The following is a 55446-nucleotide window of genomic DNA, read 5'->3' on the forward strand; positions in this document are numbered from 1 at the left end:
CGGCAGGCTCGGGGGGCCGGCGCCAGGCCCGGAGGGCGGCGCCAGGCTGACGGCGCCGCCCGGCTCGGGCACCGAAGCCGGCGGGACCGGCGGCGGACGATCGGAGAAAAGCTGCGCCTGCGCAGCGTTTTGGCCTGAGGTAACGAGGCACGCGGCAAGGATCAGCGCCGGCAGCAGCCTGCCGCTGCGCCGCCATCCGATGATGCCGTCACCCCCGCGTGTCATGCCCCCTGCTTTTCACCGAAAACGCGGCAAATTCAAGCCTCTGAAACCCCAGGAAATACGGGCCCGGTCCGATTGATGGAACCCGGTTGACGCCTGCGTGATTAGTCCAGCGGCAGCCAGCCCTCGCCACACTGCTGCCCCCTGCTTCCCGAACGGTATAAACCATGCTTGGCCCTCGCTCTGGTGCGGCGGAAGTCCGGTGCCTACTCTGGTGTCGAGGGCTGGCCCGGGTAGGAGAGTTTCGGTGCTTGATATCTTGAAGGGTCGTGGTGGGAACGGCTCGAACGGTGAGAAGATTGGCCTTGGCCCCACCCGTCGGCCGATCATCGGCCTTGCCCTCGGCGGCGGCGCGGCGCGCGGCTTTGCCCATATCGGAATCCTCAGGACCTTGATCGCCAACGGCATCGTGCCCGACGTCGTGGTCGGCACCTCCATCGGCGCCGTGGTCGGCGGCCTCCATGCGGCCGGCCGACTCGAGACGTTCGAAGAGTGGGGACGCAGCCTGCAAGGGATGCGCAACATCCTCGGCTATCTCGACATCCGCCTCAACGGCTCCGGCCTGCTCGGCGGCGAGAAGCTGGCGACCCGCCTCGAGAACGCGGTCGGACAGACCCTGATCGAGGACCTGCCCATCAAGTTCGCAAGCGTCGCGACCGAGGTCCGCACAGGCCACGAAATCTGGCTGACTCGCGGCCGCGTCGTCGATGCGATGCGCGCATCCTACGCCCTGCCCGGCATCTTCTCGCCCGTCCTGATCGGCGACCGCTGGCTGGTCGACGGCGCGCTGGTGAACCCGGTGCCGGTCTCGGCCGCCCGCGCGCTCGGCGCCGAAATCGTCATCGCCGCAAATCTTTCCAGCGACATCTTCACCCATTCCACGACGATCTATTCGCACGGCGCACCGCCCACGCCGGTCGCTCCGGGGGCCGAGGAGCCGACGGCCAAGCGGCGCTTCCCGCGCCTGTTCTCGCCCGAGAGGACGATGAAGCGCGAGTTCTTTGGCGGCAATGGCCGGCCCGGCATCTCCTCGGTGATGGTGGATGCCTTCAACATCATGCAGGACCGCATCACCCGCGCCCGCCTTGCCGGCGATCCGCCGGATCTGTTGATCACGCCGCGGGTCGGCCAGTTCGGCTGGTTCGACTTCCACCGCTCCGAAGACCTGATCGCTCATGGCACCCGCGCCGCGGAGCGCGCGCTGGAGTCGATCCAGGAGGCGATCCATGTGCTGGCGCCGGCGCCCGAAGGCACCGCGCCGAAGGCGGGCGAGCAGACCTGATCAGGCCGTCTTGATGTAGTCGCGCAGGGCTTCCTGCTCGGACTCGTATTCCTGGACCCGGCGCTTGACGATGTCGCCGATCGAGATCAGGCCGACCACCTTGCCGTTGTCGATCACGGGCAGATGGCGGAACTTGCCCGAGGTCATCATCTCCATGAGCTCAGCGACTGTGTCGGTCTCCTTGCAGGTCACCACCTTGCGGGTCATGACCTGAGCGACCGGCTCCTCCAGCGCGCCGGCGCCGCGCTCGCCGAGCACGCGGACGATGTCGCGCTCCGACAGGATGCCCTCGAGCCGGCTCTGGTTCATCACCAGCACCGCGCCGATCTTCTTCTCACCGAGCAACTTGACCGCGGCAGCCAGCTTCGCGTCGGGCTCGACGCTCATGATCTGGTGGCCCTTGGTGTTGAGAATGGAACGTACCGTCATTGTTGCCTCCCTGAATCGGACCCGTCCGCCACTTGGCGGTCCGGACTTGTTCTTCGAGTCTTCAACTAACAGTTTAGGCGCCGGTTGCAGGCTCAGGCGCTTTGCGAAGCATCGCCGCTAGCGGCTTGCAGCTTCGGAACATTCTTCCTGCAAATGATGGATGAATTCGGGCCGCGCCGCAAGCGCCGCTTCAAATACGGTCTGAAACGTCCTGTGATGACGCATCCGCAGCATCGTTTCGCACGCGCGGCACGGGATCGAACAGGGCGAACAGCAGCAGGCCGGCGAAGAAGCCGCCGATATGCGCCTGCCAGGCCACGCTCGTGGTTTCGGAATCGATGCCGATCGCACCGACGCCGAAGATGATGTTGACGCCGAACCACACGGCGAGGAAGCCGACCACCCGCCCGTCGCGCAGCGCGCGCGACAGCGGCAGCGCCGGAACCTTTGCTGCGGTATCGGCGTCCGACCGGTTGAACGACAGGAAGCTGCCGCGGACGAAGGCGAAGCGGATCGCGGCTGCCATCGCGCCCGACACCGAGGCGGAGGCGCCGATCATCGGCGCCACCGCGTGCTCATGGGTGACGAGATGGGCGAGCGCGCCGGCCGCCGCCGTCACCGCCAGAAACAGAAAGAACCTGACCGCGCCGAAGCGCCGCGCCAGCGCGCTGCCGAACGGCAAGAGCCAGAGCACGTTGAAGCCGAGATGGGTCAGATTGGCGTGCAGCAGCGAATAGGTGACGAACGTCCAGACCTTGGCGCCCGACCCGCCCGGGATCTGCAGATTGAGCAGCGAGGAATCGTAGCGCTTCGGGATGAATCCGAAGACGTCGATGGTCCAGTTCTCGAGCTCCGCCGGCAGCAGCACCCGCAGATGGATCACCGCCAGCAGGACGATATAGGCGGTCAGCGCCACAGGCAGCGTCAGGACCGGCTCGCGCGGAGCCTCCTCATGGGCGGCCGGCAGGCCGGGCTGAGAATCCTGCGGCGGAGAATCGTGCGGGGAATCCAAGGCAGCTTCGCTTTCAGGCGCGATCGGAACGATCCGTTTGGAGATAGTCGCCTTTGCCGGCCTTGCGCAAGTGCACAAAAGGAAAAGGCAGGGCCCTGGGAAGCCCTGCCTGTCCGTGTCGGCCTTCCGGTACCGGAGGAATGAAGGTGTATCCCCACCCCTCCCCGCGGCCCGTGACCAAACTGTTTGACGCCCTGTGTACAGACCCCGCCGAGAACCTGGATGAAAGCGGCGAGGCTTGCGACTGCGATCACCATAGCAGCGACGCGTGAGGCGCAAAGGCCATAGTTAATTTAACGTTAACGACGCAAAGACTGCCTTAACGAGGGCGAAAACGCCCTCCCGGCATGGACGCTGCAAATCCCCTCCTGCACAACATCACAAGGGATCGCGGGTGCACTGAAGCGGGACAGCTTTGTCCCTTCGAGGTTGCACCCCGGGATAAGCGTTCAGACATGAAACATCCGTCGAGCCGCGCGTTCTTCGCGTATTGGGACAAGAAGCGCGGCGCCGCACGGGCCCCTGACAGGGCCGACATCGATCCGGCCGCGGTCCGCGGCCTGCTCGGCGACATTTTTGTCCTCTCCTGCGAGCCCAATCTCGGCTTTCCCTTCCGCGTCGCGGGCACGCGCGTCTGTGCGCTCGCGGGGTGTGACCTCAAGGACCAGAGCTTTGCGGCGCTGTTCACGGCCGCGAGCCGCGGCGAGATCGAGGAGATCACGACCATCGTCGCCGACGAGACGTTAGGTGCGATCGCCGGCATCACGGCCGCGCGCGAGGACGGCAGCAGGGCCTATCTCGAGCTGTTGCTGCTGCCCTTCAACGCCCGCCCGCACACGCCGGTGAGCGTGACAGGCGTGCTCGCGCCGTTCGACGACGAATGCGGCGCGCTTTCAACCTTCACCCTCACCTCCTGGCGCTATCTGCACCAGCCGGAGAAGCTGCTGCCGCGCGCGATCCGCAAATTGCAGATCGCACGCGGGCTGATGGTGTATGAGGGGCTGAGATAGTCTCGCGCACGCGGATGGCCGTTTTTGCCGGATCTGCGTCATTCCTGATGTCGTTGCCAAGGGTTAGCTTCCGCCTCGCGTGAAGCAACGAGGTTCGGGTGACATCATCATGACATGGCGCGTTCTGGCGTTGAGCGGCCTCGGCTGCGTGGCGCTGCTGGCGGCGATCGGCGGAACCTGGCTGTTCCTGCTGCCAGGCACTCCGGCTCGGGGAGCCGCGCCCGCAATTTCCAGGGACGAGACCGAGGCGACGCTTGCGGCGCTGAAGCCGCCGAAGCGCGAACGCCCGCTGATCGCCATCGTCGGCATCAACGACATGACCGAGACGACAGACTATCTGATGCCCTACGGCATCCTCGCGCGCGCCGATGTCGCCGACGTCCTCACATTGGCGACGCAGCCCGGACCCGTCACGCTCTATCCCGCGCTGAAAGTGCAGCCGCATGCGACCATCGCCGAGTTCGACGCGGCGCATCCCGACGGCGCCGACTACGTGATCGTGCCCGCGATGAGCCGCGAAGACGATGCCGTCGCCCTGCAGTGGATCAGAAGCCAGGCCGGCAAGGGCGCGATCATCGTCGGCGTCTGCGTCGGCGCCAAGGTCGTTGCCAACACCGGGCTGCTCGACGGCCGGCAGGCCACCACGCACTGGTATTCGGTGCGCGATCTGCAGAAGCATTCCGCGATCCGCTATGTCGCGGACCGCAGGCTGGTGGTCGACCGCGGCGTCGCGACGACGACCGGCATCACCGCGTCCATGCCGATGGCCCTGACCCTGGTCGAGGCCATCGCCGGCCGCGCCAGGGCCGAAGCGGTCGCCCGCGACATCGGTCTTGCGGAGTGGAACGCGCGCCATCGCAGCGCGGCGTTCCAGTTCACACGCCCGTTCGCGCTGACGGCGATCGCCAACACGCTCGCATTCTGGAACCGCGAGCAACTCGGAATCGCGCTGACGCCAGGCATCGACGAGGTCTCGCTTGCGCTAATCGCCGATGCGTGGTCGCGCACCTATCGCTCAGTTGCCCTCACCTTCGCTGCCACGGCAGAGCCGCAGACGAGCCGCGGCGGTCTCCGCATCCTGCCGGACAAGATCGCGGCCGACTGGCCGGCAAAGCTGACGCCGCCGGCCGCCGCCGGTTTGCCGCCGGCGCGAGCGCTGGACCAGACGCTATCCGCCATCGACGCGCGCTACGGCTCGCGCACGGCCGACTTCGTCGCGATGCAGCTCGAATATCCGAGATAGATGCGCCGTTACGGCATCGCCAGATGCCAGGCGCCGTTCAAGAAGCCGTCGCCGGTGACGTCGCCGGGCTTCTGGTCCTTGGCGAAGGTGTAGAGCGGCTTGCCCTTGTAGGCCCACTGCTTCGAGCCGTCGTCGCGCGCGATGATGGTGTAGCCGTCACCGGCCGCATCGCTCGCCTCGGCCTTCAGCACCGGCCAGTTGGTCGCACATGGACCGTTGCAGGCGGACTTGCCGTCCGCATCCTTGTCGAAGGTGTAGAGCGTCATGCCCTTGGCATCGGTGAGCACGTTGCCCTTGTCGGTCTTGCCGGTCTTGGTCGGCGGTGCGGCGAAGGCGGCGGGAACGATCGCGAGCGACAGTGCCAGCGAGAGCGCGAGGCGGATCGGGGACGTCATGATATCTCCTGTCATGCAATTGGCTTGCATGGGTAGGACGCCGCACGCGGCGTCGTATTCCTGAAACGGCGGCAAAGATATTTTTCGCTGCGCGCGCCGACGCGGCGGAATAAACTGGGTCAACCGAGACGGAAAGACATGAGCAAGCCGCATTGGCGTCCCGCGCACGCATCCGACCTGCCCGCGATCAGCGCGATCGCGGCGCAAATTCATCCTGCTCTTCCTGAGAGCCTCGAGGTGCTCGCGGAGAAGATGCGGCTCTATCCCGACGGATGCCGCGTGCTGGTCGCGGGCGATAAGATCGCCGGCTACGGTCTCGCGCATCCCTGGAAGCAATACCGGATCCCGCCGCTCGACGGCTTGCTCGCACGACTGCCTGACGATGCGGATTGCCTCTACGTCCATGACGTCGCGGTCCTGCCCGACTTTCGCGGCGGCGTCGTGCGCCCCTATGTTGCTGATGTTGAACAGTTGGCGCGTGCGTCAGGCATCGCAACGCTCGCGCTGGTCTCGGTCTATGCCACGCGGCCGCTGTGGCAACGTCTCGGCTTTCGGCCCGTCACGGCGGACGCGGCACTGCGCGCAAAGCTGGCATCCTATGGCGAAGGCTCGACGTACATGCTGCGCGACCTTACCGCGGTGTAATGTCCCTCGCCGGCCGGCCGGCTCACGCGGGCGTGAAGCCGCGCCCTCGAACCGGGTCAGGTGGCGCTCCGTCGAAGGTGTGTGCGAGCCGTTCCGGTCTCGCCGAACCGAGGCTGGAGAATATCCATGAAGCTCACGTTGTCGAAGATTGCCTTGATTGCATGCGTTGCGACGAGCGCGTTCGCCGCGACCAGCGCCAACGCGGCGCCCCACCGAACCGATGGCTGCCAGTTCGCCTTTTTCGAAGGCTGTGGCATCGTCTTCGAGCAGCCGAACCCCGGCCGCTCCCGCAGCAGCGTCATTCCCGTCCGCGATACCTCGCCGACCTACATGAAGCAGACCGACCCGCGCTACAGCTCGTCGATGCGCGATGCCGGCGGCGGTGGTGGTGGTGGTGGCGGCGGCGGTGGTGGTGGTGGCGGCGGTGGCCGCTGAGCTCACACCCGACTTCTCAGATGATGTCGCCGGTGCAACCCGGCGGCATCATTGTCGTCTGCGCTGAACGGTGCCGGTTCAGCCGCGATGCTTTTTCTTCTTCGGCTTCTTTCCAGGCGCGCCCTTCGCGGGCCACGGCGTGACCGACGGCTCTGCGTGACCCGGCTTGTTCTTGTGCTTCTTCTTGCCGAAGGACGGAGCATCGTCGAATTTCGGCCCGCGCTCGCCCTGAGGCTTGCTGCGCGGCTTGAATTCACTCTTGTCGCGTGGACGATCCTCGCGACGTTCCCGATGATCGCTGTCGCGGCTCTCGCGCCGGGGCGGGTGTGACCGCTCCTCCGCAGGCGCCTGTTGCTGCGGCGCGCCCGCCATCGGCTCGAGGCGGATATTGTCTTCCTTGTCCGGACGCTTGATCTTGACCGCGAAAGACTCCGCGACCCGCTCGGAAATCTCGAACTCGGTCGTGGTGTCCATGATCTTGATGGCGCCGATATCGCCCTTGTCGATGCCGCCGCGACGGCAGATCATCGGCAGCAGCCAGCGCGCTTCCGCATTCTTGCGTCGTCCGATGTTGGCGCGGAACCAGACGCTGGCCTCTCCCATGCCGTGACGCGGCGAGGATTTGCCTGATTTCGATCGCGGCCCCGCAGGGCGATCGTCGCCGCGTGAGGTGCGGCCATCGTCGCGCGGCGTGCGAACATTGTCCCGACCGCGATCATCGCGCGGCCGGCCGCTGCGCTCGCCGGGATCGAGGATGTCCTCGGGCGACGGCAGCCGCGCGCGATAAAGCCGCGCCAAGGCAGCTGCGATATCCTCGGCCGACCGCTCGGCCAGCAGCGCCTGGGCCAGCACCAGATCGTCCGCCGTCGTCTCCTCGGTGAACAGCACGTCTTTCATGCGCTCATGGTCGAGCTTGCGGATTTCGTCCGCCTGCGGCGCCGTGCCCCAGTCGGCATCGACACCTGCGAGATTGAGCAGCAGCTCTGCGCGACGCCGGCGGGCGGGCGGCACCAGCAGGACGCTGGTCCCCTTGCGTCCGGCGCGCCCGGTTCGGCCCGAGCGGTGCTGCATCACCTCGGCGTCGTTGGGCAGGTCGGCATGAATGACGAGGTCGAGGCTCGGCAGGTCGATACCGCGGGCGGCAACGTCGGTGGCGACGCAAACGCGCGCGCGGCCGTCACGCAGCGACTGCAACGCCATGGTCCGTTCGTTCTGCGTCAATTCACCCGACAGAGCCACGACGGAAAATCCGCGCTCCAGGAGCGCCGCCTGCAAATGCCTGACGTGATCGCGCGTGCTGCAAAACACCAGCGCGCTCGGCGCCTCGTAGAAGCGCAGCACGTTGACGACCGCATGCTCGGCATCGGCGGGTGCGATCCGGATGGCGCGGTACTCGATATCGGCATGACCGCCTTCGTCGCCGGCGACTTCGATCCGGAACGCCTGCTGCTGATATTGCTTGGCGAGCGCGACGATGCCGCGCGGAAAGGTCGCCGAGAACAGCAGGGTGCGGCGCGTCTCCGGCGTGGTCTCGAGGATGAACTCCATGTCCTCGCGAAAGCCGAGATTGAGCATCTCGTCGGCCTCGTCGAGGACGACCGCTTTCAATTCCGAGATGTCGAGACGGCCGCGGCGCAAATGATCGCACAGCCGGCCGGGCGTACCGACGACGATGTGAGCGCCCGCGGCGAGCTCGCGCTGCTCGCGGCGCGGATCCATGCCGCCGACGCAGGAGACGACGCGCGTCTCCGCATGCTGGTAGATCCAGGCGAGTTCGCGCTGAACCTGCATCGCGAGCTCGCGGGTCGGCGCCACGATCAGGGCGAGCGGCGCGGCCGCCCGCTCGAACCGCTCGGCATCGCCGAGCAGATCCTTGGCCATGGCGAGGCCATAAGCGAGGGTCTTGCCGGAGCCGGTCTGGGCCGAAACCAGGAGGTCGCGGCCGGCGGCTTCGTCCGCGAGCACGGCGAGCTGAACGGGGGTCGGTGAATCATAGTTCCGCTCGGCCAAAGCGCGGGCGAGCGGCGGGGTCAGGGCCGGAAAAGACACGGGATGGAGAACCTTGGTTAATTCAGGCGCGCAAACGGTGAGCCGAGGGGCCTGAGCTCGCGTGCGCGGCAAACGGCCCGGCCGCACGCTGGATTTGATCTGGGTGCTCTTTACGCCAAGAGTTCGGAAATCACCATGCCAATGATGCATGGCTTCGCGAAAAGAGCCGCGCCTCAGAGGTTGCAGCGGATTTTTGCGGCCACCTTGATTAACATCGGCGCAACGGGGTCCGGCGGCAAGGCAAATGGGCCGAGATCGAACCGAGTTAGAGGGGGAGCGCAACGATGCGATTGGCAGTCATTTCTGACATCCACGGCAATCTTGCTGCGTTGGAGGCCGTGCTGGCCGACATCAAGGCGCGCGGCGTCGATCGCACCGTGAACCTCGGCGACTGCGTCACCAGCCCTTTGTGGCCGAAAGAGACTTTCGAAGCCCTGCAATCGCTGGCGTTGCCGACCGTGCGCGGAAACCATGACCGCTGGATCGAGGAGTTTCCGGACGACAAACTCTCGCCGGCAGGCCTGTTTGCGCGTCGCGCATTGACTGCGGAGCAACGACGCGCGCTTCATGGCCTGCCCTCGCAAATTCGTCTCGACGACGGGATCCTCGCCTGCCACGGCACGCCCGACAACGATACGGCGTGCCTGCTGGAAGAATCGCTCGACGACGGCCGCTTTGTCCCGGCACGCCGCGAGGTGCTGGCGACGCGCCTCGCAAGCGAGCCGACGGCGCGCGTGGTGCTGTGTGGCCATAGCCACCGCCAGGCCGCGGTTCAGGGACCGGGCGACTGCCTGGTTCTCAATCCGGGAAGCGTTGGTTGCCCCGTCTTCGCGGACATTCCGTTTGCCGCAAACCTGGAGCACCGCTCGCCTCACGCCCGCTATGCGATCCTCACGAAGAAAAAGAGGGGCTGGCAGGTCGAGCTGCTGGCCCTCGAATATGATTGGGACGCCGCATCGGCGTGCGCGCTGGCCAACAACCGCCCCGAATGGGCGCAGGCCATGTTGACCGGATGCGTCAAATAGCCGGCTGCGGCGAGATCTCGGACCGCATCGGTACGGCAAGATCGACCGGTCAACGAGGACGGTCTTGTCGCACCCGCCCCGCGATCCCAAATCGTGCCTCACGAGAGAGCAACGGAGAAAACATGACAGGTAGCATATCGCTCGCCGACAAGCTCGCGACCTTTGAGGATCATTGGTCGCCGCGCACGGTCACGACCTTCAACGATTGCGACGTGATGGTGGTGAAGGTGAAGGGCGAGTTCACCTGGCACAGGCACGAGGACACCGATGATTTCTTTCTGGTCCTGAAGGGCAATCTGGACATCGAGTTGCGGGATCGCACGGTGACGCTTGGTCCGGGCGAACTCTACGTCGTGCCCAAAGGCGTCGAGCATCGCCCGGTGGCGCGCGAGGAGGTTCATCTCCTGCTCATCGAGCCGACCGGCACGCCGAATACCGGGGACAAGGCAACCGCAGCAAAGCGCAAGCTCGCATAGCGCGCAGCGCGCCTGCGCGGTCTAATCCCTGGAGGCCGCCAGTCCGCTGAAGCTGCCGACCAGCCTGGCTCTCACGCGCGCAACAGCGTCCTTGACCGCACGGGCCAGCGCCCGGATGGCGCGCCAGGCTTCGGTCGCCTGCAGCCACGCCTTCGCCCCGGCGTATTTTCCGTAAGCCCAGGCAAAGGCGCGAATTCGCATCAGCTTGTCGCGTGTGAGATGAAACAAGCGCTCGACCAGCACCAGCTTGAGCAATTCGCCGACAATGAACGTTACCGCGCCGCTCAGGAACTGACCGGTTGCGGTGAGATAAGCAGCGACCGGCTTGACCGGCTCCAGAACGATGACGGGCACGGAGAACAGAGCGAGCGACGCATAAGGCGACAGCGATCTGATCCAGGCGCGCAAACGCCTGAATTCGAAATGCCGTCCGATCCAGCGCGCTATTGGCCGCGCCACGGCCATAAAGACAGCATCCACCACGAAGTAGATGGCAGCCAGAACGTAAGTGACGGGTTTCAGGATTCGCTTCACGATCGCTCTCCTGGGAACTGAAAGCCGCAACCTGGACCTAAGTTTCACCGCGGCGTGAATAAGTCGGGGATTTCCGGTGGAACTTTTCGGGCGACGGGACGGTAACCGCTAAATCTCGGCATAGACCTCCAGAAGATTGCCGTCGGGATCGCGGAAGAACAGCGTGCGATGCCCGAACGACTGGTTCGTCGGCGGCGACACCAGCGCAACGCCCTGCCGCACGAGTTCGTCGGCGCATGCATCGACCTCGGCCGCGGAGACCTTGAACGCCAGCTGCAGCGAAGCACTGCCCGGCGGCGTCGGCGCATCGGCGGCGGTTCGGCTCGGTCGCGCCAGCGCCAGCGTGTTGCTGCCGAGGCCATACTCGATCCAGTTCGGCGACAGCTCGCGCAGCAGCGGGAAGGCGAGAACCTCCTCATAGAAGCGGCGCATCGCCGCCATGTCGCGCACGAAGATGACGGTGTAGTCGATCGCGCGGATGGCGTTGAAGGGGGAAGAGGCACGTGGGGTTCGGTCGGGTGTCTGTTCGTTTGTCATCGTGGCCCTTATTCCAAATTGCGGCTCGTAGCCCGCATGAAGCGAAGCGGAATGCGGGGCCGGTGTCCCCGGATTGCGCTTCGCTCCATCCGGGCTACAGGCTCGCAGGACTATCTCAGCAGCCCGCCGCCATAGCGCAGCTCATACAACTGCGTGCCATCCTGCCGCGCAATCGTCTCGACGCCATGGAAACGATCGAGCGCGCCTTCGACCTCGTTGCGGTAAAGCATCCCCGCCTGTTCGAACCGGCGCGGTCCGCGGTATGGCTGCTCGACGCTCACACCCAGCAGCGCGCGACGCAGGAATTTGTAGATCGCGAGGAAAGTGTCCCGGTCCGTGATCTCGGCACGGGCGCCACCGCTGTAACTCATCGACCAGATGACGCGGTCGTCCCGGGAGACGGTCTCCTGCCCGACGAAAATCCCATCCCGAAATAGATATCGCGATAGGCGTAAGGCGGTGCGCGATGCTCGAGCTGTTTTGAGCCGGCGAGCAGCGGTGCGGCCACCGTCGCGTCGTCGTCGAGGCCGGCATAGGTGCGCCGCTTGGCCTCGACCAGGAACGCCGCGAGATCGTGCGGGATCGACGGCATCTTCTATTCCACCAATTCGGGCCACGGCACGATGGTCGACTTCACCGTCTTCATCGCCATGGCGTCCTTCACCGCCTGCGCGACGCCTTCCTCCGTGAACGGATAGATCGTCTGCATCTTCAGCCAGGGATAATTGCCCGCCGTGCGATAGAGCATGTCGACGCCGAGCGGCAGGTCATTGCCGGTGAAACCCCAGGACCCGAGCACGTTGAGGTCCTTGGTGCAGATGCGGTGCCACGAGGTGTCGATCGAGCCGGCATCGGTGAACTGGCCCATCTCGACATAGGTGCCGCCGTCGCGCAGCATCTCGATGCCTTCGGGGCCGGCGGTGGGGTGCCCCGAGCAGTCCATCACCAGATCAGCCCCGAAGCCGCCGACGATCTCGCGCACACGCGCGATGCGCTCCTGCGGCGATCTGATCTCCTCGATGTTCACGGTCGCCTCCGCGCCGAACTCGCGCGCCAGCTTGAGCCGCGGCTCCTCGGGCGCACCGACGCAGATCACGCGCCCTGCCCCCATCTCCTTCGCAGCCGCGACCGCCAGAATGCCGATCGGGCCCGATCCCTGGATCACCACCGTGTCGCCCCAGGAAAAACCACCGGCGCGGCTGGCGCGGTTGAAGGCGCGGATGCAGGAGGTCAGCGGCTCGGAGAGAGCACCGAGCCGCAGCGACATGTCGTCGGGCAATTTGTAGATCTTGGTGCCCGGCAGCATCTCGAGATCGACATAGACATATTCGGCCCAGCCGCCCCACATGTGCGGCGCCTTGTCGAAGCCGAGATAACGGCCGTAATAGACTGGCGTCAGGCATTTGTTCGCGGTCTGCGGATAATGGATGCAGTAATAGCAATGGCCGCAGGGCATCAGCGGCGGGATCATCACTTTTGATCCGACCTTGAGCGGCTTGCTCATGAAGTCCTCGGTGAACTCCTCGCCGCATTCGACGATGACACCGCCGAGCTCGTGGCCGAGCGTAAACGGCCAGGGCAGCGGCTTCGGCCAATGTCCCTTGAGGATATGCAGATCAGTGCCGCAGACCCCGCAGGCGCCGACCTTGATCAGCGCGGCCTTGCGGCCGACCTTCGGCCACGGCACGGTGCGAATGACGGGCTCTGAGCCCGGCCCTGCATGGGTGCAGACGCGGATGGATTGCATAGCTGTTTCCTCGCTGCCCGCTTGTTATGATTGATGGTGCGGGGTGAGGCGAAGCGTATGTGAGATGTACGCGCGTGCCAAGATGCAGGAATTCGTGGCCCTCATGAGCGACTTGTCCGCCTTAGCTCGGAGAGCGAAGGCGGAAGCGACATGCGGGATCAGCGGCTCCGGATATCGCTGCGCTCATGCGGGCTACGGGGCTGCTACAACCTCAGCCGTCATCCTGAGGTGCGAGACGTGCGGCGCGTAGCGCCCCGCGGGGAGCCTTCGAAGGATGGCTCCGGGAGCTTGCGGCTCATCCTTCGAGGCGCGCAACAGCGCGCACCTCCAGCGACAACCGCTTCGCGGTTGCGCAGGGATGATGATTGAGTGTGCTGCGACAGTGCATGGCTGATCTTCGTGAGCGTCCAAGTCTTGAGCGCATACCTGCGACCGTGTAGGGACGAATTGAACCCCACCCAGGTGCCCCCTTGAACCCCCTCCCCCAAAATCCCGTCGCTGCGTCCGGCTCGTTCGCGGCGATGAAGTCGGTGCCGTACCGGCTGCAGTTCACCGCCTATGTGCTGGCGATGATGGCCGACAACATCGAGCATGTGATCAGCTATTGGGTGGTGTTCCAGAAATTCCATTCGCCGGCGCTGGCGGGTTTTGCCGTGCTGTCGCATTGGCTGCCGTTCCTGCTGTTCTCGGTCGCCGTCGGCGGGCTTGCCGACCGGTTCGATCCGCGCCGCATCATCCAGTGCGGCATGCTGCTGTTCATCGTGGCATCGAGCGGATGGGGTTTCTTCTTCATCACCGACACGATCCAGATGTGGCACGCGATGCTGCTGCTGGTGATCCACGGCTGCGCCGGCGTGCTGTGGCAGACGCCGAACCAACTGCTGCTCTACGACCTCGTCGGCCCCGCCGACCTGCCGAGCGCGGTGCGGCTGAACGCGATGGCGCGCTATCTCGGCATCCTGGTCGGGCCTGCCGTCGGCGGAATCATCATGCTGACGCTCGGCACCTCGCACGGCATCATCTTCAACACGCTGTTCTATCTGCCGATGCTGCTCTGGCTGTTCTGGGCGCCTGTGCGCGACAACAGCGTGGCGGTGCGGCGCTTTGCCGTGCGCGGCCTTGCCGACATCGTGCTGACCATCCGCGCCATCGGCACCCAGCCGACCCTGACGGCGATGACCTGGCTTGCCGGCCTCACCTCCTTCATGATCGGCAATGCCTACCACGCCCAGATGCCGGGCTATGCCGGCGATCTCGGTCATGGCGATCCCGGCGTCTCCTACAGCGTGCTGCTCGCGGCGGATGCGGCCGGCGCGGTGCTCGCCGCTATCGCGCTGGAATCCTGGGGACGGCTCAAGGGCACGCCGCGCACCGCGATCATGCTCGCGATGCTCTGGAGCGCGGCGCTGCTCGGCTTCGCCACAGTGCGGATCTATCCGGTTGCGATCGTGCTGCTGTTCTTCGCCGGCTTCTTCGAGCTATCGTTCAACACCATGGCGCAGGCCCTGGTGCAGGTGAATGCGCCGCACGACATTCGCGGCCGCGTCGTCGGTCTTTATAATATGGCGGGGCTCGGGATGCGGGCGTTCAGCGGCATCACCGTCGGGCTGTTTGGCGCGGCGATCGGCATTCACTGGTCGCTCGGGCTGTCCGCCGCGGTGCTGCTGGCGCTGCTGCTCCTGCTGCAGCGGCGGGCGACGAGGCCGGCGTGAGCACCCCTCCGGGTGTGGCTTTCCGAACGCATTGTGTCTGTCCGTTTCCGCCGCGCCCGATCCTAACGCGGCATTAACCCTATGCACCTTAGGGTCGTCCCGGACTCCGCCCGGGCGGGGGGTCGGGTGTTGAAAATGGCGTTGGCGAACAAAAAATTTCTTCCGGCCGCCGAAGAGCGTCGGCGTTTCCAGCGGGTGAAGGTGCACCTGCTCGGCCGCTACATGCTGCCGGACCGCCGCGAATTCCCCTGCCAGGTGATCAACATGTCGCCGGGCGGCCTGGCGCTGCTCGCCCCCGGCATCGGCAATGTCGGCGACCGCGTCGTCGCCTATCTCGACCATATCGGCCGCGTCGAGGGCAAGATCACCCGCATCATCGACAATGGCTTCGCCATGACGATCGGAGCGACGCCCCGAAAGCGCGACAAGCTGGCGGCGCAGCTGACCTGGCTCGCCAACCGCGACATCCTCAATCTGCCGGAGGACCGCCGCCACGACCGTATCGTGCCGCGCAACCCGATCGCGGTGCTGACGCTCGAGGACGGCACCAAGATGACCTGCCGCATCATCGACCTTTCCTTGTCCGGTGCCGCCATTGCCGCGGAGAACCGGCCGCCGCTGAAATCGACCGTCATGCTCGGCCGGGTCCAGGGCCGCGTGGTCCGAAACCTCGAAGACGGCTTCGCGCTGGAGTTCGTCCACGCGCAGCCGATCGAGACACTCGAAGAGAGCGTTACCGCGCGGTAAAGCGCAAGGACGCCAAAACCCCTGTATTTTCAGCCCCGAAGGCGGCCTCCGCAATGCGGACGCCGCCTTTTTCATGCGTGATGGCCGACCTCGCGCCGGTTAACGCGCGGCCCGTTTGGAGTGGAAACGGCCGTTCCGCCAGCGTTTCCGCGTTAATCGATAAAATTTGAATCAATTGCAGTTGTTTCAAATTTTATGAGAATTCGATTCAAGTATAGATCGAATTCGCCGCGCCTTTTACTTGTATTCGTCTCGACTTGACTTGGTTGACTTAGCGGCAACTCAAAAGCTCCGTGCGAAATGTGGTCCCAACAAGAAACGGGGGCCGCAATGTTTGACTTCAAGGGACAGGGGAAAGGGCTGGCGCTGGCTGCCATGCTCTTCGGAATCAGCGCGGCAGCGCAGGCCGGCGAGAGCCGTCTGCTTTACGCAAGCCTCGGTGACACCACGCGTGCGCCGATCGGCTGGGTCGAGTTCTGCGCGGACAATACCGCTCAGTGCCAGGGCACGCCGGCACAGCCGCGCGACATCGTGATGTCGCAGGCCGCATGGCGCGACCTCGTCAAGGTCAATCGCTGGGTCAACGAGACCGTCAAGCCTTTGACCGACCAGGAGCACTGGGGCGTGATCGAGAAATGGTCGCTGCCGACCGACGGTTACGGCGACTGCGAAGACTACGTGTTGTTGAAGCGCAAGATGCTGATCGATGCCGGATGGCCTCGCCAGGCCCTGCTGATCACCGTCGTGCGCGACAAGAAGGGCGAAGGACACGCGGTGCTGACGGTGAAGACCGACAAGGGCGAGTTCGTTCTCGACAATCAGAACGAGAACGTCGTTGCCTGGACGGAAACCGGCTACCGCTTCGTCAAGCGCCAGTCGCAGAGCGATCCCAACGTCTGGGTCTCGCTGGGCGATACCAAGCCGGCGGTCTCCACCGCCAGCGCCAGAGATTGAGAACGAGACAAGGAGTTACGCGGCCCGGTCACATCCCCACCCCTCCCCGTCCCAGACCGGTTCGCGCGCGGCCAGCCATCCCCCAATGGCTGGCCGCAACTTTTTTGGGGGGATGCGTGATCAGTCCTGTGAGGACCAAGGCACGCGCGCGGCGGTGAAATCGCGCCAGGTGCCTTGCAAGGCCGGCTTGATGCCGATCGATGCACGCGCCTGCCAGCCGGCGATCGCGGCGGCGGCGATGGCGCCGTCGGGATCGGCTCCGAGCCCGTCGAGCAGCGAAGCCGTGACCGCCATGTCGTTGTAGGCGCCGAGCTCCTCCTGCAAACCGGCGAGCCTGCGGGCAAATTTCCTCGCGGGCTTGCGATCCGCAAACAGCGGCAACAGGAACTCGCTGAGATAACGCAGCCGTTTGGTCGCGAGCCGCACCCGGTGCAGCTCGTCCATCGTGAGCGACTTGAAGCGGCGGCCGCGCTTGAGCACCTTGGCGTGCTGCTCCGACAGAATGCGCTGGGCGAAGTTGACGGCGGGCTCGGCGAGCCGGCCGAGATCTTCGGCGGCGACGTCGTTGCGCCAGCCCCGTGTCTCGATCCAGTTGCCGAGGCCGATCAGGAACATGGCGCAGCGGCGATCGTCGAGCGCCTGATGCGCCTTGCGATAGGCGTCGGACTGGCGCTCGGCCGCAGCCCGGCCGAGCGCACCGAAGCCGGCGATCGAAGGGCAAGCCTTCGCGATCGTCGGCAGGGTCTCGAGCTGGAACACATCCCAGTCGCGTGCGGCGGACAGGTCTTGCGCCAGCCAGCGCGCTTCCGACCTCAATGCGTCGAGATTGCTGAGCGCGCCGACCGAGCGCATCAGGTCGAGCGCCGATCGAATCCGGCGCAGCGAGACACGCAGCTGATGCACGCCTTCCGGATTGCGCCCATCCTCGGCCGCCGGCAGCGACTGAAGCAGATGAAGGAAGCAGGAGCGCAGGATCGTCGCGAAGGCTTCGTCGAGCGTCACCGACGGATCGAGGCGAAGTTTTCGCGGGCGTCGTGCCGAGGGCGGCACGCCTGCGGCAAGGTCGAAGCCGCGCGCCGACTTGCTGCGGATGGACGGCTTCACCGCGCCGTGCTCCGCAAGCCGCAACGCGACCTCGTAGATCGTGCTCGCGCTGCCGCTCTTGAGCTCCAGCTCGATCTCGCTTACCGGCAGCGATCGATCACTCGCCGTGAGCACGCCCTGGTCGAAGGCGATCTCGACCGTGCCGGACGGCAGGTCGATCATCCGCGCGTGGCGATGGACATCGGCGGTGAAGATAGCTTCGAGCGGCTGCGCTTCGAGATGGCTGCGAAGCTTCTCTGGAATGAACGGCATCGCCAGAGCGAGATCGGGCGCAAGCGAGGCCACGCTCGCCTCCCATTCGCCGCGGCGCAGCGGATCGTCCGCCACTTCGGTCTTCACGGTCTGCACGAAGCGCGCGCCGCTCTGGCGAACGCGCAGGCTCAGGCCGTTGCGCCGAAGCGCCCGATCGGGCGTATCATAGTAGACGGATTTGAGGTGTTTTCGCGAGCCCTTGTTGCGCGCATTCGCCGCAATGACCGGCGCGGCGTTGAAATGCGCCATGCGATCGGCATCGACGAGCAGCTTGAGCTCGATCTCGCCGGGGTGCGCGGCAAGGCTCGACCGAGTTGGTTCCGGAGCAGGCGGGGCATCTTGCGATGGCGTCTGATCACTCACAGCGCCCTCGACGATCGCAGGTTCCGCGCCGGGCTCGGCCGGTTCAATCTGCCTGAGGAAGCCGGCGACGACTTGCGTCCTGTTGTTGTCCTTCGGGACAGGATTCCCGTCCGGCGCACTCGGGGTTTTGCGAGCCGGGGTTGCGTCTGATTTCAGCATTTACGGTGACATGACAGTTCAATGACAGAGCGACAGCATATAGCGGGAGCGGCCCGCGAGGAATAGTCACGTTATGCAGCAGTGCGTGATCATCGACACGACGTGCCAGACGCAGGAATCCGGCAACGCTTGTCACAATCCGGCGTGCCAATACGAGCTAAACTGCCCTGAGCGCAGCAAATGATCGATTCGACGAGCGAAATTCGCTGCTCTCGAAACCGAAATGAACGCGCCAGCGAGTTTGACCCATGCTAGCCGAGAAATTCTTTCTGGTTCTGGAGACGCTGAGAAGCCATGCCCCCGATGACAGGCCTGCAATTGTGACAAGCCCTGGGCGGCCTGCCGCGGTTCCGGAGATCGCGGCCGGTTCGCGGCGCAACAGGCCGGTTGCGGAGGATCGCCCCTAGGAGCGATCCCGCCACCTCATGTCTGGCAGGCGCGCAAGATGTGATCGACACGCGCGCTTGTCAGCGTGCGAGGATGTTCTTGTAGACCTTGCCGCCCTTCATGATCACCACAAAATTCTTCGCGGGATCTTCGACGAGCTTGATGTTGTCGAGCGGATTGCCGTCGACCAGAAGGAGATCGGCGAACGCGCCCTCCTCGACCACGCCGAGCTTGCCCGGATAGGGATTTCGCGGACCCGACAGGCTCAGCAATTCGGCATTGGCCGATGTCGCCATCGCCAACGCTTCGGCCGATGTGTACCAGCGCGTGAGTGCGGCCAGCATGGCGCCCTGTCGATCCGCCAGCGCCTGCGAGAACAGGACGTCGGTGCCCCACGCGGTCTTGATGCCGTACTTCTTCGCGAGCGCATAGACGCGGTCGGTTCCGGCAACCACCTGTTTCATCTTGTCCTGCTCGGCGGGGCCGAGCGCGGCGGCACCGGAGATATCCAGGAACGGTTGCGTGCTCAACCAGATCCCCTTCTCCGCAATCAGCTTGGCGCTCGGCTCGTCCATGAGATGACCATGCTCGATGCATCTGACGCCGGCTGCGACCGAGCGCTGGATCGCGACCGGCGTATAGGCGTGCGTAGCAACATAGGTGCCCCAATTGTCGGCGGCTTCGACCGCCGCGCGCAGCTCGGGCTCGGTGAAGGTGGAGACGTCGAGCGGACTGAAGGGCGATGCAACGCCGCCGCCTGCGGTGAGCTTGACCTGCGAGGCCCCCTGCATGAGCTGCTCGCGCGCACGCACACGCACCTCATCCGGACTGTCGGCCACCATGCTGCCGCCGATCCGCTCCATGCGGCTCAGCATGCCGCCGATCGTTCGCGGCAGATCGGAGAGCTGGCGGAAGTCGCCGTGCCCGCTGGTGATGGTGATCATGGCGCCGGAGGGATAGATGCGCGGGCCGGCGACCAGGTCCTCGTCGATGGCCTGCTTCAGGCCGAAGCTCGGCCCGCCCATGTCGCGCACGGAGGTGAAGCCGCGCATCAGCGTGGCCGTCGCCTCGCTGGCGGCGAGCAGGTTGTTGTAGCCGACATCGCCCGCAAGCGCGGCCATCGGCGTCGGGCGCACCAGCATCGCGTGCCAATGCGCATCGATCAGTCCCGGCATCAGCACGCGGCCGCCGCCGTCGACCACCTGACCGGCGGCCGCGATGTCCGCGGTCGAAATCTTCTCGATCTTCCCATTTCTGACGAGGACGTTGGACGCGGCTGACAGCGCGGCGCTCTTGCCGTCGAATATCCGGACGTTGCGAAACAGGACGACGGAGTCCTGCTGGGCCTTCGCCGAGGAGGCGCTGCCGAGGATCATTGCAACGGCCGCAAGCAGCGTGGCGATTCCGGACACTCTGGCCGGCATCCTCAAACCCGACATGGCCGGCCTCCGCTGAGGTGCAGGGCTACGCGAGGGGTGATGGCAGGCACGCAACGTCTCGGCGCCAGTTGACGCCGACGTCTGGCCTCCGTCAACTGGCCACCACAGCGGCAAATATGCAGTCCTGCCATCTACATTGATGAGAGGTCGCCGCGATCGGCTCCAATTTGAATCAAACAGATATCGCCGTTGTGCGAAATCAGGGAACGCGCCCAGCGCGTCCGCAAGGACTGCACGCCTCACTCTGCGGCTTCAAGATTGGCGGGTTTGTCGATGTCGCCGAGCGGAGACACCGCAGGGCCGTTGAGCGCGGTGCCATCCGGGGCGAATTGCGAACCGTGACACGGGCAATCCCAACATTGCTCGAGCGCATTCCAGTGCACGACGCAGCCGAGATGGGTGCAGCTTGCCGAATGCAGATGCAAATGTCCGTTCCGGTCCCGGCACGCCGCGATCTTCTTCAGGCCGCTCCGGACGAGGCGCCCCTCCCCGGGGCGCAGACGTTCGACGCCCGCGATCTCGCTCGCCGTCAGATACTCCGCGAAATTCTTCAGCGGCGTGATGTTCTCGCTGATGAACTCGCCGATGTTTTTCTGAATCTTGCGTGCCGGGGCGTAGACTTCCTCCCACGGGCTCGCCCCGGTCATGACGAGATCCGCAATCAGCATGCCCGCCACCAGCCCGTTCGTGATGCCCTGTCCGGAGTCACCACTGACGATGAAGAGATGCTCCTCGCCGGGGCTACGGCCAATGAAGCCGACGAAATCGCTCGGCTCCAGCACCTGACCTGACCATCGGTGAGTGACCCCGCGCAGCGCCGGCAATCGCTCGCGCGCCCAGCGTTCGAGCGCGGCAAGGCGCTGTGCGCCGTCGTCCGCTTCACCGGACTTGTGATCTTCGCCGCCGATGATGACGAGATCCTCCTCCGCAGAGAGCGGCTGAAGCCTGACATAGTGATAGGGATCGAGCGTGTCCCAATACAGCGCATCCTTGAGCGCGCCGGCCGGGATTTTGGCGGCGAGCGCATAAGTGCGGTAAGGCGCCTGCTTGGTATGGATCGCGACCTGCACATTGACCGGCGAGTTCGTCGCGACGACCACGTCGGCGGCGCGGACCTCGTAGCCCGAGCCGGTCGTCACGATCATGTCGCCACGCGCTTGACGGATGCTCTCAACGCAGGTGTCGGCGTAGAGCTGCGCCCCGCGGCGCTGAAGTGCGCCGGCCAGTCCGGCAAGATATCTGGTCGGGTGCAGGCGCGCCTGGCGGGCAAAGCGCAACGAGCGCACCAGACCTCCAGAATGGAATACGGTCGGCTCGGCGCAATTTTCGACGGGAATCCCGAGCTTGCGACAGCAATCCAATTCTGTATCCAGCTCGGATGCGGGCGTTTCGGGCGCCTGCACCCAGTAGCCGTCGACACGCCGAAAATCACAATCGATGTGCTCATCGCGCTGAATGGCCTCGGCGCGGGCGATTGCGGCTTCGACGCTCTGATAATAGTGCCGCGCACAATCTGGGCCGCGGACCCTGACCAATTCGCCGTAGCCATCGTCGAGCGCCGTCGCCAGATGCGCCGTGGTGCGCGCCGTCATCCCGCTACCAATGCCGCCGCGATCGAGCACCGCGACGGAGCGTCCATGGCAGGCCAGTTCATAAGCCACGGACAGCCCGGCTATTCCAGAACCGATGATAACGACGTCCACGGCCACGGTGCGCGACAGCGCGGGGGCATCCGCGACCGAAACATCCATCCAGAGCGATCGCGTGTACTCGTCCCGTACGTTCATGACGCTGCTCCTTCGAAAAGAACAACGATGCGGCAGAATGTGGGTTCCTGCCCACCCTGCGCAGCGCAAACGCCATCGAAAGTCCCGGCGCTGATTAGGAACCTTCGTCGCGCTCGCGCTTGAACCGGCATGAAAGATCCATCACCCGGGATGCGCAGGGCATTACGTCATGCCCAACTGTACGGTCACTTGCTCGTCCGAAATGACAGGCTGTATTACCCGGGAGGTAACCATCCCATCTGCTCGGTGCAGCTTGCACGGGAGATGGTCAGGTCAGGATGGATGACAAAGCGAGGCGGCGACTACGAGATCACCCCCGACGGGCAGCTCGCCGCAGAACGCGAACTCAGCCACTGACGCGGGATCGCAGCTCTCGGCGGCGATTCCCGGCGCTTGCGATCGATGCGGATCAGACGCCCAGCACGTCCGCGAGCCGCAGCTCGTCGGCGGCGGGGTCCTTGAGGAACAGCTCGTCCTCGATCTCGGTCAGATGCGAGAGCATCTGCGCGCGCGCAGCCTGCTTGTCGCGCTTGCGGATCGCGGCGACGATGCCGGCGTGATGATCGGTGCCGCAAGCGGGCGTGTCGTGGCGGCGGTACAGCAGGATGATGAGCGAGGAGCGCGCGATCATCTCCTTGAGGAAGCCGATATAGATGCTGTGGCCGCTCATCTCGGCGACGAGCTTGTGAAACTCACCGGAAAGCCGAACCGAGGCGCGCGCGTCGCCGCGCAGCTCGGCCTCGCGCTCCTCGGTGAGATGTTGCTGGAGACGATCGAGCCAGGCCGGCGACATCGCGTCGATGGCATGATCGACGATGGTGGGCTCGATCAGGCGCCGCGCCTCGAACACCTCGCGGGCATCGGCGGGCGTGGGGCGCGCGACGAACGCGCCGCGGTTCTTCTCGATGTTGACGATGCCCTCATGCGCAAGTTGCTGCAGCGCGGTGCGGACCAGGGTGCGGCTCGCGCCGTAGATCTCGCCGATCTCGTCCTCGCCGAGCTTCGTGCCCGGCAGCAGGCGATGCTCGAGGATCGCGGCGGTCACGCCCTCCCGGATGCGGCTGACGCGATCGCTCGCGTCTGGCGCGTCGGATTTGGGGCGGGTCTTAGCGGCCATTGGTTCGAGAGTTGGGCTAGAGGGCTCGGTCGACGACGTTCGCTTTCGAATGTTAGTCGACGACCTGTATCCAATCACAGGCGAAACTTTATACAATCTTCGCCTATTTTGTGTGCAAATGACCGTGCAGCCGGCGGGCAGCCCGGATGCACCGGATTCCATCTAACGATCTGACTCCGCTGCACAGTTTTGAGAAATCGGCGGACCGAAGCTGGTTGGCACGGACCTTGCGGAGAGAGGCCGGAAGCACCGCCCCTCCCCGGACACGCCATGGCCACTCCCGCCGCTCTCGAACTGGTCGCCGTCACCAAGCGCTACGACACGACGCTGGCGGTGGACACCGTCAATTTGAAGATCCCGGCCGGCACCTATTGCTGCCTGCTCGGCCCGTCCGGCTGCGGCAAGACCTCGACCCTGCGGATGATCGCGGGCCACGAGGCGGTCAGCGGGGGCGACATCATCCTCGGCGCGCAGAACGTCACCGACCTGCCGCCGGCCGAACGCGGCACCGCGATGATGTTCCAGTCCTACGCGCTGTTTCCGCATCTCAGCGTGATCGACAACGTCGCCTTCGCCCTGAAGATGCGCGGCGTCGACAAGCCGACGCGGCACAAGCGCGCCGGCGAACTGCTCGAGCTGGTCGCGATGAGCCAATATGCGGGCCGTCTCCCGGCACAGCTCTCCGGCGGCCAGCAGCAGCGAGTCGCACTCGCCCGCGCGCTGATCACCGAGCCGCAGATCCTCCTGCTCGACGAGCCCCTCTCCGCGCTCGATCCGTTCCTGCGGGTGAAGATGCGCGGTGAATTGAAGCGGCTGCAGCGCGAGCTCGGCATCAGCTTCATCCAGGTCACCCACGGCCAGGAAGAGGCGATGGCGCTCGCCGACCACATCGTGGTGATGAACCACGGCCGGATCGAGCAGCAGGGCACCGCGCGCGACATCTTCCACCATCCCCGCACCGAATTCGTGGCGCGCTTCATCGGCGGCCACAACGTGCTCAGCGACGCCGGCAATCTGATCGCCGTGCGGGCCGATCAGCTCGGCATCGCGCCGTTCGCTGACGGCGTGTTCGGCGCGCCGGCGCGGCTGGTCCAGACCGAGTACCAGGGCTCCTACATCGCCGTCTCGCTCACGCTCGACGACGGCACCGCCCTGTTCTCCCACGTTCCCGAAGCCACTTTCGACGTCCACCCGTTCCGTCCGGGCGATCGCGTGCTGGCCACCTGGGATCCCGCCAAGGCGCAACGCCTGCAATAGCGCCGATCGATCACTGGAATGCGCAACAGAGGAGTGACTGACATGAGCGAGACCACCAGGACAAAGGGCGTCAGCCGCCGCACGCTGCTCAAGGGCACCGCCAGTCTGGCCGGCCTTGCCGCCGGCTCCGGCGCCATCACCGGCTTTCCCTATGTGAAGTCGGCCGAGACCAAGGTGCTGCGCTATCTCGGCACCGCCGTGAACGAGGGCGACGACATCTCCAAGCAGTGCCTGAAGGACACCGGCATCAAGATCGAATACATCACCGCGACCACCGACGACGTCACCAAGCGCGTGATGACCCAGCCGAACTCCTTCGACGTGCTGGACACCGAATATTTCTCGCTGAAGAAGATCGTGCCGTCGGGCAACATCCTTGCGCTCGACGCCAGGAAGATCAAACAGTTCGACAACATCACGCCTGTCTTCACCAAGGGCGAGACGCCCGGTGGCAAGAAGATCGGCGGCCAGGGCACCGCGCCCTGGAAGGTCCTCTATCTCGAAGGCAAGGACTCCAAGAAGTTCGCGACGTCGGCGACTGAATTCGTCACGCTGATCCCGACGGTCTACAACGCCGACACGCTGGGCATCCGCCCCGACCTGATCAAGCGTCCGATCAGCTCCTGGTCCGAGCTGCTCAACCCCGAATTCAAGGGCAAGGCCTCGATCCTCAACATCCCCTCGATCGGCATCATGGACGCCGCAATGGTCGTGGAAGCCACCGGCAAGTACAAATATGCCGACAAGGGCAACATGACCAAGGAAGAGATCGATCTCACCATGAAGGTGATGACCGAGGCCAAGAAAGCCGGCCAGTTCCGCGCGTTCTGGAAAGACTTCAACGAGAGCGTCAACCTGATGGCATCAGGGGAAACCGTGATCCAGTCGATGTGGTCGCCGGCAGTCACCAAGGTCCGCTCGATGGGCATTGCCTGCACCTTCCAGCCGCTGAAGGAAGGCTATCGCTCCTGGGCCTCGGGCTTCTGCGTCTCCAAGGGCGTCTCGGGCGCGAAGCTCGAATGGGCCTATGAGTTCGTGAACTGGTTTCTATCAGGCTATGCCGGCGCCTATCTCAATCGCCAGGGCTATTACTCCGCCGTGCTCTCCACCGCGAAGGCGCATATGGAGCCCTACGAGTGGGCGTATTGGATGGAAGGCAAGCCGGCCGAGAAGGACATCAAGGCACCCGACGGCTCGCTGCTCGAAAAGGCGGGCGCCGTGCGTGACGGCGGCTCCTATGAGGACCGCATGGGCGGCGTCGCCTGCTGGAACGCGGTGATGGACGAGAACGACTACATGGTCCGCAAGTGGAACGAGTTCATCGCAGCGTAATTTGATGGACACGTCAGAGGACATCCTGCAACAGGCATCCCCGGACCTCGTCCGGGGACCCGACACCGCGCGCGCCGCAAAGGCCGCGCGGTTGTCGCCGTCCTTCATCTCCTGGCTCCAGGCCGGGCCGATGATGCTGGTGTTTCTCGCCTTCTTTCTCATTCCGCTGGTCTTCGTCGTCATCGTCTCGTTCTGGGACTACAACGAATACCAGTTGCTGCCGGCGCTCTCCGGCCGCGGTTACACCGACACGTTCGAAGGCTGCATCGCGCAGCTGCCCGATCTCTGCACGATCGGCAAGACTTATGTGAAGACGCTGAAGCTCTGCTTCCTGGTCTGGGCGATCACGCTGTTCATCGGCTTCTGGGTCGCCTATTTCCTCGCCTTCCACGTCAAGTCCAAGACCTGGCAGATGGGATTGTCGCTGCTCTGCACGATCCCGTTCTGGACCTCCAACGTGATCCGCATGATCGCCTGGATCCCGCTGCTCGGGCGCAACGGCCTCGTCAATTCGGGCCTCGTCAAGACCGGCCTGATCAACCACCCGCTGGAATGGCTGCTGTTCTCCGAATTCTCGGTGGTGCTGGCGCTGGTGCACCTCTTCACCTTCTTCATGGTGGTGCCGATCTTCAATTCGATGATCCGCATCGACAAGTCGCTGATCGAGGCCGCCTATGATGCCGGCGCGACCGGCTTCCAGACGCTGGTCAACGTCATCATCCCGCTGGCAAAGCCGGGCATCGTGATCGGCTCGATCTTCGTCATCACCATCGTGATGGGCGACTTCATCACCATCGGCGTGATGGGCGGCCAGCAGATCGCCGCTGCCGGCAAGATCATCGAGACGCGGGTCAACGCGCTGCAATTCCCGGCCGCCGCGGCCAACGCCGTGATCCTGCTCGCGATCACCTTCCTGATCATCACCATGATGTCGCGCATCGTGGACATCAAGAAGGAGCTCTGAGCATGAAGGAAGGACGCCCGCGCTCTTTCTACATCCTCGCGATCTTCTTCGCGGCCTATGTGCTGTTCCTCTACGGCCCGATGATCGCGATCTACGTGCTGTCGTTCCAGGGGCCGCAGGGCGGCCTCACCTTCCCGATGAATGGCGTGTCGACCTTCTGGATCGCAAAATTGTTCCAGGGCACCGGCATCGTCGATCTCGGCGCGGCCTTCCGCCGCTCGCTGCTGCTCGGCATCATCGTGATGATCGTCACCGTCGTACTGTCGGTCGCCGCCGGCATGGCCTTCCGCAGGAAATTCAGGGCGCAGAGCATTCTGTTCTATTCGGCGATCGCCAGCCTGATCGTGCCTTCGATCATCACCTCGCTCGGCATCTCCCTTGAATTTCGCATCATCGACGATCTGATCAAGGCGCATTGGAACGAGAATTTCGAGACCTCGATGGGCCTGCTCACATCGGGTCTCGGCGCACACCTGACCTGGACGTTGCCGTTCGGCCTTCTGATCATGTTCGCGATCTTCAACCGCTTCGATCCCCGCCTCGAGGAAGCCGCGCGCGATCTCGGGGCGACGCCGTGGCAGACGTTCCGCCATGTCGTGCTGCCGATCATCCTGCCTTCCGTGATTGGCATCGGCCTGTTCGGCTTCACGCTATCCTGGGACGAACTCGCCCGCTCCAGCCAGGCGATCGGGGCGGTGAATACGCTGCCGCTCGATCTGCAGGGCCTGACCACCACGGTGACGAATCCCGACATCTATGCGCTCGGCACAGTGATCTCGGCTGTCTCGTTCACGGTGATCACGCTTGCGCTCGGCACCATCCACATGCTCAACAAGCGGCAGGCGGCCAAGGGTTCGGACGCCGGCAAAGGCCTTGTCTGACAAGGGACTTGTCTGCGAAGGGACTCGTCTGATCGAAATGCGACTGCACATCGTCAATCCCAACACCACTGTTACGATGACGGCGAAGATCGCCGCTGCAGCGCGCAGCGTCGCCCTGCCCGGCACGCTGATCGACGCGCGGCAGCCGACGATGGGCCCGGTCTCGATCGAGGGATTTTACGACGAAGCCTTCGCCGTGCCCGGCATGCTCGGCTGCATCCGCGAGGCCGACCGCGATGGTGCGGAGGCCCACATCATCGCCTGCTTCGACGACACCGGCTTGGATGCCGCCCGCGCCATCGCGAAGGCGCCGGTGATCGGCATTGGAGAGGCTGGCTTCCACATGGCGAGCCTGGTCGCCGCGCGCTTTGCCGTGGTGACGACGCTCGGTGTCTCCATCGTCCCGATCGAGCATAATCTCAAGAAGTACGGCCTCGCCGAACGCTGCACCCGCGTCCGCGCCGCCGAGGTCCCGGTGCTCGCGCTCGAGGAGCGCAACACGGACGCGCTCGCAAAGATCTCCACGGAGATCACGGCCGCGATCCGCGACGACCGGGCGGAAGCCATCGTGCTCGGCTGCGCCGGCATGGCCGATCTCGCCGCTGAGCTTGCCACCACCCATGGCCTGCCCGTGATCGACGGCGTCGCTGCTGCGGTGACGCTGGCGGAATCACTGGTGCGGCTGGGCCTGAAGACCTCCCGGCTGGGGCCCTACGCGGCCCCGCGCGCGAAGACCTATTCCGGGCCGTTTGCGCCTTTTCAACCTTGATTCCCGCGCCAGGGCGGAGCCTTGGAAGCCGCAAGGCCCGCTAATTCCTGGTTTTTTGGCCCTTAGCCTCTTTTTGGTCCCATTCCTTGCGGAAACGTAACACTTTCGGGACGCCCCGGCGACCTCTGGTTGCCGGTCTTCGCCACTCACCAAGTTTCAATTTGGGTTTTGTCAGCGATGATCGATCTCGCCCAGGACACACCGTCGAACCCCCTGCTTCGCCTTGGCGCCCAGCCCATCGCGCTGACCGCCGCTGCGCTGCTGCTCCTGATCGCGGGGGTAACCTCGATCGCGATCTGGCGGGCCTATACCGGCGCCGCACCGGAAGCTGACCGGGTGGTGGCATCGCGGCAGCTCCAGGCCCGTACGGCCCAGGCCTCCGAGCAGCTGGTCGAGAAGACCAAGGGGCTGGAGGCGACCCAGCAGGAATCGATCGACCAGCTCCAGGTCGTGCAGGACCAGCTCCAGACGATGAAGCGGCTGATGGCGGCGCAGCAGGCCGACACCAAGCGCCTGTCCGAACAGGTCGCCTCGCTGAACGAGTCCATCGACGGCTTGCGGCAATCGTTCGCCAGCGCACGGGCGAGCGAGGTTGAAGCGCCCTCGGTTACCCGCAGGAAACCGGCGCGGCACCGTGTCCACGCCAGTGCGCGCAAGCGCTCGCGCGGCTAACTCCCCACCTCGCCGTGGAACTTTATTTTTGCCACTTGTGAACTGGATCACATTCGGCCGTATGATTCCGCGCGATGGTCGCGCTTACCGGATGGCGTGAGCCGATTTCAATGTCCGGGGCTGGCAAGGTCGTTGACGGTATACTGCGTCAACGGCCTTGTTTTTTGTGGGACGCTATTCGCAGACGTCCACGCGGCGGATACGCCAGCCCGCCGGCGTCATGACGCGCTTGCGCGCGACGTAGCAGCCGCCATAGCCATCGTTGTAGTCGTCGTAGCCGGTACTATAATAGGTGGGACCGCCGTAATAGGGGTAGCCGTAGCCGTAATAACCGCCATAGTAGCCGGCGCCGGCGATGCCCGCTCCGATCGCGACACCTGGCCAGAAGCCGCCGCCATGCCAATGGCCGCCATGGCCCCAGCCGCCCCCGCCGTGCCCCCAGCCGCCATGTCCCCCGCCATGTCCGCCCCCCCCTGCGTGGGCCACCTGCGGCGCCGACAGCCCGACTGCCGCGACGGCCAGCGCCGCCATCATCATCCTGCGTAACATCACTCGATCCTCCGCGTGGACACGCTCCACGCTTCAAAGCGGGATCAAGCTAACGTCACTTGGGCATTCGGGACAGCCACGCTGTCTCACTTCCGCGCGAGGATCAGCAGCCGCGGCAGATGCTCTTGAGCTTCTTGTCGAGCATCCGATTCTCGGCATTGACGGCGGCATCGGCGCCGCCTCCTGTGCCGCTGCCAGTCGTACCGCCGGAGCCCGGGCCGGATGACTGAGCCGTACCCAGGCTGTTGGTGCCGGGCGGTGGAGCCGGCGAGTTGGCGACGCCACCGCTCGATCCAACGGAGCCTCCAGTCGATCCCGCGGCGCCTCCGGTCGATCCGGCCGAACCGCCGCTCGCCTGCGCGAACGCGACGGCCGGCATCGCTGCGAGGGCGAAGATCACCATCATGGTCTTGATCGAGACGGTTGCAGGCGATGCAGCCATGAGAATTCTCCTTTGCCGGTCAACCGCCGCGGCGAAGGCAGGTTCCGGAACAAATGCCGTCACATCAGCTTGAAAGCGAGGAGGCTCAATCACGATGACCGATCGCGATCCTTTTGCAGAAGGCGAACGCGCCGCGCGCGACAACATTCCGGCCGAGGCCAATCCCTACCTCGGCGGCAGCGACGAGCATGCGCTGTGGGCCGCCGGCCACGAGAAGGTCGCAGGCGCGACCGAAGCGCGCGAATCCGAGGGAAGCTGACGTCCCGCTCCGGATCGCGCACCGATCGCTATGCGGCCGCCACCCTATTCTCGGTCCGGTCCTCGACCATGGTCACGAACATGTGGGACTCTTCGCTGGCGCCGCCGATCTGAACCCGCCGTGCGGAGATCACGCGACGCCCGCGCGCGGGATTGTCGATGGTGTCGATGATCGGCGCGAGCTGCTGCTTCTGCGCGAGCAGCTGCTTGTCGCGCCGCTCGATCAGCTCGGCCGCCTCCGGGGAGAACAATTCCCGCGCGGTCTTGCCGATGATCTCGCCGCGCGACATGCCGATCATCTTCTCGGCCGCCTTGTTGACGAAGACGTAGCGCAGATTGCGCGCATCCTTGGCGATGATGCCCTCGGCCACGTTCTCGATGATGGTGGCGAGGAAGCGCTCCATCCGCTCGAGAATGCGCTCGCGCTGACGCTGTTCGGTGACGTCCTCCTGCACGGAAACCCAGCCGCCGCCGTCCATCGGACGCTCGTAGATCTTGATGATGCGGCCGTCGTTCAAGGCGATCTCGTAGGCCGCCGGCTCGCGCCTGGCGATCCGGTCGAGAACGGCCGCGACATATTTCGCGACGTCGCCGCTGAACAGCCCGCTCTTGACCCGGTGCTGGAGGATATCCTCGAGGGTCGATCCAGCCTGGATCGTCTCGGGCAGATTGTAGATCTGCCGGTAGTTCGAGTTCATCGCGACCACGACCGCCTTGCCGTCGAGCATGATCAGTCCCTGCGGCATGCTGTTGATAGCGGCCGAGAGCTGCCACTTCTTGGCCTGGTACTTGTCGTTGAATTGGTCGCGCTCGGTCCTCGCGGCGTCGCGCGCCTGGGCGGTGCCGAGCTCGAGCTCCTCGAGCTCGAAGATGCGCGCGACGGCGTCGCGGAAGTTCTGCACGGCGCGCGCAAGACGTCCGATCTCGTCGTGACGGCCGAGATGCGGCACCTCGCTCTTGACGTCGCCCTGCGCGATCCGGTCGGTCGCCTGCGTGATATCGGCCAGGGCGCCGACGACCGAACTGCGCATGACGACGACGTTGAGCGCCGCCAGCATCAAGGCGGCGAGTCCGAGTGCGAACAGATAGGCAGCCGCATAGCGGTTCTCATTGGCAAGCTCGTCCGCCTCGCGGGCGCGCTGCTGGTAGATGCGCTCGAGCGCCTCGATATCGCTGTTGAGCTTGCTGCGCACGGTGCGGTTGGCGTCGTTGTCGCCCCATTCGCGCCCCGCGGCCGGGCTGATCTCGATCCCGCGCCGCACCAGTTCCTGACGGAAGTCGATGAATTGCATGATGCGCTGGCGGAAGCTCGCGAACAGCTCGGCGTCGTCGTTGCCGACGTTCTTCTCCATGCTCTTCACGGCCTCGGCGAGCTCGTGGTTGCGCCGCACCAGCCCGTCCGCGAACGGCTTCATCGCACGACGATCGGCCGACATGTAGATGCCGCGTGATTCCATCACGATGGCATAGATCAGCGCATTGATGCGCCCGACGCCGATCGCCGCCTCGGCGGCGGTGACATGCATGTGGCGATACGTCGTCTGCAAGCGTACGGACTGGACCGACATCACGAGGAGGAAGGTGGTGACGATCGCAAGGAAGGCGGCAATGCTGTAGACCTTCTCGGCGACCGTCAGCGTGTCGGCGCCGCGCGCGAGTCTTACGAACTTCTTCAATAGATTGGTTCCGGCACCGAAGCCGGATCCCAGCGCCGTCGCATCCATGGCGCCGCTCCTCCTGGTTGAAAACGCTCAACAATAAGCGTGATCGCGCTAGCGGAGGATTAAAGTACCGGCCTGTATTTGTACGGTACGGAACCGTGCCACTGGGCGGACCGGCCGCGCAGACTTTCTCAACCGATCCGCTTCAAGCCCTTTTTGAAGCGCGGACCATTGGCGACGTAGAACCTGGCCGCGCTTCCCATTCGCTGCACCTGGGCGTCGTCGAGCGTGCGGATCACGCGCGCCGGTGAGCCGATGATCAGGGAACGTTCGGCAAACTCCTTGCCCTCGGTGATGACGGAACCGGCTCCGACGATGCTGTTGCGGCCGATCTTCGCCCCGTTCATTACGATCGAGCCCATGCCGATCAGCGCGCCCTCCTCGATGGTGCAGCCATGAAGGATGACATTGTGGCCAACCGTGCAGTTCCGGCCGATGTGAAGCGGAAAGCCGAGATCGGTGTGGCAGGTCGAGCCGTCCTGCACATTGGCGCCCTCGCCGATCTCGATCCATTCATTGTCGCCGCGCAGCACCGCGCCGAACCAGACGCTCGCACCCGGCTTCAGGCGCACGCGGCCGATCACGGTGGCGGTCTCGGCGATGAAATAATTGCCGTCGGCGGGAAGGTCGGGCGCCTGCCCGTCGAGTTCGTAGATCGCCATGGAGGTCTCCTGTCGCGTTGACCACTGGCATAGCCAAACGGCAGCCGCGACGCAAAGGCCCCGCGCCGGCAGCGCTCAATGCGCGGGCGTCAGCCCAGAACGCCGGCCGCGCGCAACGTCATCAGGAAGAAGGTGCCGCTCATCATGCTCCAGAAGCCGGCGATGAGGGTCGCCATCATCACGAACTCGGCACGGCGGCTTTCCACGCGCATGCCGCGCAGCGTGTTGCGCATGATGATGAAGGGCGCGGCGAACACCAGGAACGGCACCGCAGCGAAGGTCTTCGGCGCCACGCCGTCCTGCAGCAGGCCGAAGCCGGCGGGCCGCTGCGCCAGCGCCTGGTATCCGTTCACGAGCGCACCCGCGAGCGCGAAACCAATGCAGATCGAGAAGAAGGTGTTGAAAGCTTCAGGTGTCATCGGAACGGTCCGCCCTTACGCAACGCCGAGCATTCCTGTGACAAATGGTGCCGGTTAACGCTACATTATCCTTAAGGGAAGGTTAACGCCGCCGTCCCGTCCACGCAGGGCCGTCCCCGCCCCCCGCAGCCGGGAACGCTGCGCGAAATCGGCGCCGCATGGCATATTCGCCGCTGATTCGTCGGCCACCGGCCGACTTCCGGCTCGACCTCGCGCAAGCTCATGACGGTGTTTTCGGCAGTTCCCCACAGGTCCCCCCGCACGCGCACCTGGGCGCATGCCGTCCCGATCGTGCTCGGCGGCATTGCTGCGGTGTGCGCGGTCGCGCTCGTCGCCTATCTGTTGTGGCCGACCTGGGGCACCCGCGGCGCGAACGCCCCGGACAAGCTGCCGGTGAGCGTCGGCGGCACGCTGTTCAACCTGCCGGTGACGGCGATCCGCATGAAGATCCAGCGGCACTCCGGACCGCAGGAGCGTATCGACCTCGACTTCCTCTATCCCTCTCTGGAGCCGCCCGGCACGCCAAAGCACGTCACCGCCGACACGGTGGAAGCGGCGGTGCAATCGATCGACCGCATCTTCCTGTCGATCACAGCCCATCACGATGCGCTCTCGCCCGAGCAGCGAACTGCGACGATCTATCCGCGCTATCTCGACCAGGCAGCAGCGATGCCCGCGGACGGCCTGACGATGCGGATGTTCCGTGCTGACACGCCCTACGGCAGCGAAGATTTCTATTCGGCTGCAAGCCCCGCGCTGACCGCGCGCTGCACCCGCGATGCGTCAACGCCCGGCATGTGCCTGTCCGAGCGCCGCGTCGGCGGCGCCGACCTCACCTTCCGCTTTCCGCGCAGCTGGCTGTCACAGTGGCGCGATGCGGCGGAGGCGATGGACAGGCTGACGGCGCAGTTGCGCGGACCGAAGGGGTAAGCGCGGCCGCGAGATCGGCTTGCAGGCCGGGCTCAACCCCTCACCGAACAAAATCTCGAAAACAACCCCATGCACAGTAGCCAAGTCACGGCCGCACTTCGTATTTTTAAATATTCATTATTTCCGAATTAGAGCTTGACCCATCGGGCAAAACCCGTGGGGATCTCAAGGCCACATCATCCAGACTTGATGCGGGCAGGCTCAATCCTGCCCCTTCCGCGCCCGATAATGGCTCGGCGTCGTCCCGACCGCCTTGCGGAAGGCGCGGTTGAAATTGGCCTGCGAGGAAAATCCCGCGGCAAAGGCGATATCGACCAGCGGGCGATCGCTGGTCGACAGGAGCCGCTTGGCGAGATCGAGGCGCTGACGGCTGACATATTCGTGCGGTGCAGTTCCGGTCGCCGCCTTGAAGCTGCGGGAGAAATGCGCCGGGCTCATGCAGGCCACAGATGCAAGATCCTTCACGGTGAACTCGCGCTCGACGGATGCTTCGATGAATTCCGTGACGCGCGACAGGCGCCTCGCATCGAGCGGTTTCTGCACGGCATAGGATTGCTTCAGCCGGACTGAACTGGCGGCGTAGCTGTGCACCAGATGGGCGGACAAGGCCCGCCCCAGGCTTTCGATCAAAAGGCGGCCTGTGGAGGTCTCCTGCGCGAGCTCCGCGAGAATGCGGTCCGCGACGTGCTCGATGAACATGTCCCGGTCGATGCTCTCGTAGCGGATCGACATGCCCGAGGGATCGATGTCGAGATCCCTGAGCATGGTGTCGTCGAACGGCTTGCCCGGAAGAAAGAGATGCAGGCATTCCTGCATCTGGTCCTCGACGCGGATGAAGTCTTCGCGGATGCCGGCCGGGCAGAGCCAGACGGTGCCTCTCCTGCCGAAGGTGCGCTGCCGCATGCCGGCGCCTTCGCGGTCGACGACCGAGCTGCCGCGGAGCAATATCGCGATCTCGGTGTCGCGCGGCAATTGCGGAGGGAGGTCGCCCGGCTCATGACTCCATCGTTCGGCCAGGAGATGCCCCCACCGCCGGTCGTTGGACGTCTGGAGCATTCTGCCGGTCACATATTTATCGACAGAGTTGCCAAGCATACCCATCGGAAATCTCCGCCAGATCACGCGATGTATGGGTAGAGAGGTATTGCCGGTTCAGGCAATTAGCATGCCAGAGAACCGGCAAGGCGTCCACCGGCCGAGAGCAGTCCGGGACAACAACACCGCACGTTTTGAAAAGCCAGGGCGCGCCCGGCCGCCGCATCCTTCGGACCGTCTTGAATCAGGAAGCGGAGAGATCCATGGCGAGGTCCACGGTCATAGGCGCATGCCCCCACGACTGCCCCGACACCTGCTCCATCCTGACCACGGTCGAGGACGGCAAGGCGATTGCCGTCCGCGGCAATCCTGATCACCCGTTCACGCGCGGACGCCTCTGCGTCAAGGTCAACAATTACGAGGAGCGCGTCTACAGCGACAAGCGCGTCCTCTTTCCGCTGAAGCGGGTCGGCCCGAAGGGCTCCCGGCAATTCCAGCGGATCTCCTGGGACGAAGCCATCGACACCATCGCATCGCGCTGGAAATCAGTGATCGCCGAGCACGGCGCGCAGGCGATCCTGCCCTACAGCTATCTGGGCACGCAGGGCATCATCAACGGGTTGAATGTCGGAGATCCCCTCTTCAACAAGTTAGGGGCGACGGTTCTGGAGCGCACCTTCTGCGACTCTGCCTCTTGCACAGCGTACATGATGACGATCGGGCACACGCCCGGCGTCGACCCCGAAAGCTTCGTGCACTCGAAATACATCATCCTGTGGGCCTGCAACACGCTGAGCACGAACTCGCATCACTGGCCGTTCATCGAGCAGGCAAAAAAGGCCGGCGCCAAGCTCATCGTGATCGATCCCGTCCGCACCCGCACCGCGCGCCTCGCCGACTGGCACATTCCGATCCGGCCCGGCACTGACGCCGCGCTCGCGCTGGCGATGATCCACGTCATCATCAAGGAGAACCTGGTCGATCGCGATTACGTCGACAAATACACCATCGGCTACGACGAGCTGGTGGACCGCGCGGCGAGCTACACCCCGGAATTTGCGTCGCAGGAAACTGGCATTCCCGTCGACGACATCCTCAAGCTGGCCAGAGAATTTGCGACCACACCGCCCGCCGTCATACGCATCGGCGTCGCGGTCGAGCGGCATGCCGGCGGCGGCCAGACCGTGCGTGCGATCGCCTGCCTTCCGGGGCTGATCGGCGCCTGGAAGCATGTCGGTGGCGGCCTGCTCCAGCTGCCGATCTGGGCCTTCCCGGTCAGATGGGACGTCTTGATGCGGCCCGACCTCCAGCCCGAGAAGATGCGCGTGCTGAACTCCTGGCGCCTCGGCCCGGCGTTGACCGGCGAACTCGGCTTCGACCCGCCGATCAAGGCGCTGTTCGTCTACAACGCCAACCCGATGGCGATGGTGAGCGAACAGGCCAAGCTCGAAAATGGGCTCGGACGCGAGGATCTCTTCACCGTCGTCAGCGAGCACTTCCTGACCGACACCGCCAGATATGCCGACATCGTTTTGCCCGCAACCACGCAGCTCGAGCAGAAGGACATCATGTTCTCCTGGGGGCACCTTTACCTCTCCTACAACAACCAGGCGATCGCGCCGCTTGGCGAAGCCGTCTCCAACACCGAGCTGTTCCGCCGCCTGGCGCGCGCAATGGGCATCACCGACCCCACTTTCTTCCGGACCGACGACGAAATCATCGAAGCTTCGCTCGACTGGAGCAATCCGGTTCTCGAAGGCATCACGCTCGACGGCGTCAAGACCAAGGGCTATGCGCGCCTCAACATGCCGGCGCCCGCCGACTGGGCGCCGCATCGCGAGGGCAATTTCCCGACCGCCTCCGGCAAGTGCGAATTCAAATCGACGATCGCGGGCGGCGGCAACTTCGTGGTGCCGCTGTTCCGCCAGGGCTACAATGGCGACCAGGATGCCACGCCCGTCGATCCCCTGCCCCACTACATCCCGCCCAACGAGAACCCGCGCACGGCGCCGGTGCTCGCGACGCGCTACCCGCTCAGCCTGATCTCGCCGAAGAGTCACGCCTTCCTGAACTCGAATTACGGCAATCTTCCCGCGCAAACCGCCCAGGCCGGCGAAGAACAGGCGGTGCTTCTCAATCCCGATGATGCCGCACAGCGCGGGATCGTCGCCGGCGCGCCCATTCGCGTGTTCAACGATCGGGGCTCATTCGAAGCCTTTGCGACCGTTTCGTCCGATATCATGCCTGGAGTCGTGGTGGCGCCGTCCGGTTACTGGCAGCGGTCCAATCGCAAGGGCGCGACGGTCCACGTGCTGACGCCGCCGGCGTTCGCCGACCTCGGCCGGGCCCCGACCTTCTCCGACATCCTCGTCCAAGTCAGCGGGGCCTGACGATGACTTATGTGGTCACCGACAATTGCCGGGGGTGCCGATACACCGAATGCGTCACGGTGTGTCCCGTCGAGTGTTTTCACCTCGATGAGTCCATGACCTATATCGATCCGGAAAACTGCATCGACTGCGGCGGCTGCGCGCCGGCCTGCCCGGTCGGTGCGATCGAGCCCGACTATCGCCTCGCAGCCGACAAAAAATTCTGGATCGACGTCAACCGCAAGCGCGCTGCCGAAACTCCCGTCATCAGTGGCCGCCTGCCGGCGCTGCCCGGAGCGGACGAACGCCGGCAGGCGCTGGGCCGATGACAGGCCTCGCTGCAAGCGAAGTCCGCGTCGCCATCGTCGGCAGCGGACCGAGCGGCTTCTACACGGCCGAGGCCCTCTTGCGTTCGGGTGCATCTGTGACGGTCGACATGTTCGAACGGCTCCCGGTGCCGTACGGGCTGGTGCGGTTCGGCGTGGCGCCCGACCACCCGAAGCTCAAGCAGGTGACGGCAGCGTTCGACCGCATCGCCGCCATGCCCGGCTTTCGCTTCTTCGGCGGTGTCACGGTCGGAGACGATGTCACGGTCGACGAGCTGCGTGAGGCCTACAACGCCGTCGTGTTGGCAACGGGCGCCGAACTGAGCCGGCCGCTGGGCATTCCGGGCGAGGCGCTGCCGGGGAGCCACAGCGCCGGCGATTTCGTCGCGTGGTACAACGGACACCCCGATTTCGCCGATCTCAGCTTCAATCTCGACCATCAGGCGGCAATCATCATCGGTCACGGCAATGTCGCACTCGACGTCGCACGCATTCTCGCCAAGACCGCCGACGAGCTGCGACAGACCGACATCGCGCGCCACGCGCTCGAGGTGCTGGCGGCGAGCCGGATTCGCCAGATCTCCATCGTCGGCCGCGGCGGACCGGTGCAGGCCAAATTCAGCGCCAAGGAATTGCGCGATTTCCTCGAATTGAGGTCATGCGACACGCTCGTCGACGACCGCGATGTCACGCCGAAGGACTTCGAACCGCAGCATCCCGCAGATCCGGAGCTGGTCGAGAAGCTGTCGCTGCTGCGCGGATTTTCGCAAGCGGCTGCGACCAGGCCGCGCCATTGTGTCTTTCGATTTGGCTTCTCGCCCTTCGCGATCCACGGACGAGGCCGGGTGGAGACCCTCTCGGTGACGCACCGGTCCGGCGCCGTCGAGGACATCGCCGGCGGCCTCGTGTTCGGCAGCGTCGGCCGCAGGACGGCGCCCGTCACCGGCGTACCCTACGACACACATCGCGGCGTTCATGCCAATGCCAATGGACGTGTCACGAACGGGCATTGCGTGATCGAGGGCCTCTATGCCTGCGGATGGAGCAAGCGCGGTCCGAACGGCACGATCGGCACCAATCGCGGCTGCGGCATCGCCACGGCAGAGGCCGTGCTGGCAGATCTTGCGCATCGGCGAGCGCGCCCGGACACGCCGGATGCGCTGCTGGCACGCGTCGTCGGCCGCGTCACCCGCGTCGTGAGCTATCCGGACTGGATGGTGATCGATACTGCCGAGAAATCCAGGGGAGCCCTGCTCGGCAAGCCGCGGGAAAAATTCGTCACAATCCCCGACATGCTCGCAGCGGTGGGCGCGTAACCCCGGAACCGATCGCGCTACCGGACCGCGCTAAAGCGCGATGCGATCAGGATGAATCGTCATCGCGCTTCAGGTTGTTGTTCAAGCATGATCTTTTCGGAAAACCGCTGCGCACTTTTCCGGACCACGCTCGCATCTACTCCTGATCGACGAGATCGTCCTCGAGGATCGCCATCTGGAACTGGAACGAGCGATCGTCGTCCTCGTCGTCGACGAAGAGCACGCCGATGAACTCCTCGCCGATATAGACTTCGGCGGAATCGTCCTTCTTCGGCCGCGGCACGACGCGGATCTTGGGATTGCCGAATACGCGCTTCAAATACGCATCTAACTTTCTGACTTCTTTGACGTCCACGGCAAGTCTCCGATCGAAAATGGTCGGCGGGTTTTAGGACGAGACGCGACGAACCGCCAGCATGAATTGCCAAAGAATTTGGGGACCGAAAGGGCCGGAAATCCGGCCCTTTTCGCCTTCAAGGCCAGGTCTTAAAGCCCCATCGCGTTGATCATCTGATCCATCGTGCGCGACGGTTCGGCGCAGCCGGCCTCGCCGACGACCTTGGCAGGCACGCCCGCGACGGTCACGTTGTGCGGCACGGGCTTGACCACGACCGAGCCGGCCGCGATGCGCGCGCAATGGCCGATCTCGATGTTGCCGAGGATCTTTGCGCCGGCGCCGATCAGGACGCCGTGCCGGATCTTCGGATGACGGTCCTCGTTCTCCTTGCCGGTGCCACCGAGCGTGACGCCGTGCAGGATCGAGACGTCGTCCTCGATCACCGCCGTCTCACCGCAGACGAAGCCGGTGGCGTGGTCGAGGAAGATGCCGCGGCCGATGCGCGCGGCAGGATTGATGTCGGTCTGGAACACCGCGGAGGCGCGGCTCTGGAGATAATACGAGAAATCCTTGCGGCCTCTCAGATAGAGCCAGTGCGCGAGGCGATGGGTCTGGATCGCGTGAAAGCCCTTGAAGTAGAGCAAGGGATCGATGAAGCGCGAGGTCGCGGGATCGCGGTCGTAGACGGCCACGAGATCGGCGCGGAAGGCGTTGCCAAGATCGGGATCGTCGCGCAGCGCGTCCATATAGGCCTGGCGCACCAAGTCGCCCGACAATGCGGAGTGATCGAGCCGCTCGGCGACGCGGTGGACCACCGAATCCTCAAGGCGGCTGTGATGCAGCACGGACGAATAGATGAAAGTCGCAAGCTCCGGCTCGCGACGGACGATGTCCTCCGCTTCGCCCCGGATCCGATCCCAGATCGGATCGAGCGATGCGAGCTTTCCTCCCGGATTGACCTGATGCACTGCCATGGATTTGCTCTTTGGGATTTGCTCTTTCGAGTGGGCTCGTTTTGCCCGCTCTATAGCATAGTTTAGGCGACGAAGTCCTGACCGGCTTGCCTGAGAGTGAACAGCGCCTTGCCCCGCGAAGCATGCCAAGACGTTGAAACAAAAGATTTTTTTCGAAGCCCCCAAGCGGCAAGGTTGGCTCAAAGTGGTCAGAGTTTTGCCAAATTCAAGTCGGGCGGCGTCAAACTATTGGTGAATTCTCTCCCGACCGTTATTGCGAGCATGGTTCGGGGCGAGGACGGGGAGCAGATTTGAGCATCACCACCGATCAATTGCGCGGGCGCGCCGCGGATACGCTTTGGCTGCGTCTGGCGGCGATGGCCCTGCCCCTCCTGATGATCGCGCCGGCGTTCTGGAACGGCTACCCGCTGTTGCAATGGGATACCGGCGGCTATCTGGCGCGCTGGTACGAGGGCTATCTCGTCCCGAGCCGCTCCACGGTGTTCGGCCTCTATCTGCACTATGGCGAAAGTTTTGGCTTCTGGATCAACCTCGCGGTCCAGTCGCTGGCAACGCTATGGCTGTTGCAGCTCACCCTGCGCGTGCTCTCGATGATGCAGACCTTTCGCTTCGTCGCGATCAGCCTTGGCCTGATCCTGTCGACCGCGCTGCCCTGGCTTGCGAGCATGCTGCTCACCGACATCTTTGCCGGCCTCTCGGTGCTGTCGCTGTTTCTCCTGGTCGTCGGCGCAAGCCGCACCTCGGCGCTCGAGAAAATCTCGTTGTTCGTCTTCACCGCCTTTGCCGCCGCCACCCACAGCGCCACGCTCGGCGTGCTGCTCGGTCTTTGCGTCGCGGGCTGGATCGCCCGGCCGTTTCTCAAGGAGCGCCTACCGCTGGCGGGATTGGCGCAGGCCAGCCTCAGCATCGTTGCGGGCGGCCTGATGCTGGTCTCGGCGAATTATGCGCTGTCCGGCAAGCTGGCCTGGACGCCCGGCGGTTACGGCGTCGCCTTCGGCCGCATGATGCAGGACGGCATCGTCGCGCGCTACCTCGACGACCATTGCCCGCGCGAACGCTACAAGCTCTGTCCCTATCGCAATGAGCTGCCGGCGAGCGCCGACGAGTTCCTGTGGGGCAAGAGCATGTTCAACACGCTTGGCCGCTTCGAAGGCATGAACGAGGAGATGGGTTACATCGTCGTGCAGTCGCTTAGGGATTATCCGGCCTGGCAGGTCGGCGCGGCGTTGCGGGCGATGGGCCAGCAATTGCTGCATGTCGCGACCGGCGAAGGCACCAATGGCTGGATCCCGCACACCCGTGGCATCATCGAGCGCTACATCCCCGCGCAGGCCGCGCCGATGCGCTCCGCGCGACAGCAGAATTGGCAGCTCGACTTCACCGCGATCAACTGGCTGCACGTGCCGGTGGCGCTGGCCTCGATGCTGGCCCTGGTCGCGCTGCTCGGCAACGCGCTGGCAAACCGCCGGCTCGACGAGCTGACGCTGCTGGCGGCGACCGTGACGCTGGCCCTGCTCGGCAACGCCTTCATCTGCGCCGTCATCTCCGGCCCGCACGACCGCTACGGCGCGCGGATGGTGTGGGTTGCGACGTTCGTGGTGCTGATGGCGGTGGGGCGGCGGTTTGGCGACGACGTCAAAGCGCGATGAGATTGGGGCGATGCATCCCCGTTGCGAACGCAGGCGGCTTGCGGTCTCACGAATATTTGGCCAATCATGCTTGCCGCTTAGTCCAGCCGTGAGCTTGGCGGCACTTCACAGAGCCCCGTGGAATAGTGACACATGGACTTCGAAAAGGCGGCAGCACTTGCAGGAGCCTGGGTGGACATTCTTTGCGAGGGACAGGCACGCATTATGCGTGAAGCCACCATTGCGAAACCCTACGGGTGGATATTTTTTTATCAATCCAACCAGTACCTCGATGCCGACGACGGTTCAGCAGTGCTTGTTGGTAACGCGCCGCTCATCGTGGACAGAAATACGGGTGAGTTACGTGTAACAGGCACAGCAAGGCCGCTGGAGCACTATTTGGCGGAGTACGAGAAAACACTCCCTCCTGCATCGCTTCAACGCACACCACAGCCTCCCACTTGGTAGCCGGCGCCAACGGCTAGAGCATCGGGGCGGAATGCCGCCTGTTTGGCCCTTTGCTGCCCCCGGCCCGCCTCGAGCTGAGGCCCGATAACCGCCCTTAGCGGGCTCCAGGATGCCAAAAGGTCAGCGGCCGGCGCCGGAATTCCCGCACGTTCCTAGGAACAAAATTTAATTTATTTAATTTATTTAATGTGATTTAATCGTTTTTTACCCCTTCCGGAGAAACTGCAATGCCAGACCAGGACGACGACCGACGGGAATTCTTGAAGACCTGCGGAAAGTTCGCCGCCGTGACGCCGCCGACCATCACCCTTTTGCTATCGACCTCCCTCACGTCCAACGCGATTGCACAGTCTGGCGGGAGGGCGGTCCACCACCATCAGCACCATGGCAACAATGGCTGGGGCAACGGCGGCCGCGATGGCAGCCCCAACGGGAAGGACGATGGAGGCCGCTGAGCCGACGCGCGACCTCCGGAAGGAGACACAATGCAGCCCAGGCGCCGCGACGTAGATTGGCACTTCGCCTCCACGATCGTCTCGTTGATATGGCTAGTGATCTTGGCTGCCGCGCTTATAGCGGTGCTCCTCCGAGCCCAATCCTGAACGCACCGTGCTCCCGGGAGAGGCATCAGTTCGCATCGCATTGACCGCGAACTGGTGCCTTTCCTATCGCACGTCAGTTTGCAGGTCCGCAGGTATGCATCGCTACCTGGCCAGCGGCGTTGAACTTCAAGACCGCGCTGACCAGGCCTTCGGGCACGACGTAAGAGATCAGCGCTCCCTCCCCGGCCTGCTGTAAGTTGTCGAGCGTCGACGCAGGATATTGGATCATGCGATCGACCCAATACGCGCGATGACCTTCGGGCCCTGTAATGGTCTTCGTGCAACCGCAGCCGCAGACGATGACCGCATCTTCAGCGTACATCCGCAAGATCGTATCGACATCGCCGGCGCGGTAGGCGTCTAACCAATCGACCGCCGCGGCCATCGCGTCAAAGGACATACAAACACCTCGATGCCAAAAATCGAGATTTGGCCGGCGTACCAGCTAAGTCTCTCTTTCGAGAATTTTGGTGTCCTCGCCAGGTTAGGACCATATGCCGAAAGTCATAGCCTCAACGGCAAGTGGAACGGTTGGACGGGTATCCTGTTTTCCCGCCGCCCACACCCTAGGGCAACGCAGTCGGCCCGAGCTTGGAGCGGGAGGCGTTGATGAAGGAGTCTTGCGCGATCCTTTTCGCCCAACGGCTGAACGGCCTCTCTTCCCGACTCTCAGAACTGGAAGATCTCCGCCTTCGAGTCGAAGAGGCGGAGCGACGCGCCCAGGCTGGGCATAGATTACAGTCGCCTCCCAAAATAGCCGCCTCACGCGGGGGGCATCTTACGTGCAAGCGCCCCGGGTTCGCGCGGACCTGAAGGGAGCGGACAGCCCCTTGTGATGGGACATTTCAGGATAGCGGGGCAACAACCTCCTGGCGTCAGACACCATGCCTCAGCCGCGGCGCGAGAGGAAATCCAGCACGCCGGTCTTGTAGACCTTGTCGCCGACCGCGCGCATGTGGTCGCGGTTCGGAATGTCGAGCACTTCGGAGCCGGGGATGATCGCGCCGAGCGCGCTGGCACTTCCTGCGACGTCGTCGGTGGTGCCGACTGCGATCAGCACGGGCACGTCGATACGCGCAGCTTCGTCCCTCGTCATGAGGTCGCGTGTGCCGCGCAGGCAGGCGGCCAGTGCACGGCGGTCGGAGCGGGTCTGATCGGCGAACGCGCGAAAGGTGCGGCCGACGGGATCGGTGACGTCGTCGAGATCCGGCGCTTCCAGCGCCTTGGCGACGTTCTCGCCGGGGCCCGTGCCCTCGATCAGGCCGCCGATGCCGATGCCGCCGAGGATTGCCGAGCGCAGGCGCTGCGGCTCGTTGAGGGAGAGCCACGCCGCCATCCGTCCGCCCATCGAATAACCCATGATGTCCGCCTGCGGGATGGCGAGATGATCCATCAGCGCAAGCACGTCGCCGGCCATGGTCGGGATCGAATACTGCGCGGGCTCGTAGAGCTTTGCGCTTTCGCCATGGCCGCGATTGTCGAGCGCAATCACGCGGCGGCCGTTCTTGCGCAGCTCCGAGACCCAGGTCGGATAGACCCAGTTCACGTTCTTGCTCGAGGCAAAGCCGTGCACCAGGATGATCGGATCGCCCTCGCCTTCATCGAGATAGGCAATTTCAACGGCGCCGTTGTGAAAGCTCGGCATCAGCAGTTCCGTGGTGTTGTGGGGAGTGATTGATCTTAGAGCACGATCCGGCAAAGCGTGCAGCGGTTTTCCGGCAACATCATGCTCAAACAATAGCCTGGAGCGCCGCGCGCCTCACGCCGTGACGGCCGCGTTGGCCAGAGCAGCTTCGGCGGCGATCCGGGCACGGCGAAGCCGCCGCGCCCGTTTGCGATCGCACCAGGCCTGGGTCAGGCGCTCGGTGGTCGCCTTGATGGAGGAGAGAAGGCCGAACAGCGTCAGTGCCGCACTGAGCAGCCAGAGCGCCAGATTGAACGCGCCGCCGATCAGCAGCAGCGCGCCCCGACCCAAAAGCTTCATGATCGCGCGCGTCTTGCCGCCTTGCGCTTCGGCAAGCCGCGCCGCGCGCGCGACATCCTTGGGACCTTCAGCGATGCGCAGCGTGTCCATCGCCCCGCGCGTGCCGGTCTTCTCGGCGACGCGCGTGACATCCTTGCCGAGCCGGACCAGCGCACCGGCCTTCTCGGCCCGGAACGCCGCCTTGATCGCGCTGACGGTCTCGCCCGGCCGCAGCACCGAGCCTGATACCACCGCATTCCGCAGCGCCGGCGTGTCGACGACCTCGCGCGCGGAACGGCCGGCCCAGACCGCCAGCCCCTCGCCGAGCCGCCCGACTTTGCGTGCATCCTTCACCAGCGTCAGTCCGGCGCGCACCGGCGCGGCACCACCGACGGACACGTAGGTTGCCGCCGTCACCGCAAGGCCGGCCGCCGCAAGCCCGAGCACGAGCCGGTCGGTGTCCTCGCCCATGGCAAGATGCTTGCCCTCGCGCACCACGTCCCTGATGTCGCCGATCACGAAGAGATCGCCCGCCACCGTCCCCGAGAGGCTCGCGACATCGTCGGCATTGCCGGTGACGAGGCCGGTGGCGAAACGTTTGGCGAAATGCGAGGTGGAGCTTTCGGCTTTGACCGCGTCATTGACGCGGCCCAGGAGGTCGTCGGGCAGCGCGATGTTGCGGTCGCGCGCGAGCGCGACAAAACTGTCGGCGAGATCCGCATCGCCGGCGGCGAGTGCGGCCTCGATGTTGTCCTGAACCAGATGGTCGTTCTGCCGCAGCAATGCATCGAGCTTCAGCTCGGAGAGCACGGCCGGATCATCCTGGGCGGCGAGGATCGCGCCGGCCTCGCGGGCGTGCGGTGCTACCTGCGCGAGCATGAAGCCGCACGCGGCGATACCGGTCAACGCTGTGGTGATTCGCAGCCACTTCATGTGGAAAAGCCCGGAAGTCCCTGGGATCCCTTGCGCCGGTCGATTCGTCATTCGGCGCAAATTTGCTCGTCCACAGACATAGTATGCCAAAATTGCGACACAACGTCCCCGACGAAAGAAGGGCTTCTCTCAGGCCTTAAGATTGTGTCGAATTTGCATGAGCAAATGAGCATGGGGCAATTGCGAACCTTTCGGTTCCGCTGGACTAGCAATCATCCACACCCGCCAGTATGGTCCGCGGCGCCTTAAAGATGCCGCGTCAGTTCGTGATTGTGTCTGCCGCCATTGCCACTCCAGGATGAGTTACGATGTCCGACCATGTCGTCCCGCACTTCCATAACGATGCCGGTGTCCCCGTCATCGAGATCGGCTCGCAAGAGTTCATGTGCGTTGGCGCCAACCCTCCGTTCGACCATCCGCACGTCTTCCTCGACCTCGGCAACGACAACGAGATCATCTGCCCCTACTGCTCGACGCTGTACCGATTCGCGGCCGATCTGAAGGCGGGCGAAGCCCGCCCGCCGGAATGCGTCCTGAAGGACAAGGTGGCCTGACCGTTTCCATCGGTCAGGGGTGGCGCTCTCCCGCACGATTGTCATCGCCGGTGCCGGCATCGGTGGACTGACGGCCGCGCTGGCGCTGGCAGCCCGCGGCTTCCGCATCGTCGTGCTGGAAAAGGCCGAGCGGCTCGAGGAAGTCGGCGCCGGCCTGCAACTCTCCCCCAATGCCAGCCGCGTGCTGGTCGAGCTCGGCCTCACCGAGCGCCTCAGGCTGCGCGCCGTCATCCCGGAGGCGGTCTCGATCATGAGCGCGCGGACCGGCGGCGAGCTGCTGCGCATGCCGCTCGGCGAGGCAGCGTCCGCGCGGGCCGGCGCTCCCTATTGGGTGGTGCACCGCGCCGACCTGCAATCCGCGCTGGCCGGTGCTGTCGCCGATCATCCCGACATCGACCTCAAGCTGGGCGCGACCTTCGAAGATGTCGCGCCTCATGCCAAGGGGCTGACGGTGGTCCATCGCAGCGGCACGATCCGCCGCAGCGATCTCGCCAGCGCGCTGATCGGCGCCGACGGCATCTGGTCGACGGTCCGCCAGCATCTGTTTCCCGAGGTGCAGCCGCGCTTCTCCGGGCTGATCGCCTGGCGCGGCACGCTGGATGCCACGCAACTGCCAAAGGACTACACCGCGCGCCGGGTGCAGCTGTGGATGGGGCCGAATGCCCATCTCGTCGCCTATCCGATCGCGGGCGGACGCCAGATCAACGTGGTCGCTGTGTTGCCGGGCACCTGGAACAGGCCGGGCTGGAGCACGCCCGGCGATCCGCTGGAAGTGATGGACGCCTTCGCCGCGCCGCGCTGGCCGGCCTCGGCGCGCATGATGCTGGCCACGGTCGACAGCTGGCGGAAATGGGCGCTGTTCGGCGTGCCCGACGGCTGCCCCTGGAGCAAAGGTCCGGTGGCGCTGCTCGGCGATGCCGTGCATGCGATGCTGCCTTTTGCGGCCCAGGGCGCCGGCATGGCGATCGAGGATGCCGCGGTGCTCGCCCGGCATCTGAGCTTTGAAGCCGCCGAGAGCACGGCAGGCATCAGTGCTGCGCTGACGCAATACGGCCGTGCCCGTCAGGCGCGGGTGCGGCGGGTGCAGCGGACCGCGCGGCAGCAGGGCCGCATCTATCATCTCAGCGGGCCGCTTGCGGCCGCACGCGATCTTGCGATCCGCGCGCTCGGCCCGGACCGCATGCTGGCGCGGCAGGACTGGATCTACGGCTGGCGGCCCTGATGCGAAGCGCCGCCAGCGCGGCGCCTCAGCGGGACATTTTCCCGGATTTCGAAGCGGGCTTGGCAGCCGCCGCGGGCGACAATTGCGTGGCAGGCGGGGTCGCCTCCGGCGGCGTTTCCCGGCACTTGTTGCGGCGCCAGGCGTCCTCGGCCATTTGCGCCGACCCGCGCACGGCAACATAGTCGTTGCGATAAGCGAGCTCGGACACCACGGCGCCACCCGTCCCGGTCTCCGCCTTCTCCATCAGCCCCCGCAAATCGTCAGTGCGCTTGGCGAGCGACTTGCGCTCGGCCTCCAGCTGCTTGCAGTCGTACAATTCGTATTTGGCGGGATCGGCAAAGGCCGGCGCGACCGTCTCGCTCATGCCGGCGCAGCCGGACAGCGCGGCGCCGGCCGCAAGCAGCGCGAGGAGCGCGCCGAAGCCGCGCGGCGAAGTGGAAAACGAAGCAGCCATGCCGGATGAATAGTCCCCTTGGATTGAGAATGCCTAAAGCAACAACAGATGTCCGGATTGAGGCTTTGCCTTGTGCGCCCGGCTCGCTTAAGGAAGAACCGTCCCTCCGGGCTCGCAACGCGCCAATTCCAGACGGCCAGGATGGACTTAAGTGTTTGATCTCGTTGGATCAAGCGGGCATGGCGGAATTGGTAGACGCAAGGGACTTAAAATCCCTCGGTGCGCAAGCGCTGTGCCGGTTCGACCCCGGCTGCCCGCACCACGAGATTTGATGCTCCGCGATGAAGGCGGTCTACCCTCCGCTTCAGCTGAGCATCGAACACGCCTCCGGTGCCGACTCGATCTGCCCAACAGCTCTGTTGCACGGCTTCAGCATCTGAAGATCGCCCTCGCCCGAGTCCAAGCAGCCGCTTCACCGAAAGCAGGCGACGGATCGATGATCGAGGCGGGATTTCAGCGCATCGAGCGCGCGTCGGAGCACATCATGTTCCTGTCGCATGAGCCGTCAACTTTAAGGCGATTGTGCTGCACATGTCCTTGAGAAATATGGCGCTCGCTGCTAACCCGAGCGAGAACAAGGCGCAGGCTCCATGGCTCAAACCTCCTTTCCCGCCCAGTCCACGACGGAAGGCCTGAAAGTCGGGGCCGATACGTATTCGAGCGCAATCGCCGACGCGCAGAACTACATGAACTGGGTTATCGACCAGTTCCGTCCCTACCTGAAGGGTGCGATCCTCGAGGTCGGGTTCGGGCATGGGCTCTACAGCAGAGTGCTGGGCGAACTGGGCGATTATTGCGGCGTGGACCACGACCGCGAAAGCGTCGAACGTGCCGCCAAGGCGATGCCCGATCGCAAGTTCGCCGTCTGCGACATTCTGGTCCGCGATCAGCTGAGTTCCCTGTTTCCCCAAGGCGTCGATGCGGTCTTCACCATCAATGTGCTCGAGCACATCGAGGATGACGCCACGGCGGTTGCCAATTTGGTCCAGGTGCTCAAGCCCGGCGGCCATCTCCTGATCAGCGTTCCCGCCCTGATGCTGCTCTACAACGATCTCGATCGCCTGGCGGGACACTGCCGCCGCTACACCACCGCGCGCCTCGCCAAGCTGCTCGCCGATCAACCGGTCGAGCTGGTCCGGCTGAATTACTTCAATCCGATCGGCGGGCTGGGATGGCTTGCCAATCGTCTGAAGCGGCATCAGTCGCTGAACGATGCCGCCGTCAATGGGCAGATCGCCCTGTTCGACAAATATGCCGTGCCGCTGTCGCGGGCGCTCGATCCGCTCTCGCGAAGCTTCTTTGGGCAATCCGTCACCTGCATTGCACGCCGCTTATGATTTCAGTCGTCATTCCTGCGCTCAACGAGCGCAACGGCATCGTTGAAACCATTGATCGAGCCAAGGCGGCCCTCGACGGCGCTCAGCTCACTCCCTATGAGATCATCATCGTCGACGATGGTTCGGCCGACGGCACCGGCGAGCTTGCCGAACAGGCCGGTGCAAAGGTGCTCAGGCATCCCCACAACATCGGCTATGGCCGCTCGCTGAAGGATGGAATTCGCGCTGCGTCCTACGACACGATCGTCATCAGCGACGCGGATGGCTCGTACCCGATGGAGACGATCCCGGCGCTGGTCGCGCGCTTCAACCAGGGGTTCGACATGGTCGTCGGCGCCCGGACCGGGCCCAACTACCGCGAGTCGAGGCTGAAATCGCCGTTGCGCGCGATCCTCAAGGCGATCGTCGAATTCACCGCCAACCGCGAGATCCCCGACATCAATTCCGGCCTGCGCGTGTTCGGCCGGCAGGTCGCGATCTCCTATTTCGAGCATGTCAGCGACCTCTTCAGCTTCACGACGTCGCTGACGCTCGCCTACATGATGAACGCGAAGTTCGTCGACTACATCGACATCGACTACAAGGAGCGCATCGGCCGCTCCAAGGTGAACCTGTTCCGCGACTCCATTCGGACACTGCAATACGTCCTAGAGGCCTGCACCTACTACAATCCGCTGAAGATCTTCGTGCTGCTGGCGATGATGTGCATGGCGCTCGCGCTGGTCTCGCTGATCGGCGGGATCATCCTGCAGGTCGTCAGCGCCTTCGTGCTGGGCGTCGGCGCGATCCTGCTCAGCATTCTCGTCGTCGCCATGGGACTGCTCGCGGTGCTGCTGAAGCAGATCATGAATCAGCGACCATGACCTCCCGCGGCAAGGGAACGCGATGTGCGGCATAGCGGGCATCTTTCATCGTGACGGTCGGCCCGCCGACGGCCGTGCGGTTGCGGCGATGTCGGCAGCGCTGGTCCATCGCGGGCCCGACGGCGAGAGCACCTGGCTGGACGGCCCCGTCGGCCTCGCCCACCGCCGGCTCGCCATCCGCGATCTCTCCGATGCCGGGCGCCAGCCGATGCTCGATGCCTCGGAACGCATCGTCGTCACCTACAATGGAGAGATCTACAACGATCACGAGTTGCGCAGCGAGCTCGAGCGATCGTTCGGCGTCCGCTTTCGCAGCACCTGCGACACCGAGATCCTCCCTTACGCGTATCTCGCCTGGGGTGAGGCGATGTTCGAACGCCTGGAGGGATTTTTCGCGATCGGCCTGTGGGATCGGCAGGAGCGCCGCCTGATCCTGGCGCGCGACGGCATCGGGATCAAGCCGCTGTATTATTCCGAGAACGGCAGCCGCGTTCTGTTCGCAAGCGAGATCAAGGGACTTACGGCGGGCGGAGACCTCACCGCGCGGATCGATCCCGTGGCCCTGCATACCTATCTCGCCGCAGGCCATCCAGGGACGCAAACGAGCCTGTACCAGGACATCAAGCAGCTCCCGCCCGGCACGATGATCGGATTCACCGAGCGCGAGCGAACCGAGCGACGCTTCTGGCGGCCGGTGCGTGCGCCTGCGATCCGCGACCTCGACGAAGCCGTTGTCCGGCTGCAATCGACGATCGAAACCGTGGTCAAGAGCCAGATGGTGAGCGACGTGCCGCTCGCCGTGCTGCAGAGCGGCGGCATCGACAGTTCGCTGATCAGCCTGACGCTCGGCCGGCTCGGCTTGAAGCCGCCGCTGTTCACGGCCGGCTTCACCGAGAAAAGCCATGATGAAACCGCGGTGGCGCAGCAGATCGCCACCGCCGCCGGCCTGTCGCTCAACGTCATCGACGGGGAAGCGGGCGAGGATGCCGAGGCGTCGCTGCGGGCGGTGGTCTATCATTTCGACGGCCAATGCGCCGACACGGGCGCGCTGGGCTTCTATCATCTGGCTGGTGCGGTCCGCCGGCATTCCACGGTGGTTCTGTCCGGCGATGGCGGAGACGAGTTCTTCGCCGGATATGAGACCTATGCCGCGACCATGATGGCGGAGCGCGCGCGCCACGTCGTTCCGCGCGGCCTTGCCGGCCTGACCGGACGCCTCGCCTATGCGTCGGTGCGCGGCAACGAGAAGCGGCTTCCGGCAGCGGCGCAACTCGCCCGCTTCGCACTCGGATTGGGCGAAGCCGGCAACAGCCCGCATCTGCAATGGCGGCGGCTCGTTCCCCGCTTTCTCGCCGAGAAGATCTATGACCGCGGTATGGCCGATCTTGCATCGACTGACCCGTTCGCGGAATACGCCGAATATTATTCGGAGCCGCATGACAACGTACTGGATCGGGCGCTGATCGCCGACCAGCGCTTCCATCTGCAAAGCGTCCTCACCAAGGTCGATGCCATGAGCATGGCGCATGGTCTCGAAGTGCGCGTGCCGATCCTCGATCGACGGGTCATGGACCTCGCCGGCAGCCTCGATGTCTCGCTGCTCAATCCCTGGCCCAAGGGCGCACCGAAATATGTGTTGCGCAAACTCGCCGAGCGCCTGGGCATGCCGGGAGAGGCCGCATGGTCGCGCAAGCGCGGCTTCAACGTGCCGATCGCGCAACTGATGCGACGCGGTGGGCTGCGGCCGATCTGCGACCGGGTGCTCGACAGGGAGGCCGACGTTTTTGCGCCCTTCCTGAAACCGGAGGCGATCCGGCTGCTGTGGACTGCGCATCGCGAGGCCAGGAGCGACAATGCGTTCGCGCTGTGGCCGATCCTGACGCTGGGCATCTGGTTGACGGGGCTTGCGACCCCCTCGCCGCGCCGAGCGTAGGGAGCGGGCACATGCCGGACCTGAAGGACCAGACGATCAACGATTTCGGCGAGCAATGGACCGCGTTCCGCGAAAACCCCGCCTATTACGGCTCGGCGGACCTGCTTGCCGATCTGTTCGGTCCGTTGCTTTCCCTCGACGAGGTCAAGGGCAAGCGGATCGCCGATATCGGCAGCGGCACGGGACGCATCGTCAACATGCTGCTCGATGCCGGAGCGGATCGTGTCGTCGCGGTCGAACCCTCCGATGCCATGCTGGTCCTGAAGGACAACACGGCGGCCCGCGCGGAGCGCATCGACTATTTGCAGGTTCCCGGCGACCGCTTGCCGCCCGATCTCGGGCTCGACTATGTGGTTTCGATGGGGGTGCTGCATCACATCCCCGAGCCGGCGCCGGTGGTTCGCGCGGCCTATGATGCGTTGCGCCCCGGCGGACGCTGCATCGTCTGGCTCTACGGCTACGAAGGCAACGAGACCTATCTGTCGCTCGCGATCCCGCTGCGCAAGCTCACCGTGCTGCTGCCGCACCGGCTGCTGGTGGTGCTGTCGCATGGTCTGGAATGGGCGCTGACAGCCTATATCGGGCTGTGCCGGATATTGCCGCTACCGATGCGGTCCTACATGCGTTCGGTGCTGGCGAAGTTTCCGCGCAGCGTTCGCCGCTTGACCATCTACGATCAGCTCAATCCCGCCTACGCGAAATACTACACGCGCGCCCAAGCGGAGGCACTGCTGTCGGAAGGCGGATTCGGGGATGTTCGGCTCTACCACCGCCACGGCTATAGCTGGACCGTGTCCGGCACCCGGCCCGCATGACGGGCGTCGAGCAGCAGGACCCAGAAGAACATCAGCGCGCTGAAGAGCTGGATGGAATTGTCCTCGGGGGAACTCCCCGTCACGAAGATCAATGAGGGCATCAGGAGACCGACGGTGAGCGCGGCGGCCAGTGCCCTGGCTGGAAGATCGACCAGCAGGATCGCGGCATAGAGCGCGAGTTCGAAGAAGGCATATTCCTTGAGGCGCGGCGAGCTGAGATAGAGCGCAAACATCGCCAGCACCGTGATGCGCATGGCTGCACGGGGGTGATCCATCAGCCAGCGATCCACTCGCGCAGGAAGCGAATCTCCCTCGTGCGCCGGGCGGCTCCCGATCAAGCGCAGGATGGACAGGGCGAACGGCACGAGCACCAGTGCGGTCACGGCGAAGGCATAGGTTGCGAAGATCGCCGGCTTGCTATCGATCAGGCCCACATGCCCCATCAGATCCCGCGCCAGCAGCAGCAGGGACGGATTGCTCTCGAACAGCTCGACGAGGTGCTGGTCCGGAATCTTCCCGGCCACCGCAAGTTGCCAGCTCGCGAACAGATCGGGGTATGCCAGCCGCGATATCAGGATCGGCAAGGCGAAGCTGAACACCGCCATCGCGATCAGCATCAGCTTGCGGCGGCGCGGCAGCGGCAGGAAGTACAGCGCGGCCAGCACGGGAAAGAACACCAGCTTGAACGACATCACGAGGCCGAGCAGCGCGGCGCCGGCGAGGCGCGACGGAAAGCTGCGGTCCTCTGCCGCTCCGGATGCGGGCGGAGAAAGCAGAAGCCTCAGCGCGATCGCGGTCAGCACGCCGCTCAGGATCGCGAAGTTGCCCGACGCCTGGACCCATTCGAAACCGACGAATGCGCCGAGCGCGCAGAGCACCCTGAGCCCAACGTCGCGAGCGCTCGGGCGCGCTCGGCCAAGACCGGGCACGCCAAGACCGGGCACGCCAAGACCGGGCAAGCCAAGACCTGGCAGGAGGAGGCCGCAGAGCACGGCCAGCACGGGAAAGATAGTTTTGTAATGAGCGACCAGAATGCCATCCGCGCAAAAGGGACGGAAGGCCTCCAGCGTCACCGGCAGATAGGGGTAAGAGAGCTTGGTACCCTTCAGGTTCTTGACGAAGTAGGGATCGAGTCCGCCGGCATAGGCATCCACCGCCGCGCAATTGACGCGGGTGTCCCAGCCATATTTCACATCGAGCCCGACGTCGCTGGCGAGATTGCCGATCACCAGAAGCGCGGTCAGTGCGATCAGGCAGGCAAGCCAGAGGTTACGCCTCGAAGCCATGTCGGCCGAGGGCTCCAACCAACGTGCTGTACCGCTGACATCAGACACAATCGGATACCTTGTTTGGCCTGGTTTCTCTCGGCGCCGGCGCGGCGCCTCATCGATCGGCCGCCACAGTGGACAGGAGGCGTTTCCGTTTCATCCCGCCGGACCCGACCTGCCCCGCTCGGCGTCGATCTTTAGGGAGGGATGGTGAATCACTGGTTTCCGGGGCCATAGCAGGACCCGCGGTCGGCTCGCGCGGGGGCTTCCCCTCACCAATTCTTGCCGCCCCTCCTCCGCCTGCCAGCCATCCCGAAACATGGGTTGTGCAACGCAGCATGAGCGATGGATAAAGTCGCTCAATTTCAGAGGTGAGCTTCTTGTCTGACGTCAATGCCGACGATTGGGTGTCCGCGGGACACCGCCCGATGGGATTTCCAGAATTCGTCATCGTGATCGCGTCCATCATGGCGCTGAATCCGCTTGCGATGGACATGATGCTGCCTGCACTGCCCAATATCGGGGCAGCCTTCAACATTCCCGTCGCCAACCATCTCCAGCTGGTGCTGTCGACCTTCCTGATCGGTTTCGGCGCCGGCCAGTTCGTCATGGGCCCCCTGTCGGACCGCTTCGGCCGCCGGCCGGTGCTGCTCGGCGGCATGGCGGTCTATGCGGTAGCGAGCGTGCTGGCGGTCGCGGCACCCTCATTCGAGACGCTGCTGCTGGCGCGCGCGCTGCAGGGGCTCGGCACCTCGGCCACGCGCGTGATCGCGACCTCGATCGTGCGCGACTGCTATGTCGGCCGCCGCATGGCGAGCGTGATGTCGCTTGCCATGATGGTGTTCATCGCGGTGCCCGTGATTGCCCCCTCGTTCGGGCAGGCGGTGCTGCTGGTGACGGCGTGGCGCGGCATCTTCGTCGTACTGATGCTGTACGGCCTGCTCGCGCTCGCCTGGTGCGTGCTGCGGCTGCCGGAAACCCTTCCTGAATCCGGGCGCCGGTCGCTCGCACCCGCCGACGTGCTTTCGGCGTTTCGGCAGACCCTGACCAATCGCCAGACCATCGGCTATGCCACGGCCGCCGGCAGCGTCATCGGCGCGCTCTTTGCCTTTGTCTTCTGCGCCCAGCAGG

57 protein-coding genes, 1 tRNA gene and 1 pseudogene (1 of these 59 only partly in view) are annotated in these 55446 nt (G+C 64.7%); 32 read left to right on the forward strand and 27 right to left on the reverse strand.

Annotation, left to right across the window (positions count from 1 at the left end):
* A pseudogene (locus XI03_RS23825) lies at positions 1-225 on the reverse strand (hypothetical protein); the annotation flags it as partial.
* Positions 226-469: 244 nt separating this feature from the next.
* Between XI03_RS23825 and XI03_RS23830 the strand changes: the two are divergent.
* Positions 470-1504, forward strand: coding sequence for a patatin-like phospholipase family protein (locus XI03_RS23830; RefSeq protein WP_028141123.1), 1035 nt, complete (start codon positions 470-472; stop codon positions 1502-1504).
* Here the strand turns inward: XI03_RS23830 and XI03_RS23835 are convergent, their stop codons facing one another.
* Complete coding sequence (locus XI03_RS23835) at positions 1505-1933, reverse strand: CBS domain-containing protein (RefSeq protein WP_028141124.1); 429 nt, start codon at positions 1931-1933, stop codon at positions 1505-1507.
* A 190-nt stretch (positions 1934-2123) separates the two neighbouring features.
* Positions 2124-2945, reverse strand: coding sequence for a rhomboid family intramembrane serine protease (locus tag XI03_RS23840; protein ID WP_028141125.1), 822 nt, complete (start codon positions 2943-2945; stop codon positions 2124-2126).
* 455 nt (positions 2946-3400) lie between these two features.
* Here XI03_RS23840 and XI03_RS23845 point away from each other — a divergent pair, with 455 nt between their 5' ends.
* On the forward strand, positions 3401-3955 hold the full coding sequence (locus XI03_RS23845) for a PAS domain-containing protein (RefSeq protein WP_271593501.1): 555 nt from the start codon (positions 3401-3403) through the stop codon (positions 3953-3955).
* A gap of 109 nt (positions 3956-4064) precedes the next feature.
* Entirely contained in the window at positions 4065-5198 is a 1134-nt protein-coding gene (locus XI03_RS23850) for a DJ-1/PfpI family protein (protein WP_271593502.1), read from the forward strand.
* An 8-nt stretch (positions 5199-5206) separates the two neighbouring features.
* Here the strand turns inward: XI03_RS23850 and XI03_RS23855 are convergent, their stop codons facing one another.
* Positions 5207-5593 carry a COG4315 family predicted lipoprotein gene (locus tag XI03_RS23855; protein WP_271593503.1) on the reverse strand — a complete coding sequence of 129 codons (387 nt, stop codon included), beginning with the start codon at positions 5591-5593 and terminating at the stop codon, positions 5207-5209.
* Positions 5594-5731: 138 nt separating this feature from the next.
* On the opposite strand from XI03_RS23855, the gene XI03_RS23860 reads away from it, so the two are divergent.
* Together XI03_RS23860 and XI03_RS23865 are read left to right on the forward strand one after the other, a co-directional pair.
* A complete protein-coding gene (locus XI03_RS23860) occupies positions 5732-6238 on the forward strand; it encodes a GNAT family N-acetyltransferase (protein WP_271593504.1) in 507 nt (168 codons plus the stop codon).
* Between the two features lie 126 nt (positions 6239-6364).
* Complete coding sequence (locus tag XI03_RS23865; RefSeq protein WP_091967839.1) at positions 6365-6673, forward strand: hypothetical protein; 309 nt, start codon at positions 6365-6367, stop codon at positions 6671-6673.
* A 78-nt stretch (positions 6674-6751) separates the two neighbouring features.
* Here the strand turns inward: XI03_RS23865 and XI03_RS23870 are convergent, their stop codons facing one another.
* Complete coding sequence (locus XI03_RS23870) at positions 6752-8722, reverse strand: DEAD/DEAH box helicase (RefSeq protein ID WP_212428700.1); 1971 nt, start codon at positions 8720-8722, stop codon at positions 6752-6754.
* 284 nt (positions 8723-9006) lie between these two features.
* Here XI03_RS23870 and XI03_RS23875 point away from each other — a divergent pair, with 284 nt between their 5' ends.
* Both XI03_RS23875 and XI03_RS23880 read left to right on the forward strand, forming a co-directional pair.
* Positions 9007-9747, forward strand: coding sequence for a metallophosphoesterase family protein (locus tag XI03_RS23875; RefSeq protein ID WP_271593505.1), 741 nt, complete (start codon positions 9007-9009; stop codon positions 9745-9747).
* A gap of 122 nt (positions 9748-9869) precedes the next feature.
* Complete coding sequence (locus tag XI03_RS23880) at positions 9870-10223, forward strand: cupin domain-containing protein (RefSeq protein WP_028141133.1); 354 nt, start codon at positions 9870-9872, stop codon at positions 10221-10223.
* Positions 10224-10244: 21 nt separating this feature from the next.
* Here the strand turns inward: XI03_RS23880 and XI03_RS23885 are convergent, their stop codons facing one another.
* The 5 genes from XI03_RS23885 to XI03_RS23905 all read right to left on the reverse strand — a co-directional run bounded on the left by XI03_RS23885 (position 10245) and on the right by XI03_RS23905 (position 13041).
* The gene (locus tag XI03_RS23885) at positions 10245-10757 is read right to left on the reverse strand and encodes a hypothetical protein (protein WP_271593506.1); all 513 of its coding nucleotides are present in this window, start codon (positions 10755-10757) and stop codon (positions 10245-10247) included.
* Between the two features lie 108 nt (positions 10758-10865).
* Positions 10866-11294, reverse strand: a complete 429-nt coding sequence (locus XI03_RS23890; protein ID WP_271593507.1) for a VOC family protein — start codon at positions 11292-11294, stop codon at positions 10866-10868.
* 110 nt (positions 11295-11404) lie between these two features.
* A complete protein-coding gene (locus XI03_RS23895) occupies positions 11405-11665 on the reverse strand; it encodes a DUF5680 domain-containing protein (RefSeq protein ID WP_271593508.1) in 261 nt (86 codons plus the stop codon).
* Positions 11662-11886 (reverse strand): hypothetical protein, encoded by a 225-nt coding sequence (locus XI03_RS23900; RefSeq protein WP_271593509.1) that lies wholly within the window; start codon positions 11884-11886, stop codon positions 11662-11664. The genes XI03_RS23895 and XI03_RS23900 overlap by 4 nt, the downstream gene beginning before the upstream one ends.
* 3 nt (positions 11887-11889) lie before the next feature.
* Positions 11890-13041 carry a zinc-binding dehydrogenase gene (locus tag XI03_RS23905; RefSeq protein WP_271593510.1) on the reverse strand — a complete coding sequence of 384 codons (1152 nt, stop codon included), beginning with the start codon at positions 13039-13041 and terminating at the stop codon, positions 11890-11892.
* A gap of 470 nt (positions 13042-13511) precedes the next feature.
* Between XI03_RS23905 and XI03_RS23910 the strand changes: the two genes are divergently transcribed.
* The 3 genes from XI03_RS23910 to XI03_RS23920 all read left to right on the forward strand — a co-directional run bounded on the left by XI03_RS23910 (position 13512) and on the right by XI03_RS23920 (position 16454).
* Positions 13512-14753: an MFS transporter gene (locus XI03_RS23910; RefSeq protein ID WP_271593511.1), complete on the forward strand. Its 1242-nt coding sequence runs from the start codon at positions 13512-13514 to the stop codon at positions 14751-14753.
* 135 nt (positions 14754-14888) lie between these two features.
* Positions 14889-15500 carry a PilZ domain-containing protein gene (locus XI03_RS23915; RefSeq protein ID WP_026202686.1) on the forward strand — a complete coding sequence of 204 codons (612 nt, stop codon included), beginning with the start codon at positions 14889-14891 and terminating at the stop codon, positions 15498-15500.
* Positions 15501-15830: 330 nt separating this feature from the next.
* Entirely contained in the window at positions 15831-16454 is a 624-nt protein-coding gene (locus XI03_RS23920) for a transglutaminase-like cysteine peptidase (protein ID WP_028141141.1), read from the forward strand.
* 120 nt (positions 16455-16574) lie between these two features.
* Here the strand turns inward: XI03_RS23920 and XI03_RS23925 are convergent, their stop codons facing one another.
* From XI03_RS23925 to XI03_RS23940, 4 genes are all read right to left on the reverse strand, one after another.
* A complete protein-coding gene (locus tag XI03_RS23925; RefSeq protein ID WP_271593512.1) occupies positions 16575-18332 on the reverse strand; it encodes a CYTH and CHAD domain-containing protein in 1758 nt (585 codons plus the stop codon).
* A 467-nt stretch (positions 18333-18799) separates the two neighbouring features.
* A complete protein-coding gene (locus XI03_RS23930) occupies positions 18800-20158 on the reverse strand; it encodes a metal-dependent hydrolase family protein (RefSeq protein WP_271593513.1) in 1359 nt (452 codons plus the stop codon).
* Between the two features lie 239 nt (positions 20159-20397).
* Positions 20398-21945: an FAD-dependent oxidoreductase gene (locus XI03_RS23935; RefSeq protein ID WP_028141144.1), complete on the reverse strand. Its 1548-nt coding sequence runs from the start codon at positions 21943-21945 to the stop codon at positions 20398-20400.
* Between the two features lie 409 nt (positions 21946-22354).
* Positions 22355-23062 (reverse strand): GntR family transcriptional regulator, encoded by a 708-nt coding sequence (locus XI03_RS23940; protein WP_271593514.1) that lies wholly within the window; start codon positions 23060-23062, stop codon positions 22355-22357.
* A 270-nt stretch (positions 23063-23332) separates the two neighbouring features.
* Here XI03_RS23940 and XI03_RS23945 point away from each other — a divergent pair, with 270 nt between their 5' ends.
* The 6 genes from XI03_RS23945 to XI03_RS23970 all read left to right on the forward strand — a co-directional run bounded on the left by XI03_RS23945 (position 23333) and on the right by XI03_RS23970 (position 28937).
* The gene (locus XI03_RS23945; protein ID WP_271593515.1) at positions 23333-24319 is read left to right on the forward strand and encodes an ABC transporter ATP-binding protein; all 987 of its coding nucleotides are present in this window, start codon (positions 23333-23335) and stop codon (positions 24317-24319) included.
* Positions 24320-24361: 42 nt separating this feature from the next.
* Entirely contained in the window at positions 24362-25651 is a 1290-nt protein-coding gene (locus tag XI03_RS23950) for an ABC transporter substrate-binding protein (RefSeq protein WP_026202682.1), read from the forward strand.
* Positions 25652-25655: 4 nt separating this feature from the next.
* On the forward strand, positions 25656-26615 hold the full coding sequence (locus XI03_RS23955) for an ABC transporter permease (protein ID WP_271593516.1): 960 nt from the start codon (positions 25656-25658) through the stop codon (positions 26613-26615).
* Positions 26616-26617: 2 nt separating this feature from the next.
* Positions 26618-27496 carry an ABC transporter permease gene (locus XI03_RS23960; protein ID WP_038949910.1) on the forward strand — a complete coding sequence of 293 codons (879 nt, stop codon included), beginning with the start codon at positions 26618-26620 and terminating at the stop codon, positions 27494-27496.
* Between the two features lie 37 nt (positions 27497-27533).
* Positions 27534-28265: an aspartate/glutamate racemase family protein gene (locus XI03_RS23965; RefSeq protein ID WP_271593517.1), complete on the forward strand. Its 732-nt coding sequence runs from the start codon at positions 27534-27536 to the stop codon at positions 28263-28265.
* 177 nt (positions 28266-28442) lie between these two features.
* Positions 28443-28937 (forward strand): hypothetical protein, encoded by a 495-nt coding sequence (locus XI03_RS23970; RefSeq protein ID WP_028141150.1) that lies wholly within the window; start codon positions 28443-28445, stop codon positions 28935-28937.
* A 174-nt stretch (positions 28938-29111) separates the two neighbouring features.
* On the opposite strand, the gene XI03_RS23975 is transcribed toward XI03_RS23970, so the two are convergent.
* Entirely contained in the window at positions 29112-29486 is a 375-nt protein-coding gene (locus tag XI03_RS23975) for a hypothetical protein (protein WP_271593518.1), read from the reverse strand.
* Positions 29487-29589: 103 nt separating this feature from the next.
* Positions 29590-29928, reverse strand: a complete 339-nt coding sequence (locus XI03_RS23980) for a hypothetical protein (RefSeq protein WP_271593519.1) — start codon at positions 29926-29928, stop codon at positions 29590-29592.
* Between the two features lie 94 nt (positions 29929-30022).
* On the opposite strand from XI03_RS23980, the gene XI03_RS23985 reads away from it, so the two are divergent.
* Entirely contained in the window at positions 30023-30187 is a 165-nt protein-coding gene (locus tag XI03_RS23985) for a hypothetical protein (RefSeq protein ID WP_162832279.1), read from the forward strand.
* 28 nt (positions 30188-30215) lie between these two features.
* On the opposite strand, the gene XI03_RS23990 is transcribed toward XI03_RS23985, so the two are convergent.
* The 3 genes from XI03_RS23990 to XI03_RS24000 all read right to left on the reverse strand — a co-directional run bounded on the left by XI03_RS23990 (position 30216) and on the right by XI03_RS24000 (position 32988).
* Positions 30216-31910: a PAS-domain containing protein gene (locus XI03_RS23990; protein WP_081494357.1), complete on the reverse strand. Its 1695-nt coding sequence runs from the start codon at positions 31908-31910 to the stop codon at positions 30216-30218.
* A 128-nt stretch (positions 31911-32038) separates the two neighbouring features.
* The gene (locus XI03_RS23995; RefSeq protein WP_038972407.1) at positions 32039-32569 is read right to left on the reverse strand and encodes a gamma carbonic anhydrase family protein; all 531 of its coding nucleotides are present in this window, start codon (positions 32567-32569) and stop codon (positions 32039-32041) included.
* Between the two features lie 89 nt (positions 32570-32658).
* Entirely contained in the window at positions 32659-32988 is a 330-nt protein-coding gene (locus tag XI03_RS24000) for a DUF6949 family protein (protein ID WP_018322105.1), read from the reverse strand.
* 222 nt (positions 32989-33210) lie between these two features.
* Here XI03_RS24000 and XI03_RS24005 point away from each other — a divergent pair, with 222 nt between their 5' ends.
* Positions 33211-33918 (forward strand): hypothetical protein, encoded by a 708-nt coding sequence (locus tag XI03_RS24005; protein ID WP_028141156.1) that lies wholly within the window; start codon positions 33211-33213, stop codon positions 33916-33918.
* Positions 33919-34119: 201 nt separating this feature from the next.
* Here XI03_RS24005 and XI03_RS24010 read toward each other — a convergent pair whose 3' ends face one another.
* The gene (locus XI03_RS24010) at positions 34120-35019 is read right to left on the reverse strand and encodes an AraC family transcriptional regulator (RefSeq protein WP_244429180.1); all 900 of its coding nucleotides are present in this window, start codon (positions 35017-35019) and stop codon (positions 34120-34122) included.
* Between the two features lie 197 nt (positions 35020-35216).
* Between XI03_RS24010 and XI03_RS24015 the strand changes: the two genes are divergently transcribed.
* Genes XI03_RS24015 through XI03_RS24025 form a run of 3 tightly spaced genes read left to right on the forward strand, consistent with a single transcriptional unit; the run spans position 35217 to position 38964 of the window.
* Entirely contained in the window at positions 35217-37343 is a 2127-nt protein-coding gene (locus XI03_RS24015) for a molybdopterin-containing oxidoreductase family protein (protein ID WP_271593520.1), read from the forward strand.
* Positions 37344-37345: 2 nt separating this feature from the next.
* Positions 37346-37651, forward strand: coding sequence for a ferredoxin family protein (locus XI03_RS24020; RefSeq protein ID WP_028141159.1), 306 nt, complete (start codon positions 37346-37348; stop codon positions 37649-37651).
* On the forward strand, positions 37648-38964 hold the full coding sequence (locus XI03_RS24025) for an FAD-dependent oxidoreductase (protein ID WP_271593521.1): 1317 nt from the start codon (positions 37648-37650) through the stop codon (positions 38962-38964). Before XI03_RS24020 ends, XI03_RS24025 begins: the two co-directional genes overlap by 4 nt.
* Positions 38965-39100: 136 nt before the next feature.
* On the opposite strand, the gene XI03_RS24030 is transcribed toward XI03_RS24025, so the two are convergent.
* Both XI03_RS24030 and cysE read right to left on the reverse strand, forming a co-directional pair.
* Positions 39101-39319 (reverse strand): DUF3126 family protein, encoded by a 219-nt coding sequence (locus XI03_RS24030; RefSeq protein WP_007602550.1) that lies wholly within the window; start codon positions 39317-39319, stop codon positions 39101-39103.
* A 131-nt stretch (positions 39320-39450) separates the two neighbouring features.
* A complete protein-coding gene (gene cysE, locus XI03_RS24035; protein ID WP_038949923.1) occupies positions 39451-40275 on the reverse strand; it encodes a serine O-acetyltransferase in 825 nt (274 codons plus the stop codon).
* A 290-nt stretch (positions 40276-40565) separates the two neighbouring features.
* Between cysE and XI03_RS24040 the strand changes: the two genes are divergently transcribed.
* The 3 genes from XI03_RS24040 to XI03_RS24050 all read left to right on the forward strand — a co-directional run bounded on the left by XI03_RS24040 (position 40566) and on the right by XI03_RS24050 (position 42826).
* Positions 40566-41924, forward strand: coding sequence for a hypothetical protein (locus tag XI03_RS24040; protein ID WP_271593522.1), 1359 nt, complete (start codon positions 40566-40568; stop codon positions 41922-41924).
* Positions 41925-42056: 132 nt separating this feature from the next.
* Positions 42057-42371, forward strand: a complete 315-nt coding sequence (locus tag XI03_RS24045; RefSeq protein ID WP_271593523.1) for a YrhB domain-containing protein — start codon at positions 42057-42059, stop codon at positions 42369-42371.
* 227 nt (positions 42372-42598) lie between these two features.
* On the forward strand, positions 42599-42826 hold the full coding sequence (locus XI03_RS24050) for a hypothetical protein (protein WP_271593524.1): 228 nt from the start codon (positions 42599-42601) through the stop codon (positions 42824-42826).
* Positions 42827-43046: 220 nt separating this feature from the next.
* Here XI03_RS24050 and XI03_RS24055 read toward each other — a convergent pair whose 3' ends face one another.
* The 3 genes from XI03_RS24055 to XI03_RS24065 all read right to left on the reverse strand — a co-directional run bounded on the left by XI03_RS24055 (position 43047) and on the right by XI03_RS24065 (position 45869).
* Positions 43047-43373 (reverse strand): nuclear transport factor 2 family protein, encoded by a 327-nt coding sequence (locus XI03_RS24055; protein ID WP_271593525.1) that lies wholly within the window; start codon positions 43371-43373, stop codon positions 43047-43049.
* Positions 43374-43862: 489 nt separating this feature from the next.
* Positions 43863-44618 carry an alpha/beta fold hydrolase gene (locus XI03_RS24060; protein WP_028141164.1) on the reverse strand — a complete coding sequence of 252 codons (756 nt, stop codon included), beginning with the start codon at positions 44616-44618 and terminating at the stop codon, positions 43863-43865.
* Positions 44619-44732: 114 nt separating this feature from the next.
* Positions 44733-45869 (reverse strand): hypothetical protein, encoded by a 1137-nt coding sequence (locus XI03_RS24065; protein WP_028141165.1) that lies wholly within the window; start codon positions 45867-45869, stop codon positions 44733-44735.
* 308 nt (positions 45870-46177) lie between these two features.
* On the opposite strand from XI03_RS24065, the gene XI03_RS24070 reads away from it, so the two are divergent.
* On the forward strand, positions 46178-46423 hold the full coding sequence (locus tag XI03_RS24070; RefSeq protein WP_007602543.1) for a zinc-finger domain-containing protein: 246 nt from the start codon (positions 46178-46180) through the stop codon (positions 46421-46423).
* Positions 46424-46442: 19 nt separating this feature from the next.
* Positions 46443-47645, forward strand: a complete 1203-nt coding sequence (locus XI03_RS24075) for an FAD-dependent monooxygenase (RefSeq protein ID WP_271593526.1) — start codon at positions 46443-46445, stop codon at positions 47643-47645.
* Between the two features lie 25 nt (positions 47646-47670).
* Here XI03_RS24075 and XI03_RS24080 read toward each other — a convergent pair whose 3' ends face one another.
* Positions 47671-48099 (reverse strand): twin-arginine translocation pathway signal, encoded by a 429-nt coding sequence (locus XI03_RS24080; protein WP_271593527.1) that lies wholly within the window; start codon positions 48097-48099, stop codon positions 47671-47673.
* A gap of 173 nt (positions 48100-48272) precedes the next feature.
* Between XI03_RS24080 and XI03_RS24085 the strand changes: the two genes are divergently transcribed.
* The 5 genes from XI03_RS24085 (at position 48273) to XI03_RS24105 (ending at position 53047) form a co-directional block, all read left to right on the forward strand.
* Positions 48273-48361 (forward strand) — tRNA-Leu (locus tag XI03_RS24085).
* 328 nt (positions 48362-48689) lie between these two features.
* Positions 48690-49436 carry a class I SAM-dependent methyltransferase gene (locus tag XI03_RS24090; protein ID WP_049802007.1) on the forward strand — a complete coding sequence of 249 codons (747 nt, stop codon included), beginning with the start codon at positions 48690-48692 and terminating at the stop codon, positions 49434-49436.
* Positions 49433-50299: a glycosyltransferase family 2 protein gene (locus tag XI03_RS24095; RefSeq protein WP_028141168.1), complete on the forward strand. Its 867-nt coding sequence runs from the start codon at positions 49433-49435 to the stop codon at positions 50297-50299. The genes XI03_RS24090 and XI03_RS24095 overlap by 4 nt, the downstream gene beginning before the upstream one ends.
* Positions 50300-50321: 22 nt before the next feature.
* Positions 50322-52232: an asparagine synthase (glutamine-hydrolyzing) gene (asnB, locus tag XI03_RS24100; protein ID WP_038949927.1), complete on the forward strand. Its 1911-nt coding sequence runs from the start codon at positions 50322-50324 to the stop codon at positions 52230-52232.
* An 11-nt stretch (positions 52233-52243) separates the two neighbouring features.
* Positions 52244-53047, forward strand: coding sequence for a class I SAM-dependent methyltransferase (locus XI03_RS24105; RefSeq protein ID WP_271593528.1), 804 nt, complete (start codon positions 52244-52246; stop codon positions 53045-53047).
* Here XI03_RS24105 and XI03_RS24110 read toward each other — a convergent pair.
* On the reverse strand, positions 53011-54333 hold the full coding sequence (locus XI03_RS24110) for a hypothetical protein (protein WP_271593529.1): 1323 nt from the start codon (positions 54331-54333) through the stop codon (positions 53011-53013). The genes XI03_RS24105 and XI03_RS24110 overlap by 37 nt on opposite strands.
* Positions 54334-54695: 362 nt before the next feature.
* Between XI03_RS24110 and XI03_RS24115 the strand changes: the two genes are divergently transcribed.
* Positions 54696-55446 carry the 5' portion of a multidrug effflux MFS transporter gene (locus XI03_RS24115; RefSeq protein ID WP_271593530.1) on the forward strand. It continues 500 nt past the right edge of the window, so only the first 751 of its 1251 coding nucleotides appear in the window; the start codon lies at positions 54696-54698; its stop codon lies off the right edge, out of view.

The organism is Bradyrhizobium sp. CCBAU 65884, from assembly GCF_028128835.1.
In the GTDB taxonomy this organism is placed as follows: domain Bacteria; phylum Pseudomonadota; class Alphaproteobacteria; order Rhizobiales; family Xanthobacteraceae; genus Bradyrhizobium; species Bradyrhizobium ottawaense.

Excerpts from the sequence above, each read along its gene's own strand:
- XI03_RS23835 (WP_028141124.1), bottom strand. The coding sequence starts at position 1,933 with ATGACGGTACGTTCCATTCTCAACACCAAGGGCCACCAGATCATGAGC.
- XI03_RS23845 (WP_271593501.1), top strand. The coding sequence starts at position 3,401 with ATGAAACATCCGTCGAGCCGCGCGTTCTTCGCGTATTGGGACAAGAAG.
- XI03_RS23850 (WP_271593502.1), top strand. The coding sequence starts at position 4,065 with ATGACATGGCGCGTTCTGGCGTTGAGCGGCCTCGGCTGCGTGGCGCTG.
- XI03_RS23855 (WP_271593503.1), bottom strand. The coding sequence starts at position 5,593 with ATGACGTCCCCGATCCGCCTCGCGCTCTCGCTGGCACTGTCGCTCGCG.
- XI03_RS23860 (WP_271593504.1), top strand. The coding sequence starts at position 5,732 with ATGAGCAAGCCGCATTGGCGTCCCGCGCACGCATCCGACCTGCCCGCG.
- XI03_RS23865 (WP_091967839.1), top strand. The coding sequence starts at position 6,365 with ATGAAGCTCACGTTGTCGAAGATTGCCTTGATTGCATGCGTTGCGACG.
- XI03_RS23875 (WP_271593505.1), top strand. The coding sequence starts at position 9,007 with ATGCGATTGGCAGTCATTTCTGACATCCACGGCAATCTTGCTGCGTTG.
- XI03_RS23880 (WP_028141133.1), top strand. The coding sequence starts at position 9,870 with ATGACAGGTAGCATATCGCTCGCCGACAAGCTCGCGACCTTTGAGGAT.
- XI03_RS23890 (WP_271593507.1), bottom strand. The coding sequence starts at position 11,294 with ATGACAAACGAACAGACACCCGACCGAACCCCACGTGCCTCTTCCCCC.
- XI03_RS23895 (WP_271593508.1), bottom strand. The coding sequence starts at position 11,665 with ATGAGTTACAGCGGTGGCGCCCGTGCCGAGATCACGGACCGGGACACT.
- XI03_RS23900 (WP_271593509.1), bottom strand. The coding sequence starts at position 11,886 with ATGCCGTCGATCCCGCACGATCTCGCGGCGTTCCTGGTCGAGGCCAAG.
- XI03_RS23905 (WP_271593510.1), bottom strand. The coding sequence starts at position 13,041 with ATGCAATCCATCCGCGTCTGCACCCATGCAGGGCCGGGCTCAGAGCCC.
- XI03_RS23915 (WP_026202686.1), top strand. The coding sequence starts at position 14,889 with ATGGCGTTGGCGAACAAAAAATTTCTTCCGGCCGCCGAAGAGCGTCGG.
- XI03_RS23920 (WP_028141141.1), top strand. The coding sequence starts at position 15,831 with ATGTTTGACTTCAAGGGACAGGGGAAAGGGCTGGCGCTGGCTGCCATG.
- XI03_RS23925 (WP_271593512.1), bottom strand. The coding sequence starts at position 18,332 with ATGCTGAAATCAGACGCAACCCCGGCTCGCAAAACCCCGAGTGCGCCG.
- XI03_RS23930 (WP_271593513.1), bottom strand. The coding sequence starts at position 20,158 with ATGTCGGGTTTGAGGATGCCGGCCAGAGTGTCCGGAATCGCCACGCTG.
- XI03_RS23935 (WP_028141144.1), bottom strand. The coding sequence starts at position 21,945 with ATGAACGTACGGGACGAGTACACGCGATCGCTCTGGATGGATGTTTCG.
- XI03_RS23940 (WP_271593514.1), bottom strand. The coding sequence starts at position 23,062 with ATGGCCGCTAAGACCCGCCCCAAATCCGACGCGCCAGACGCGAGCGAT.
- XI03_RS23945 (WP_271593515.1), top strand. The coding sequence starts at position 23,333 with ATGGCCACTCCCGCCGCTCTCGAACTGGTCGCCGTCACCAAGCGCTAC.
- XI03_RS23950 (WP_026202682.1), top strand. The coding sequence starts at position 24,362 with ATGAGCGAGACCACCAGGACAAAGGGCGTCAGCCGCCGCACGCTGCTC.
- XI03_RS23955 (WP_271593516.1), top strand. The coding sequence starts at position 25,656 with ATGGACACGTCAGAGGACATCCTGCAACAGGCATCCCCGGACCTCGTC.
- XI03_RS23960 (WP_038949910.1), top strand. The coding sequence starts at position 26,618 with ATGAAGGAAGGACGCCCGCGCTCTTTCTACATCCTCGCGATCTTCTTC.
- XI03_RS23965 (WP_271593517.1), top strand. The coding sequence starts at position 27,534 with ATGCGACTGCACATCGTCAATCCCAACACCACTGTTACGATGACGGCG.
- XI03_RS23970 (WP_028141150.1), top strand. The coding sequence starts at position 28,443 with ATGATCGATCTCGCCCAGGACACACCGTCGAACCCCCTGCTTCGCCTT.
- XI03_RS23975 (WP_271593518.1), bottom strand. The coding sequence starts at position 29,486 with ATGTTACGCAGGATGATGATGGCGGCGCTGGCCGTCGCGGCAGTCGGG.
- XI03_RS23980 (WP_271593519.1), bottom strand. The coding sequence starts at position 29,928 with ATGGCTGCATCGCCTGCAACCGTCTCGATCAAGACCATGATGGTGATC.
- XI03_RS23985 (WP_162832279.1), top strand. The coding sequence starts at position 30,023 with ATGACCGATCGCGATCCTTTTGCAGAAGGCGAACGCGCCGCGCGCGAC.
- XI03_RS23990 (WP_081494357.1), bottom strand. The coding sequence starts at position 31,910 with ATGGATGCGACGGCGCTGGGATCCGGCTTCGGTGCCGGAACCAATCTA.
- XI03_RS23995 (WP_038972407.1), bottom strand. The coding sequence starts at position 32,569 with ATGGCGATCTACGAACTCGACGGGCAGGCGCCCGACCTTCCCGCCGAC.
- XI03_RS24000 (WP_018322105.1), bottom strand. The coding sequence starts at position 32,988 with ATGACACCTGAAGCTTTCAACACCTTCTTCTCGATCTGCATTGGTTTC.
- XI03_RS24005 (WP_028141156.1), top strand. The coding sequence starts at position 33,211 with ATGACGGTGTTTTCGGCAGTTCCCCACAGGTCCCCCCGCACGCGCACC.
- XI03_RS24010 (WP_244429180.1), bottom strand. The coding sequence starts at position 35,019 with ATGGGTATGCTTGGCAACTCTGTCGATAAATATGTGACCGGCAGAATG.
- XI03_RS24015 (WP_271593520.1), top strand. The coding sequence starts at position 35,217 with ATGGCGAGGTCCACGGTCATAGGCGCATGCCCCCACGACTGCCCCGAC.
- XI03_RS24020 (WP_028141159.1), top strand. The coding sequence starts at position 37,346 with ATGACTTATGTGGTCACCGACAATTGCCGGGGGTGCCGATACACCGAA.
- XI03_RS24025 (WP_271593521.1), top strand. The coding sequence starts at position 37,648 with ATGACAGGCCTCGCTGCAAGCGAAGTCCGCGTCGCCATCGTCGGCAGC.
- cysE (WP_038949923.1), bottom strand. The coding sequence starts at position 40,275 with ATGGCAGTGCATCAGGTCAATCCGGGAGGAAAGCTCGCATCGCTCGAT.
- XI03_RS24045 (WP_271593523.1), top strand. The coding sequence starts at position 42,057 with ATGGACTTCGAAAAGGCGGCAGCACTTGCAGGAGCCTGGGTGGACATT.
- XI03_RS24050 (WP_271593524.1), top strand. The coding sequence starts at position 42,599 with ATGCCAGACCAGGACGACGACCGACGGGAATTCTTGAAGACCTGCGGA.
- XI03_RS24055 (WP_271593525.1), bottom strand. The coding sequence starts at position 43,373 with ATGTCCTTTGACGCGATGGCCGCGGCGGTCGATTGGTTAGACGCCTAC.
- XI03_RS24060 (WP_028141164.1), bottom strand. The coding sequence starts at position 44,618 with ATGCCGAGCTTTCACAACGGCGCCGTTGAAATTGCCTATCTCGATGAA.
- XI03_RS24065 (WP_028141165.1), bottom strand. The coding sequence starts at position 45,869 with ATGAAGTGGCTGCGAATCACCACAGCGTTGACCGGTATCGCCGCGTGC.
- XI03_RS24070 (WP_007602543.1), top strand. The coding sequence starts at position 46,178 with ATGTCCGACCATGTCGTCCCGCACTTCCATAACGATGCCGGTGTCCCC.
- XI03_RS24080 (WP_271593527.1), bottom strand. The coding sequence starts at position 48,099 with ATGGCTGCTTCGTTTTCCACTTCGCCGCGCGGCTTCGGCGCGCTCCTC.
- XI03_RS24090 (WP_049802007.1), top strand. The coding sequence starts at position 48,690 with ATGGCTCAAACCTCCTTTCCCGCCCAGTCCACGACGGAAGGCCTGAAA.
- XI03_RS24095 (WP_028141168.1), top strand. The coding sequence starts at position 49,433 with ATGATTTCAGTCGTCATTCCTGCGCTCAACGAGCGCAACGGCATCGTT.
- asnB (WP_038949927.1), top strand. The coding sequence starts at position 50,322 with ATGTGCGGCATAGCGGGCATCTTTCATCGTGACGGTCGGCCCGCCGAC.
- XI03_RS24105 (WP_271593528.1), top strand. The coding sequence starts at position 52,244 with ATGCCGGACCTGAAGGACCAGACGATCAACGATTTCGGCGAGCAATGG.
- XI03_RS24110 (WP_271593529.1), bottom strand. The coding sequence starts at position 54,333 with ATGGCTTCGAGGCGTAACCTCTGGCTTGCCTGCCTGATCGCACTGACC.